Source organism: Micropruina sp., from assembly GCF_047606665.1.
Lineage (GTDB): Bacteria > Actinomycetota > Actinomycetes > Propionibacteriales > Propionibacteriaceae > Micropruina.
Genome location: NZ_JASGEF010000053.1, coordinates 1 through 57,230 on the forward strand (window position 1 = coordinate 1; position 57,230 = coordinate 57,230).

Annotated in this window: 48 protein-coding genes, 1 other RNA gene and 3 pseudogenes (1 of these 52 running past the window's edge); 25 read left to right on the forward strand and 27 right to left on the reverse strand. The window is 69.3% G+C overall.

The window, feature by feature from the left end:
- Together QM619_RS12650 and QM619_RS12655 are read right to left on the reverse strand one after the other, a co-directional pair.
- Positions 1–592: pseudogene (locus QM619_RS12650) on the reverse strand (excinuclease ABC subunit UvrA); the annotation flags it as partial.
- A 95-nt stretch (positions 593–687) separates the two neighbouring features.
- The gene (locus tag QM619_RS12655) at positions 688–2,562 is read right to left on the reverse strand and encodes an SIP domain-containing protein (protein ID WP_415109104.1); all 1,875 of its coding nucleotides are present in this window, start codon (positions 2,560–2,562) and stop codon (positions 688–690) included.
- A 234-nt stretch (positions 2,563–2,796) separates the two neighbouring features.
- Between QM619_RS12655 and QM619_RS12660 the strand changes: the two genes are divergently transcribed.
- A complete protein-coding gene (locus QM619_RS12660) occupies positions 2,797–4,518 on the forward strand; it encodes an ABC transporter ATP-binding protein (protein ID WP_415109107.1) in 1,722 nt (573 codons plus the stop codon).
- A complete protein-coding gene (locus QM619_RS12665) occupies positions 4,515–6,245 on the forward strand; it encodes an ABC transporter ATP-binding protein (RefSeq protein WP_415109110.1) in 1,731 nt (576 codons plus the stop codon). Before QM619_RS12660 ends, QM619_RS12665 begins: the two co-directional genes overlap by 4 nt.
- A 228-nt stretch (positions 6,246–6,473) precedes the next feature.
- Here QM619_RS12665 and QM619_RS12670 read toward each other — a convergent pair whose 3' ends face one another.
- From QM619_RS12670 to QM619_RS12685, 4 genes are read right to left on the reverse strand one after another with little or no spacing between them, the layout of a single operon-like run.
- A complete protein-coding gene (locus tag QM619_RS12670; RefSeq protein WP_415109113.1) occupies positions 6,474–7,526 on the reverse strand; it encodes an ABC transporter substrate-binding protein in 1,053 nt (350 codons plus the stop codon).
- Between the two features lie 29 nt (positions 7,527–7,555).
- The gene (locus QM619_RS12675) at positions 7,556–8,413 is read right to left on the reverse strand and encodes an ABC transporter ATP-binding protein (protein ID WP_415109116.1); all 858 of its coding nucleotides are present in this window, start codon (positions 8,411–8,413) and stop codon (positions 7,556–7,558) included.
- Positions 8,410–9,483 (reverse strand): FecCD family ABC transporter permease, encoded by a 1,074-nt coding sequence (locus tag QM619_RS12680; protein WP_415109119.1) that lies wholly within the window; start codon positions 9,481–9,483, stop codon positions 8,410–8,412. The genes QM619_RS12675 and QM619_RS12680 overlap by 4 nt, the downstream gene beginning before the upstream one ends.
- Positions 9,480–10,583 (reverse strand): FecCD family ABC transporter permease, encoded by a 1,104-nt coding sequence (locus QM619_RS12685; RefSeq protein WP_415109122.1) that lies wholly within the window; start codon positions 10,581–10,583, stop codon positions 9,480–9,482. The genes QM619_RS12680 and QM619_RS12685 overlap by 4 nt, the downstream gene beginning before the upstream one ends.
- Positions 10,584–10,659: 76 nt before the next feature.
- On the opposite strand from QM619_RS12685, the gene QM619_RS12690 reads away from it, so the two are divergent.
- Positions 10,660–11,454 carry an AraC family transcriptional regulator gene (locus tag QM619_RS12690; RefSeq protein WP_415109125.1) on the forward strand — a complete coding sequence of 265 codons (795 nt, stop codon included), beginning with the start codon at positions 10,660–10,662 and terminating at the stop codon, positions 11,452–11,454.
- Between the two features lie 78 nt (positions 11,455–11,532).
- On the opposite strand, the gene QM619_RS12695 is transcribed toward QM619_RS12690, so the two are convergent.
- Complete coding sequence (locus QM619_RS12695) at positions 11,533–12,051, reverse strand: VOC family protein (RefSeq protein ID WP_415109128.1); 519 nt, start codon at positions 12,049–12,051, stop codon at positions 11,533–11,535.
- Between the two features lie 232 nt (positions 12,052–12,283).
- On the opposite strand from QM619_RS12695, the gene QM619_RS12700 reads away from it, so the two are divergent.
- Positions 12,284–13,687, forward strand: coding sequence for a GntP family permease (locus tag QM619_RS12700; protein ID WP_415109131.1), 1,404 nt, complete (start codon positions 12,284–12,286; stop codon positions 13,685–13,687).
- On the opposite strand, the gene QM619_RS12705 is transcribed toward QM619_RS12700, so the two are convergent.
- From QM619_RS12705 to rplU, 3 genes are all read right to left on the reverse strand, one after another.
- Positions 13,671–14,651, reverse strand: a complete 981-nt coding sequence (locus QM619_RS12705; RefSeq protein ID WP_415109134.1) for a sugar-binding domain-containing protein — start codon at positions 14,649–14,651, stop codon at positions 13,671–13,673. The genes QM619_RS12700 and QM619_RS12705 overlap by 17 nt on opposite strands.
- A gap of 184 nt (positions 14,652–14,835) precedes the next feature.
- Positions 14,836–15,090, reverse strand: coding sequence for a 50S ribosomal protein L27 (rpmA, locus tag QM619_RS12710; protein ID WP_415109136.1), 255 nt, complete (start codon positions 15,088–15,090; stop codon positions 14,836–14,838).
- Positions 15,091–15,101: 11 nt separating this feature from the next.
- Positions 15,102–15,410, reverse strand: coding sequence for a 50S ribosomal protein L21 (rplU, locus tag QM619_RS12715; RefSeq protein ID WP_415083998.1), 309 nt, complete (start codon positions 15,408–15,410; stop codon positions 15,102–15,104).
- 200 nt (positions 15,411–15,610) lie between these two features.
- On the opposite strand from rplU, the pseudogene QM619_RS12720 reads away from it, so the two are divergent.
- Positions 15,611–15,730, forward strand: a pseudogene (locus QM619_RS12720) (dienelactone hydrolase family protein); the annotation flags it as partial.
- A 115-nt stretch (positions 15,731–15,845) separates the two neighbouring features.
- On the opposite strand, the gene QM619_RS12725 reads toward QM619_RS12720, so the two are convergent.
- A complete protein-coding gene (locus QM619_RS12725) occupies positions 15,846–16,937 on the reverse strand; it encodes a M48 family metallopeptidase (protein WP_415109139.1) in 1,092 nt (363 codons plus the stop codon).
- Positions 16,938–17,080: 143 nt separating this feature from the next.
- Here QM619_RS12725 and QM619_RS12730 point away from each other — a divergent pair, with 143 nt between their 5' ends.
- The 5 genes from QM619_RS12730 (at position 17,081) to QM619_RS12750 (ending at position 23,269) form a co-directional block, all read left to right on the forward strand.
- The gene (locus QM619_RS12730) at positions 17,081–17,680 is read left to right on the forward strand and encodes an RNA polymerase sigma factor (protein WP_415109142.1); all 600 of its coding nucleotides are present in this window, start codon (positions 17,081–17,083) and stop codon (positions 17,678–17,680) included.
- Entirely contained in the window at positions 17,677–18,159 is a 483-nt protein-coding gene (locus QM619_RS12735) for a hypothetical protein (RefSeq protein WP_415109144.1), read from the forward strand. Before QM619_RS12730 ends, QM619_RS12735 begins: the two co-directional genes overlap by 4 nt.
- Before the next feature lie 19 nt (positions 18,160–18,178).
- Positions 18,179–19,798: a S8 family peptidase gene (locus tag QM619_RS12740; RefSeq protein ID WP_415109147.1), complete on the forward strand. Its 1,620-nt coding sequence runs from the start codon at positions 18,179–18,181 to the stop codon at positions 19,796–19,798.
- 4 nt (positions 19,799–19,802) lie between these two features.
- Positions 19,803–22,232, forward strand: a complete 2,430-nt coding sequence (locus QM619_RS12745; RefSeq protein ID WP_415109149.1) for a CHAT domain-containing protein — start codon at positions 19,803–19,805, stop codon at positions 22,230–22,232.
- 170 nt (positions 22,233–22,402) lie between these two features.
- On the forward strand, positions 22,403–23,269 hold the full coding sequence (locus tag QM619_RS12750; RefSeq protein WP_415109152.1) for a DUF559 domain-containing protein: 867 nt from the start codon (positions 22,403–22,405) through the stop codon (positions 23,267–23,269).
- 91 nt (positions 23,270–23,360) lie between these two features.
- Here the strand turns inward: QM619_RS12750 and QM619_RS12755 are convergent, their stop codons facing one another.
- Complete coding sequence (locus QM619_RS12755; protein WP_415109155.1) at positions 23,361–23,975, reverse strand: alpha/beta family hydrolase; 615 nt, start codon at positions 23,973–23,975, stop codon at positions 23,361–23,363.
- A gap of 41 nt (positions 23,976–24,016) precedes the next feature.
- Between QM619_RS12755 and QM619_RS12760 the strand changes: the two genes are divergently transcribed.
- The gene (locus tag QM619_RS12760; protein ID WP_415109158.1) at positions 24,017–25,243 is read left to right on the forward strand and encodes a DUF2207 family protein; all 1,227 of its coding nucleotides are present in this window, start codon (positions 24,017–24,019) and stop codon (positions 25,241–25,243) included.
- Positions 25,244–25,329: 86 nt separating this feature from the next.
- Here QM619_RS12760 and QM619_RS12765 read toward each other — a convergent pair whose 3' ends face one another.
- Positions 25,330–26,691 carry an MFS transporter gene (locus tag QM619_RS12765; protein ID WP_415109161.1) on the reverse strand — a complete coding sequence of 454 codons (1,362 nt, stop codon included), beginning with the start codon at positions 26,689–26,691 and terminating at the stop codon, positions 25,330–25,332.
- A 234-nt stretch (positions 26,692–26,925) separates the two neighbouring features.
- Between QM619_RS12765 and QM619_RS12770 the strand changes: the two genes are divergently transcribed.
- On the forward strand, positions 26,926–27,504 hold the full coding sequence (locus QM619_RS12770; RefSeq protein ID WP_415109164.1) for a GNAT family N-acetyltransferase: 579 nt from the start codon (positions 26,926–26,928) through the stop codon (positions 27,502–27,504).
- 93 nt (positions 27,505–27,597) lie between these two features.
- Here QM619_RS12770 and QM619_RS12775 read toward each other — a convergent pair whose 3' ends face one another.
- Positions 27,598–27,993 carry a type II toxin-antitoxin system VapC family toxin gene (locus QM619_RS12775; protein WP_415109167.1) on the reverse strand — a complete coding sequence of 132 codons (396 nt, stop codon included), beginning with the start codon at positions 27,991–27,993 and terminating at the stop codon, positions 27,598–27,600.
- Positions 27,994–28,259: 266 nt separating this feature from the next.
- On the opposite strand from QM619_RS12775, the gene QM619_RS12780 reads away from it, so the two are divergent.
- Complete coding sequence (locus tag QM619_RS12780) at positions 28,260–29,513, forward strand: ATP-binding protein (RefSeq protein ID WP_415109170.1); 1,254 nt, start codon at positions 28,260–28,262, stop codon at positions 29,511–29,513.
- A gap of 51 nt (positions 29,514–29,564) precedes the next feature.
- On the opposite strand, the pseudogene QM619_RS12785 reads toward QM619_RS12780, so the two are convergent.
- Positions 29,565–29,771 (reverse strand): annotated as a pseudogene (locus QM619_RS12785) (GrpB family protein); the annotation flags it as partial.
- Positions 29,711–30,280, reverse strand: coding sequence for an O-methyltransferase (locus QM619_RS12790; protein WP_415109173.1), 570 nt, complete (start codon positions 30,278–30,280; stop codon positions 29,711–29,713). The gene QM619_RS12790 and the pseudogene QM619_RS12785, both read right to left, overlap by 61 nt.
- A 168-nt stretch (positions 30,281–30,448) precedes the next feature.
- Here QM619_RS12790 and QM619_RS12795 point away from each other — a divergent pair, with 168 nt between their 5' ends.
- Complete coding sequence (locus tag QM619_RS12795) at positions 30,449–32,485, forward strand: NAD(+) synthase (protein ID WP_415109176.1); 2,037 nt, start codon at positions 30,449–30,451, stop codon at positions 32,483–32,485.
- Between the two features lie 123 nt (positions 32,486–32,608).
- On the opposite strand, the gene ssrA is transcribed toward QM619_RS12795, so the two are convergent.
- Together ssrA and QM619_RS12805 are read right to left on the reverse strand one after the other, a co-directional pair.
- Positions 32,609–32,977, reverse strand: a transfer-messenger RNA (tmRNA) gene (gene ssrA, locus QM619_RS12800).
- A 137-nt stretch (positions 32,978–33,114) separates the two neighbouring features.
- The gene (locus QM619_RS12805) at positions 33,115–33,246 is read right to left on the reverse strand and encodes a hypothetical protein (protein WP_415109179.1); all 132 of its coding nucleotides are present in this window, start codon (positions 33,244–33,246) and stop codon (positions 33,115–33,117) included.
- 273 nt (positions 33,247–33,519) lie between these two features.
- On the opposite strand from QM619_RS12805, the gene QM619_RS12810 reads away from it, so the two are divergent.
- On the forward strand, positions 33,520–34,284 hold the full coding sequence (locus QM619_RS12810) for a maleylpyruvate isomerase family mycothiol-dependent enzyme (RefSeq protein ID WP_415109182.1): 765 nt from the start codon (positions 33,520–33,522) through the stop codon (positions 34,282–34,284).
- A 176-nt stretch (positions 34,285–34,460) separates the two neighbouring features.
- On the opposite strand, the gene QM619_RS12815 is transcribed toward QM619_RS12810, so the two are convergent.
- The 3 genes from QM619_RS12815 to aspS all read right to left on the reverse strand — a co-directional run bounded on the left by QM619_RS12815 (position 34,461) and on the right by aspS (position 39,582).
- The gene (locus QM619_RS12815) at positions 34,461–35,969 is read right to left on the reverse strand and encodes a hypothetical protein (RefSeq protein WP_415109185.1); all 1,509 of its coding nucleotides are present in this window, start codon (positions 35,967–35,969) and stop codon (positions 34,461–34,463) included.
- A gap of 673 nt (positions 35,970–36,642) precedes the next feature.
- Entirely contained in the window at positions 36,643–37,311 is a 669-nt protein-coding gene (locus tag QM619_RS12820) for an ABC transporter ATP-binding protein (protein ID WP_415109188.1), read from the reverse strand.
- Positions 37,312–37,794: 483 nt separating this feature from the next.
- Entirely contained in the window at positions 37,795–39,582 is a 1,788-nt protein-coding gene (aspS, locus tag QM619_RS12825; RefSeq protein ID WP_415109190.1) for an aspartate--tRNA ligase, read from the reverse strand.
- Between the two features lie 110 nt (positions 39,583–39,692).
- Here aspS and QM619_RS12830 point away from each other — a divergent pair, with 110 nt between their 5' ends.
- The 4 genes from QM619_RS12830 to QM619_RS12845 all read left to right on the forward strand — a co-directional run bounded on the left by QM619_RS12830 (position 39,693) and on the right by QM619_RS12845 (position 43,776).
- Positions 39,693–40,430 carry a B3/4 domain-containing protein gene (locus tag QM619_RS12830; RefSeq protein ID WP_415109193.1) on the forward strand — a complete coding sequence of 246 codons (738 nt, stop codon included), beginning with the start codon at positions 39,693–39,695 and terminating at the stop codon, positions 40,428–40,430.
- Complete coding sequence (locus QM619_RS12835) at positions 40,427–41,659, forward strand: trans-sulfuration enzyme family protein (protein WP_415109196.1); 1,233 nt, start codon at positions 40,427–40,429, stop codon at positions 41,657–41,659. The genes QM619_RS12830 and QM619_RS12835 overlap by 4 nt, the downstream gene beginning before the upstream one ends.
- An 87-nt stretch (positions 41,660–41,746) precedes the next feature.
- Entirely contained in the window at positions 41,747–42,559 is an 813-nt protein-coding gene (locus tag QM619_RS12840; RefSeq protein WP_415109347.1) for a dihydrodipicolinate synthase family protein, read from the forward strand.
- Positions 42,556–43,776 carry a hypothetical protein gene (locus QM619_RS12845; protein WP_415109199.1) on the forward strand — a complete coding sequence of 407 codons (1,221 nt, stop codon included), beginning with the start codon at positions 42,556–42,558 and terminating at the stop codon, positions 43,774–43,776. Before QM619_RS12840 ends, QM619_RS12845 begins: the two co-directional genes overlap by 4 nt.
- Here the strand turns inward: QM619_RS12845 and QM619_RS12850 are convergent.
- Entirely contained in the window at positions 43,761–44,387 is a 627-nt protein-coding gene (locus QM619_RS12850) for an alpha-ketoglutarate-dependent dioxygenase AlkB (RefSeq protein ID WP_415109202.1), read from the reverse strand. The two genes, QM619_RS12845 and QM619_RS12850, sit on opposite strands and share 16 nt — an antisense overlap.
- 376 nt (positions 44,388–44,763) lie before the next feature.
- Here QM619_RS12850 and QM619_RS12855 point away from each other — a divergent pair, with 376 nt between their 5' ends.
- Genes QM619_RS12855 through QM619_RS12870 form a run of 4 tightly spaced genes read left to right on the forward strand, consistent with a single transcriptional unit; the run spans position 44,764 to position 49,845 of the window.
- Positions 44,764–46,200 carry an ABC transporter substrate-binding protein gene (locus QM619_RS12855; RefSeq protein WP_415109205.1) on the forward strand — a complete coding sequence of 479 codons (1,437 nt, stop codon included), beginning with the start codon at positions 44,764–44,766 and terminating at the stop codon, positions 46,198–46,200.
- Positions 46,197–47,237 carry an ABC transporter permease gene (locus QM619_RS12860; protein WP_415109208.1) on the forward strand — a complete coding sequence of 347 codons (1,041 nt, stop codon included), beginning with the start codon at positions 46,197–46,199 and terminating at the stop codon, positions 47,235–47,237. The genes QM619_RS12855 and QM619_RS12860 overlap by 4 nt, the downstream gene beginning before the upstream one ends.
- A complete protein-coding gene (locus QM619_RS12865) occupies positions 47,234–48,040 on the forward strand; it encodes an ABC transporter permease (protein ID WP_415109211.1) in 807 nt (268 codons plus the stop codon). The genes QM619_RS12860 and QM619_RS12865 overlap by 4 nt, the downstream gene beginning before the upstream one ends.
- Positions 48,040–49,845, forward strand: coding sequence for an ABC transporter ATP-binding protein (locus QM619_RS12870; RefSeq protein WP_415109214.1), 1,806 nt, complete (start codon positions 48,040–48,042; stop codon positions 49,843–49,845). The genes QM619_RS12865 and QM619_RS12870 overlap by 1 nt, the downstream gene beginning before the upstream one ends.
- A 44-nt stretch (positions 49,846–49,889) precedes the next feature.
- On the opposite strand, the gene QM619_RS12875 is transcribed toward QM619_RS12870, so the two are convergent.
- Together QM619_RS12875 and QM619_RS12880 are read right to left on the reverse strand one after the other, a co-directional pair.
- Positions 49,890–50,906: a zinc-dependent alcohol dehydrogenase gene (locus QM619_RS12875; protein WP_415109217.1), complete on the reverse strand. Its 1,017-nt coding sequence runs from the start codon at positions 50,904–50,906 to the stop codon at positions 49,890–49,892.
- A 32-nt stretch (positions 50,907–50,938) separates the two neighbouring features.
- Positions 50,939–51,499 carry a cysteine hydrolase family protein gene (locus tag QM619_RS12880; protein ID WP_415109220.1) on the reverse strand — a complete coding sequence of 187 codons (561 nt, stop codon included), beginning with the start codon at positions 51,497–51,499 and terminating at the stop codon, positions 50,939–50,941.
- Positions 51,500–51,613: 114 nt separating this feature from the next.
- Here QM619_RS12880 and QM619_RS12885 point away from each other — a divergent pair, with 114 nt between their 5' ends.
- Complete coding sequence (locus QM619_RS12885; protein WP_415109223.1) at positions 51,614–52,207, forward strand: TetR/AcrR family transcriptional regulator; 594 nt, start codon at positions 51,614–51,616, stop codon at positions 52,205–52,207.
- A 146-nt stretch (positions 52,208–52,353) separates the two neighbouring features.
- Here QM619_RS12885 and QM619_RS12890 read toward each other — a convergent pair whose 3' ends face one another.
- From QM619_RS12890 to QM619_RS12900, 3 genes are read right to left on the reverse strand one after another with little or no spacing between them, the layout of a single operon-like run.
- Positions 52,354–54,048, reverse strand: coding sequence for a choline/carnitine O-acyltransferase (locus tag QM619_RS12890; RefSeq protein WP_415109226.1), 1,695 nt, complete (start codon positions 54,046–54,048; stop codon positions 52,354–52,356).
- The gene (gene hisS / locus QM619_RS12895; protein ID WP_415109229.1) at positions 54,045–55,367 is read right to left on the reverse strand and encodes a histidine--tRNA ligase; all 1,323 of its coding nucleotides are present in this window, start codon (positions 55,365–55,367) and stop codon (positions 54,045–54,047) included. The genes QM619_RS12890 and hisS overlap by 4 nt, the downstream gene beginning before the upstream one ends.
- Positions 55,364–56,062 carry an MBL fold metallo-hydrolase gene (locus QM619_RS12900; protein ID WP_415109232.1) on the reverse strand — a complete coding sequence of 233 codons (699 nt, stop codon included), beginning with the start codon at positions 56,060–56,062 and terminating at the stop codon, positions 55,364–55,366. Before QM619_RS12900 ends, hisS begins: the two co-directional genes overlap by 4 nt.
- A gap of 190 nt (positions 56,063–56,252) precedes the next feature.
- Here QM619_RS12900 and QM619_RS12905 point away from each other — a divergent pair, with 190 nt between their 5' ends.
- Positions 56,253–57,230, forward strand: partial view of a DUF349 domain-containing protein gene (locus tag QM619_RS12905; protein WP_415109235.1) — the 5' portion only. The gene runs 264 nt beyond the window's last position; the window shows 978 of its 1,242 coding nt (coding positions 1–978); it begins with the start codon at positions 56,253–56,255; its stop codon lies beyond the right edge, outside the window.

Sequence of the window (57,230 nt, forward strand, 5' to 3'; positions counted from 1 at the left end):
GCAGCTTCTTCGACCGATCGAAGAAGCCGCAGTAGGCGAACCGCTTCCAGCGGTACACCCCGGGCCGGAAGTTCGAGAACCGGACGGGCCCCTCGTCGATGGTCTTGTCGAGATCGATCAGCTCGTCGACATCGATGTCGACGACCGTGCCGATGCCTTCGCAGGCCGGGCACATGCCCAATGGATCGTTGAACGAATAGGACGCCGAATAGCCCGCGGACGGCACGCCCGCCCTGGAGAAGACCAGCCGCAGCAATGGGGCGAGGTCGGTGGCGGTCGCGACGGTGGACCGGGCGTTCGGGGTGAACCGGCGCTGGTCGATCAGCACGGTGAAGGTCAACCCGGACATCGCCTGGACGTCGGGCGCCGGCAGTTGCGGCAACCGGGCCCGCAGGAAGGCCGGATAGGAATCGTTCGCCAACCGCTGCGCGCCGGCCGCGACGGTGTCGAGCACCAGGGACGACTTGCCGGAGCCGGAGACGCCGGTGAAGACGGTCAGCGCCTTCTTCGGAATGTCGAGGCTGACCTCACACAGGTTGTTGGTGGTGGCCCCGATCACCCGGATTCGGTCGTTCGCGTCCTGGTCGTCCATGCCGATGAACCCTAGCCTCGATCCGCGTCGCCTCGGTTCTTCAGCCCTCGGAGAACCGGGCCCTTTCGGCGTCCCAGGCGACGCTGGCTTCGCTTCTAGCGAATGCTGAAGAGCCTGCGGTCCCAGCCGATGTCGACGACCTCGATGGTCGATGCGCCGGCGGCGGACAGCAGCCCGGCCACCCGGTCGGCAGAGCGGATCCCGACGCCGAAGGCGCACCGGGCGAGCAGATCCGCCTCCGCGAACTCCTCCTCGTGCGCGAGCTCGTCGGAGACCTCTTCGACCAGGACGATCTCCCGCGGTCCTCCGCCGAGCAGCGACCGGACTACGGCGACCGCGTCCTCGTCGGCAAGGCGTTCCAGCGCCTGCACCATCAGCAGCACAGTGCCGCCGTCCGCAGGGGGCGTCAGCGGCGCCTGCTCGACCCACTCCAGGCGTCCGGCCAGATCGGGCACCAGCAACTCCGGTTCCACCCCGGCGCGCTGCGACGGCAGGTCCACCACCATCGGCCGGATCCGCGGATGCGCGCGGGCGATCGCGACCACCGCCTCCACCGAGCGCACCCCCAATCCGGCCACCGCGTCGTGCTGTGACCAGTCGTAGCGCTCGGCGATCGACGGCGCCGGCCAGCGGAACAGGTCCTGCTCCGCCCGCCACCAGTCGGCTGCCAGTGCCGGATCGCCGGCCAGCCGGGCCGCCAGGTTCCGCCCATCGGCGCCGACCGCGGCGCGGCCGTCGGCCAGCGTCCCCCGCAGCCCGCCGATGACCAGATCGCGTGCGGCGACGGCACCGTCCAGGTGGTACTCCTGCAAAGAGTGCTCGTCCTCGGCGATCTCCTGGCCGATCGGCCCCAACCCGTAGCGCGCCGGGCCGGCGGCATCGGCCACCTCCTCCAGCACCTCACGGGCGACCAGCACCCGCACCAGCGCCTCGAGGGTGGGCCGGTGGCTGCCGATCGCCTCAGCCAGTTCGTCGAGGGCGGACGTCTGCCCGTCCAGCGCCTCGATCAGCCCGCAGGTGACCGCCGCCCGCAACGCGTACGGCCCGACCAGGTCGGCGAGCCGGTGCAGTTGCTCGTGCACGTCCGGTTCGTCGTCGGCCACGTCTGCAATGTCGTGACCAGGCGGGACGGGGCCGGTGTCCGCGACGGCGTGCCGCTCGCTGCGTCGCCAGTACCCGGTGACCTCGAACTGCTCCCGTGGCAGCAGGCGGTCGTTCTTCAGATGGGTCCGGATCGGCTTGATGGTCGAGGCTTCGCCCGCCACCCACGCGTACACCTGTCCGTCCAGCCAGGCCAGGTTCCGGACGGCGTCTGCCAGCACGCCGGAGGTGCCCGGCGCGGCGGCACCGCGATGCACCCATTGGACGACCGCCAGCGGCCGCTGCGGCAGCGGCACCTCGTACCGGGCGTCCGGCACCTCGATCAGCACCCGCAGCGGCAGGTCGTCCGGCACCTCGTCGAGCAATCGCCCGATCGCCGGGAGAGCGGTCTCGTCCCCGGCGACCAGCAGCCAGTCGATCCCGGTCGGCAACAGCGCCGACGATTTCGGCCCCGCGATCCAGGCCGGATCGCCCACTGCGACGGTCTCGGCCCACCGCGCGGCGGCACCGTCGCCGTGCCGGACGAACTCCAGGTCGAGTTCTCCGGCCACCGGATCCCACCGGCGCGGCGTGTAGTCCTTGGCGTGCGGACGGCCCCCCGGCGGAGCCCAGTTCAAGTGGCCGGGCACCTGGATCGGCGGAACCGGCGCATCCTGGCCGGGACCGGCCACGATCACCTTCACGTGGTCGTCGAAACCCTCGCTGCGCAGCGGCGGCACGGCGATTCCGTCCTCGGTGGAGAAGGCGCCGAGCTGTTCCCCGGTGAGGGTGATCCGGCGAAGCCCCGGGCTCAGGTCGACGATCCTGGCGACCCTCAGGCGTCGGACATTGATCGGGAAGGTCCGCTGTTCGCGGCAGGTACGAGGCATGCAAACTCCTGTGAGCGCTGGCGGGTCGACCCCCACCCTAGGCGGCCGACCGCGCTCGGCAGTCATCGCGGAGTCCTCGGCACCCAACTCAACGACCCGTGCCGAACTCTGCCTTGCACAGGAGAGTCAGCCAGTTTCACCGGCGCACCCGAGCCCGTCCTAGCGTGGCCGCAGATCAGGGCAGAGCCGGCCGTCGGCCTCCGCTCCCGCAGCCCGGCCCACGAGGAGAACACCGTGCCAAGCCCGACGCTCGCCGCGCATTCGGACGGCCGCACCCCGACAGCTTCCGCCGCCTGGCCCACCAGTGCCGCACCACTCTTGCGGGCCTGTCTGCGACGGGCGTCGGGGCCACTTGCCGCCGCGATGGCCTGCTCGATGGTCCGGCAGCTCGCCTTCCTGGCGATCCCCTACCTGATCGGTCAGGCCATCGACCAGGGCGTCGTCGGCGCCGACCTGGCGGCACTGTCCTACTGGTGCGCGGTGCTGACCGTTGCCGTCGTGGTCGAGTTCGTCGGGTTGTGCGGTTGGATCTGGTGGGCCAACGCGTCCGAGATGAGGATCGCCGCCGACCTCCGGGAGACCATGCTCGATGTCGCGATCGGCGCGACACACGGGGCCCGCACCGAAGCCTTCGACGGCGTCGGCGATTTCGTCGAACGGGTGGTCGACGACGTCGACACGGTGCTGCATTGGCTGCACGGCCTGGCCACCTGGATCGTGATCGCGACGACCGTGGTGGTGCTGGTTCCGGCGATCCTTGCGATGGACCCCGGCCTGCTCGCCGTCACCGCCGCCTGTGCCGCCCTGCTGCTGGTGGTGAGCATCGGGTTCCCCCGCGCCGACCGGCCCCGAATGGCGCGCCTCGCCACCGCGCAGGGCCGCCGCAGCCAACAGGTCGCCGAGCTGCTCGCCACCGCGCTCACCGTCCGGGGCTTCGGCGGCCAGCACCGGCTGCTCGAACGGCACCACGCCACCAGCGCCGAGATCACCCGAAGCCGGCTGTCCGTCGCTCGGCTCCGCGCCCTGTGGACGTCCAGCAGCCAGGCCCTGCCCCAGCTCGGCGTCGCCGCCGGCCTGGTGATCGGTTCCTGGTCGGCGCTGTACGGCGGACTCGCGGTGGGACAGATAGCCACCTTCGCGATGTGGATGGGCACCGTCGAACGCGCCACCACGGCCGCCACCAGCCGCCTTGGGGAACACAGCGCAGCCCTCGCCGCCGCGCAAAGGATCGCGGCCGTCCTCCGGCTACGCCGGCAGCCGTCCGGCAGCACCGCCGACGGACGCGGCGGGCCCATGGCGGACCCGACGTCCCCGGACGGGCTCCGGCTCGCCGGTCTCCTGGTCCGCCGCTCCGGGTGGCAGGCCGGACCGGTGCATGCGGCCGTCGAGCGCGGCCACTGGTGCCTGCTGACCGGGCCGACCGGTGCCGGCAAGTCGACCCTGCTGGCCGCCATCATGGGAGCCGTGCCGGCCGACGGGACGATCAGCCTCGACCAGGACGACCTGACCGCGCTGGACGTCGAAGGGCGCGCTCCGGCGATCACCCTCGTTCCGCAGCAACCGCTGTTGTTGCACGGATCGGTCCGGGACAACCTGCTGCTCGGCGCCGGATCGCGAGACGTACCGGAATCGCGGTTGCTGGAGGTCTGCCACGCCGCGGTGTTCGACGAGGTGCTCGCACAGTTGCCGGACGGGCTGGACACCGCCGTCGGTGAACGCGGTGCGCAACTGTCGGGCGGGCAGCGGGCCCGTCTAGCGATCGCCCGCGCCCTGCTGCGGCCGGGGCCGGTGCTGCTGCTCGACGACGTGTCCTCCGCCCTGGACGCCCACACCGAGGCCCAGCTGCTGGCCAGGATGCGTGCGGCGACCCACCGGCACATCGTGCTGTGGGCCAGCCATCGCCCGTCGGTGGCGGACGCCGCCGACCTCGTCCTCGACCTGGGGCGGCTGCGATGACGACGACCCAGATCGACACCGACGCCGCCGATGCCCCGCGTCCCGGGGCCGCGACGCTCTCCGACCGGCCGGACGAGCACCGCATGGTCCGGCGTGCCATGCCCTGGCTGGCGGGCAGCCGGTCCCGCATTCTCGGCTCGGCCGCGGTGACCGCGGCGGCTGCCGGGTGCGGGGTCGCCGGGCTCAATGCCATCGGCACCGTGACGGACGCCATCATCGCCGCCGACCTGCCCGGCGCACTCCGCGGCGCCGGTCTCTTCGCCGTCTTCGCGCTCACCGGCTGGGTCCTTTCGGCCTGGGGCAGCTATCTGGTCGTCGCGGTCGGTGAGCGCGTGGTGCGGACGCTGCGCGAGGCGGCCGCCTCGCGAGTCGCGCACGCCGAACTGCGCTTCCTGGAGACCCATCGCCGTGGTGACCTGCTGCGCCGGATGACCGGCGAGATCGCCAATCTGTCCGACTTCGTCGGTTCGACGCTGCCCGAGCTGCTCAGCTCGGCGGTGCTGCTGGTGGTCACGATCGGTCTGCTGGTCAGCTATTCCTGGCCGCTGGCCGTGGTGCTGCTGGCCACGGCGGTATTGTCGGCGGCGCTGCTGGGCGCCGCCTTCGCGCGTCGCGCCTCGGCGACCTATCAGGAGGTGGCCGCGGCCGAGGCCGGGATGTCGGCGACGGTCGCCGAGGTGGTCGCCGCGCGCGAGCAGATCGCCATGCTGGGGGCACGGCGGCGGGTCGTCGCCCGGTTGGCGCAGGACAACCGGCGGCTGCTGGCCGCCCGGATGACCGAGGTGCGCACCGACCGCTGGCTGAGCGGGCTCGGTCCCGCCGGCGGCCTGACCGTGATCGTCGTCCTGCTGTTCGCGGGCTGGGGGGTCCAGCAGCAGCTGCTCAGCGTCGGCGGCGCGATGGTCTTCCTGTTCGCGTCCCGCTCGGCCTTCTCCGACATCGAGACGCTGGTGCTCGACATCGGCGAACTGCGGGCGGCCCGGACGAGTCTGGCCAGGGTGTTCGCACTCCTGGAAAGCACCTGCCCGACGGTGACCGACGGCGTTCCGCTGGTCCGTGGAGCCCTCGAAGTCGAGGATGTGGGCTACTCATACCGTCCGGGTCGCGACGCCCTGCGCGGTGTCACCCTGCGGCTCGACCCCGGGGAACGCGTGGCCCTGGTCGGCCCGACCGGGTCCGGAAAGTCCACTCTGGCCAAGATCCTCGCCGGCCTCTACCGACCGCACACCGGTCGGGTCCTGCTCGGCGGGACGGACGTCGCCGCGGCATCCACCAGGGACCGGGAGCGGCAGCTCGTCCTGGTGCCGCAGGAGGTCGTGCTGACCACCGGTTCGATCGCCGACAATCTGGCCCTCGCGCCGGGCGTCTCGATGGACGCCGCCGGACGCGCCCACGCCCAGCGGATCGCCCGGAGGCTTGGTCTGGCCGACTGGCTGGACCGGCTGGCCACCGGACTGGACACCCCCGTCGGCGAGAACGGCTCGGCTCTCTCGGCCGGCGAGCGCCAGCTGGTGGCGTTGCTGCGGGTGGCGCTGCTGGATCCGTCGGTGCTGATCCTGGACGAGGCGACCGCGGAGGTCGACCCGGTCACCGCCGGGAGGATCGAGCGGGCCCTGGGCGAACTGTCCCATGACCGGGTCGTCGTCGTGATCGCCCACCGGCCCGACTCGATCGGACGCGCACCGCGGAGGATCAGCCTGGTCGACGGCGTCGTGACCGTCGGCTGAACTTCCTCCGGGCGCTTGGGGGAGGCGCTGATCGGCCGTCGGTCGAGCTTGTCGAGACCTGCTCGTCGGTTGGTCGAGCTTGTCGAGACCTGCTCGTCGGTTGGTCGAGCTTGTCGAGACCTGCTCCTCCGTTGGTCGAGCTTGTCGAGACCCCGTGGCAAGGGGTTTCGACAAGCTCAACCAGCGAGACGCCGTCCTGGTCAGCGCTTCCTCAGCACCAGCGGGCGGTCAGGCGCCGCCCTTGCCGGCGGCTGCGTCCACCAGCAGCGGAACGATCTTTTCGACCACCCACGGGTAGGCGAGCACCGACGGGTAGGCCACGTCGGAGGCCAGGCCGCTCTCGGCGTCCACCACGCCCCAGCGGCCGTCCTTCACCGCAGGAATGGCCTGCCAAAGCTTGTTGGACTGGAGCGCGGACCGCGAGATCACGCCCTCGTTGCCGAACGGGTAGCTGATCAGCAACAGGTCGGCGTCGAATTGGTCGACGTTCTCCAGGCTGACCGCGTCCTTCTTGGCGTTGTAGTTCTTCGCGTTCGGTGCCTTGACCAGGCCGAGATCCTCGAAGACCCCCGCGTCGGCGTCGGAGTTGGACGCGTAGGTGAGCTGGCTCGGGTGGACCACCACGTAGGTGTAGGTCTTCCCCTTCCAGTCAGGATGTTCAGCGGCGGCATCGGTCGCCACCTTGCGAGCGGCAGCGATCACCTCCTCCCCCTTCTCCTGGAGCCCGAGGGCCTCGGCGACCCGGCGGACCCGAGCGTCCCAGGTGAGGGTGTCGATCTCGTCCTTGGTGGAGGTGGTGACCACCGGCGCGATCTTCGTCAGCTTGGCGTAGTCGTCGTCCATCGAGTAGTGGTTGACACCCAGGATGACCTCGGGGTCGGCCTCGGCGATCGCTTCGAAGTCGGTGCCGTCCGTCGCGTCGTAGCTGACCGGATTGGTGATGCCGAGCTTCTTCTCCGCGTCACCGACGTACTCGGAGACGTAGGCGCCGGGGTAGACGGGCTGGGTGACCGGCGTCAGGCCGAGCGCGTAGGCGATGTCCCGGTCCCCGCCCGAGACGACGGCCACCCTGGTGGGACGACTCGGCAACTCGGTGCTGCCCCAGGCGTTCTTCTGGACCAGCGGGTAGATCGAATCCACCGAGCTGCTCGGTGACGCCGCGGTCTGCGACGGGACGGCGGCCGGTGAGCAGGCGGTCAGCAGGGCCGCGACGACTCCCGCCAACAGCGACACAGTGCGCTTCCGGGGCCGGCTCCGGCCGGTGCGGTGTTCGGTTCGCATCTTCTTCCTCCATAGGTGATAGCGGTTGGTCAAGGGATGTCGGGGGCAGGTGCACGGTCGTGCCGGCCGAGGGGCAGCACCAGCGGCCGTCCGGTGACCGGATGGGCGATCACCTCAGCGGCGATGTCGAACACCCGCGCGACCAGGTCGGCGGTGACGATGTCGGCCGGAGGCCCCTGCCCGATGATCCGTCCCTGGGCCATCGCCACGACGACGTCGGCGTAGCGTGCCGCCTGGTTCAGGTCGTGCGAGACCAGCACGATGGTCGTTCCCCGGCTGCGGTTCAGGTCGACGAGCAAGTCCAGCACCTCGAGCTGGTGGGCGATGTCGAGGAAAGTGGTCGGCTCGTCCAGCAGCAGGTAGGGCGTCTGCTGGGCGAGTGCCATCGAGATCCAGACGCGCTGCCGCTGCCCTCCCGACAACGAGTCGACCCGGCGAGCCACCAGATCGCCGCTGCCGGTGGCGTCCAGCGCGTCGAGCACGGCTTCCTCGTCGGCGCGGGTGCGTCGCTGACCGAGGCGCTGGTGCGGATGCCGCCCCCGCCAGACCAGGTCGCCCACCGTGATCGCCTCGGGCGCCCGTGGGGACTGCGGCAGGATGCCCAGCCGCTTGGCCACCTGCTTGGTGGGCAACCGGTGGATGTCCTGACCGTCCAGCAGCACCGACCCGGAACGCAGCCCCAGCAGCCGCGCCAGCGCCCGCAGCAGGGTCGATTTGCCGCAGCCGTTGGGCCCGATCAGCGCGGTGACCGCGCCAGGCAGCAGGGTCAGGCTCAGGTCGGGGATGACGACGTGTTCGCCGTAGCCGACCGCTATCGACTCGGCGCGCAACTCAGCGCCGCCGCCGGCCGTGGTCGCCGGCCCGCGATGCGTCCGGTCGGCGGTCACAGCGCTGCTTCCGTCCGGTCGCGCAGCATCAGCCAGATGAACACCGGTGCTCCGATGACGGAGGTCAGCACCCCGGTCGGAACCGGCGAGATGAGCGGGGCGTTCTGGGCCAGGGTGTCCGCGCCGACCACCAGGACGGCTCCCAGCAGCATGGTCAGCGCCGCCTGCGGGCCGCGCGGCACGAGTCGCGCAGCGATCGGGCCGCAGATCAGGCTCACGAACGCGATCGGCCCGACCACGCTGGTGGTCAGCGCCGCCAGTGCGGCCCCGGCGACCAGGACGCCGATCCGCACCTGCCCCACTCGGGTCCCGAGGCCGCGGGCCAGGTCGTCGCCGAGGCTGATGCCCGCCAGGCCGGGAGCGAACAGCACGGCTGCGATCCCGCCCGCGGCCACCAGCCCCGCCAGCAGCGCCACCTCTGGCCAGGTCAGGCCCGCCACGCTCCCCGTCGACCATCGGGTCGCCATCTCGGTGCCCTGCAGCGACGCCAGGGTGAGCAGATAGGTCGTGGCGGCGGAGGCGACCGCGCTCATCCCGATCCCGATCAGGATCACCCGGTAGGGATCCAGCCCGTCGCGCCAGCTCAGCAGCCCGACCAGGGCGATCATCGCCGTCGCCCCGAGCATCGAAGCCAGTTGCACGCCCAACCCGGCACTCGGGGTCAGCACGATGACGGCGACCGCGCCGACGCTGGCGCCGGAGGAGATGCCGATGATGTCCGGCGTGGCCAGCGGGTTGCGGATCACCCGCTGGTAGAACAGCCCGGCCAGCCCGAAGACAGCCCCGCTCAGCGCCGCACCGAGCGCCCGTGGCAGCCGAGTCTCGAAGACCACATAGCGGGCCAGCCGCCGACCACGCCCCAGCAGCGCCGGCGGGATCTCGGACCAGGCGATGCTGGCCGAGCCGCCCAACAGGATCGAGGCCCCCAGCAGCAGCACCAGGCCGGCCGCCAGGCCGACGATCCAGCCGACGGCGCGCCGCTGGTCGGCACGCCGGGCGGCGCGCATAGCGGCACGCGTCCGCTCTCGGACGTCGCCGCCGGCCCCGACCACGGTCGCTCCCGCCGTCACAGGGTCACCAGATTCGGACGCCGGGCGAGCCAGATGAAGAACGGCGTGCCGATCACCGCGGTGGTGATCCCCACCTCCAACTCGCCGGAGCCGGGTGCGAGGCGTCCGGCGACGTCGGCGCTCAACAGCAGCACCGCGCCGGCGACCGTCGCCACCGGCAGCGAGGCCCGGTGGTCGGCACCGACCAGCATCCGGGCCAGATGTCCGCCGACCAGGCCGACGAAGGCGACCGGGCCCACGCCGGCCGTGGCGGCCGCGCACAGCAGCACCGCGACGCCGGCACAGAGCAACTGCGCCCGACCCACCCGGACGCCCAAGCCGGCCGCGGCGTCCTCACCGAGGGCCAGGATGTTGAGCGTGCGGCCCAGCGGAAGCGCCAGCAGCAGGCCGGCCGCCAGAAAGGGGGTCACCTCGGGCAGCACCTCGGCACGGCCGGTCAGTTGGCCGACCGACCAGAACCGCAGGCTCGCCGCGGTGGACGCGGACCGAACCACCAGCAGGGAGATCGCCGAGGCCAGCAGCGCCGCCACGGCTGCCCCGGCCAGCACCAGCCCGATCGCCGAGCCGCCGGCGGCTCGGGTGCCGACCAGGTACACCAGGGCTGCGGTCGCTCCGGCGCCGAGCAGCGCAAACCAGAAATAGCCGTGCAGATCGCCGATGCCGAAGGCCACGATGCCGACCACGACGGCGAACGAGGCGCCGACCTCGACTCCGAGGATCCCCGGATCGGACAGCGGGTTCAACGTCAGTGCCTGCATGATCAGGCCGGACGCCCCCAGTGCCGCGCCGACCAGCGCCCCGAGCAGGGTGCGGGGGATGCGCTCGGTCCACAGGACGTGCGCGTTGTAGTAGTCGTCGTAGGGATGCAGCAGCACCGAGACGACTTCGGCCGGGGAAATGTCACGAGCCCCGAGCCCGACGCTCAGCACGAGGACGACGAAGGTCAGGGCCAGCCCACCCAGAAGGATCGCGCCGGACCTGGCCAACCGGGCCCGCGGCAATTCCGGTTCCCTGGCCGCCGCATCCTCGCCGTGTCCGCGGCCCGCTCCCGGCCCGTCCGGGAACCACTCGGTGACGCTTCCGCGACGCGCGAACCTCAATGGGATGCCCTCCCGCACCGTGTGAGCTCGCCGGACACCAGCGAACGACGACCGCGACTTAGGTTAGCCTCGCCTTATGAGCGCCGATACAACGGTCTTCTCAGCCGGTCCAACTCACCGAGCAGGTTCCGCGCTGGCGGTCGACCTCCGTCCGAGCGACGCGGGCTTCAGGTTCCTGTCGGACGACGACGTCAGCGCGGAGGGTCACGACGCCCACCGGCACAGCTTCCACCAATTCCTCTTCGTCCCGGTCGGCCGCGCGCACGTCTGCGCCGATGGCACCACCCATCTTCTGTCGCCGGAGTCCGGCCTGTGGCTTCCCGCAGGCGTGTGGCACTCCGCTCGATTCGACCCGGACAGCATGGTGGAGCCGATCAACTTCGAGGCCTCGCAATGGCCGCTGCCGTTCACCACGGCAACCCCGGTGGCGATCACCACCCGGCGCCGCCGCTTGCTGCTGGCCGGCCTGCGCGGCGGCGCGGACCCTGGTGCGACGGTCTTCTCCGCCCTGCTCACGGAGCCTCGGCTGCCGCTGCCGGAGCCTCGCACCGCGGCTGCCCGCGCCGTCGCCGCAGGCTTGCGGGCCGAGCCGCGCTGCCAGCGCACGGTGGCCGATTGGGCCGGCCATCTGCACGTCGGCGCAACCACCCTGAGGCGCGCCTTCGTCAACGAGACCGGGCTGAACTTCTCCGAATGGCGAACCCGGCTTCGGCTGAACCTGTCGGTGGACCTGCTGGCCCGCGGACATCTGGTCTGTGGGGTCGCTCAACAGGTCGGCTTCACCAGCACCAACGGTTTCATCATCGCCTTCCGGCGACACTTCGGGAAGACGCCGAAAGCGTACGCCGAGTCCGAGTTGCTGATCGGCTGAATCCGGGCCCCACCTCCCCGTCCGCGCCGCGCCAGGCCGCCCACAATTCGGCGTGCCGCTGGACAGGGACGCCGAGGATCACGGCTCGCCGTAACGCTCCCGCGGATCGATCAGCGGATAGCCGGGCGCCACCGGGACGGCGATGCCTTCGTCGTAGATCTGCTGTCGGCGGCGGCGTCCGCTCGCCTCGTCGTGCTGCTGCAGCAGCTCGATGATGTTGCCGTCCGGATCGGCGATGTACACCTGCTCGACGAAGTCGTCACGGACCCGGAAGCCGCCGACTCGGTCCATGCCGCGCGCCTGAACGGCGGCCAGCAGCGGCCGCCAGTCATCGACCATGATCGCGATGTGATGCACCAGCCCGGTCTGCAGTTCGTCGGTCTCCCAGTTGGGTGCGTTGTCCCGCAGCCGTCCGGGCGTCTTCTCCCGAACGACGTGGATCTCGGCGTCGCCGAGCCTGAAATAGGCGCCGTGGAAGATGAAGTCGGTCGGCCGGTGGATCTCTTCGAAGCCGAGCAGGTCGACGTAGAACTCCCGTGTCTTGTTCAGGTCGGAGACCACGAACGCCACATGATGCAGGTAGGCGGTGGGTGCCATCACTTCCTCTCCTCGAGCCGGGCTGCTCGTCGTCGAGCCAGACTGCCCGTCCCGGTTGCCCCTCATGGTGTCCGAACCATGCCGCACCGCCAGGACTCTTGCCGAAATCGCCGCCAACTTGTGCAGATTGCCCGACTTGGGCGCGATTCCGGGGGTCGCGCTCGCCAGCCGGTGGCCTGAGGCCGTTGACTTACCGCGGCCGGTGGCCGGGCAAGGCAAAGGAGCCGTATCCATGGAATTTGCGTTCGCAGTCATCTCGATCCTGATCAGCATCGGCGCGCTGTTGCTGCTGATCGTGCGATTCAAAGTTCACCCGTTCATCGCGATGGTGTCGGTCGCGATCGTGCTCGGGCTCGTCTTCGGCATCCCGCTGGTGGGCGACAAAGGCATGCTGCACGTGCTTGCCGCCGCGCTGGGCCCGTCGCTCGCCCACGTCCTGCCACTGGTCGGCCTGGGCTGTATCGTCGGCGAGATCATCTCCCGCTCCGGCGGCTCGGAGTTGCTCGGCCTGCGACTGCTGAAGCTCGTCGGCGCGAAACGCGGCGCACTGGCGCTCTCCCTTGCCGGCCTGCTGGTCGGCAGCACCATCTTCTTCGACACCGCGGTCATCCTGCTGGCCCCGGTTGCCATCGCGGTGGCGAAGCAGGCCGGCCGCAATGTCGCCTATTTCGCTCTGCCGATGGCCATTTCTGCGCTCGCCGTGCACGCGGTGATCCCGCCGCACCCCGGCGCGGTGGCGGTGGCCTCCGCGCTCGGCGCCGACTTCGGCCTGCTGGTCGCATTCGGCCTGCTGTCGATGCTGCCCGGCGCGGTAGTCGGCTGCCTGTGGGCCTATCGGCAGGTGCGGTTGATCGATGCCAAAGGCGGGCTGCTGGAGTTGGGCGAAGAGGACCGGGTCGGCGGCAAGCATTCCAGCGGCCACCCTGATCTGGTCACCAAGACCACCGTGCCGAACCTGCTGACCCGCCTGGTCTGCGTGCTGCTGCTGCCTGTGGTGCTGATCCTTGCGGCCACGATCGCCCAGACCTTCACCGGCGCGGACGGCGCAGGTGCGGTGATCCGGGACATTCTCCGATTCGTCGGCACCCCGGAGTTCGCGCTTATCATCACCACCGTGGTGGCCTATGTGGCCCTTCTACCGAAGGACGAGCGCAAAGTCACCGGCCTCACCGAGGTGGGCCGGATCGGCCTGCGGCCGGTCGGCGAGATCGTGCTGTCCACCGGCGGCGGTGTCGCCTTCGGCGGCGTGATCGGCGCGGCCGGCATCGGCGCGACCCTGGTCAAGACCTTCGAGGACCTGCACGTGCCGCTGCTGCTGTTCGGCTTCGTGCTGGCGGTCGTGCTGCGAGCCACCCTTGGGACGACCACGGCGGCGGTAACCACAGTGGCGGCACTGCTGGCCACCTCGGTCGACCTCACGCAGGTCGGCGCCACTCATGTGGCGCTGCTGGCGGTGGCGATCTCCGCCGGTGGCGTCTGCCTCTCTCATGTGAACGACGCCGGATTCTGGGTGCTGTCGCGCTATTTCGGGATCAGCGAGATCACCATGCTGCGCACCTGGACGGTCGGCGTCACCATCATGGGACTGATCTGCATGGCGATCACCACCACCTTGTGGTTCATCCTGCCGAGCTGACCGGATCGAGCAGGGCCCGCGCGGTCGTCGCGTCCGTCACCACGGTGGTGCACAGGCCCGCGGCGACCGCGGCGGCGATGATCGGGGCCTTCGCCACACCCCAAGCCAGCAGCACGCGGTGCGGGATCGTGACGAACTCGGACGGCTCGATGCCGACCCGCAGCTCGTCCAGGGAACTCGGCACCCGCGCGCCGGCGGCGTCCAGGAACCATCCGCAGACGTGCCCGACCGCACCCCGCTCGGCGCCCTCGGCGAGCAGACCGGACGGCACCGGCGAGTAGCCGCCGGTGCCGTCGAAGCGTTGCGTCGAGTTCGCCCCGACCAGGGCCACGGACGCCCGCCGAGCGCGGCCCAGGGCACCGGCCAACTCGACCGACCGGCGCGCCGCCTGGGCACGCTCGACCTCGCGGTGGACGAACGGACTGGCGATAGCGTCATAGCCGGCGCCGGTGGCGACCGCCAACTGCTCTCCCACCGGCGCCGACGCACTCCGAGTAGACACCCCGAGCAACTCGCTGACCCGCTCCAGCGGACCCAAGCTCTCAGCGAACGGCACCACCGGCGCCATCGTCCGGCTGGACGCCACGGCCACGGTGCGCCGATCGCGCGCCCGCAGTTCGGCCGCCATGGCGCGGGTGGCGACCCTGCCGAGCACGTAGTCGTCCTCGGCGAGATTCCGCTTGAACTGCAACGCCACCCGGAACCGGACGCCGCGTCCGGCGGCACTCCAGCGGGCGCGCAGCGCCTCCTCCAACTCCGGCATCCGATCGTGCGCGTCGGCGAGGTGGAAGCGGACGATGCCGCGCTCGCGGGCCTCCTCCAGCATCCGGGAGACGGTGGCGCGGCTGATCGACTGCTGCTCGGCGATGTCCGCCTGGGAGCAACGCTCGACCCAGTACAGCTCCGCAACCTCGCGGAGCCGACGCTCGTGGCGCCGCATCTCTCGCACTCCGGTGGGCTCCATCGTCCTCCTCATGCCAGCTGACCAGCCCCATCGTGCCCCGGCCACGCGCCCGGCGTCGACACCCACGACGCGGATGAGAGATCCCCACCGAGCTTGCACGACGGCGATGGTTCCGGGCAGCACGAAAAGGGCGGCCCCGTCGGGGACCGCCCTTGGTGACGTTGTCTATGTCGTCCGGCGAAAGCTACTCAGCGAGCGCCACGTTGACGACCCTGCGCCCACGCCGCGTGCCGAACTCGACGACGCCGGCGCGCAGCGCGAACAGGGTGTCGTCGCCGCCACGGCCCACGCCCTCACCGGGGTGGAAGTGCGTGCCGCGCTGTCGGACCAGGATCTCGCCGGCATTGACAGCCTGGCCGCCGAAACGCTTCACGCCGAGCCGCTGCGAATTGGAGTCGCGCCCGTTGCGAGAGCTAGATGCGCCCTTCTTATGTGCCATCTCGTGCTACCTCAGCCTTCGATTCCGGTGACCTTGACCTGGGTGTACTTCTGCCGGTGGCCCTGGCGCTTCTTGTACCCGGTCTTGTTCTTGTACTTCAGGATGCGGATCTTCTCACCCTTGGTCTGACCCAGCACCTCGGCGCTGACGCTGACCTTGGCAAGCTTCTCGGCCTCCGTGGTGATGGACTCGCCGTCGACCACCATCAGCGGGGTCAGCGCAACGCTGTCACCCACCGCGGCCTCGACCTTGTCGATCTCCAGGACGTCGCCGACTGCAACCTTGTGCTGGCGGCCGCCACTGCGCACGATCGCGTACACGCCTGACCCACTCTCTTCGATCTCGATGAATGCTGTGCCAGCACGGGCGGGCGATCCGGACGAACCGTACTGCCGACAGGCCCATGGGCACCGAGGGTCAAGACTACGTGCCCTGTCGGAACAGGGTCAAACCGACACCCTGCCCGTGCCACACCTGGTTGCCCGTGACGTTCGCAGAGGCCTAGCCCCCGGTCGAGTTCGACACCTATGAGGGAGCCGAGCACGCCTTCGACCATCCGAATCCACCGTTCTTCCACGCCGAGGCGTCCACCCTGGCCTGGAGCAGGACGCTCGGCTTCCTCGCGGATCCGCTGGGCTGAGCAACCGAACCCGATTTCTCCGCACTCGATTGCCAAACACCGAATGCTGAAACGCTTTAGCTGAAATCGAGTGTGGCGAAATCGGGTTGGGCAGCGGCGACCTTTCTCAGCGCGGTCACCAATCCGGCGGGTCCGACCGCCGCTCGCGGTCGTCCCGCTCATCACGTCCTCGGTCTCCGCGGCCCCGATCGTCGCGCGGTCTCGGGGTGCTGAGATCGCGCAACCGGTCGGCCAGCCAGTCCCTTGCCAGACCCAGCCCCTGACCGAGATCGGCGAAGATCCGACCCAGACTCTCGTCGAGCCTGGCGAACTCCTCGCCGTAGTGCCGCGCGGCAGCGGACGCCTCGGCGGAGATGCTGGCGTTCGGGTCGTCGTCGCGCCGCGGATACTGCCCGTCGAGCACCTCTTGGTAGCCGCCCGAACGCACCCAGCGATCCAACTCGGCGGCCCGGACCACCGCGAACGGGTGGGTCTGGCTCTCGACGATGAGCACCCGCAGCAGCACGTCCCGGACGTCGTCGTTGGCGTGATACTCCCCCGCCTGAGCCAGGAACGCCCCGGCGTCCAGCTCGTCGATCCGGCCGCCGGAAGCCATCTTCATATGGGCCCGCAACGCAGCCTCCGGCTGCTGGTCGGCGAGCAGGCCGGCCCGGTCTGCGGACAACTCCGATTTGCGCTGCCACTCCAGTAGCGCCGCCATCACCGCCCGGACACCGAGCGCGCCCAGCGGCAACGCGAACAGCGAGGTCGAGAACGCCAGCAGGACGCTCAACAGGGTGCGGTAGACGGCGTGCCCGCTCAGCACATGGCCGAGCTCGTGCCCCAGCGCGAAGCGGAGCTCGTCGTCGTCCATCACATCGACCATGCCCGAGTTGACCACGATCACCGGGTGATCAAGGCCGATGGTGAGGGCATTGATCGCCGGGTCGGCCCGGATGAACAACTCGGGCAGCTCACCGGCGTCCAGCACCTCACCGGCCTCGCGGTACAGCCGATACACCCGCGCGAACTGACGCTCGTCGGCCCGCACCGCCGAGCCCAGCAGCAGCATCCGGACCGCCCGTTCGTTCAGAAAGCCCGACAGCTGCCGGAGAATCACGTCGAATCCGCGCAGTTTGCGCAGCGCCACCAGGGCACCGCGATCGGCCGGATGCTCCCAGGCCCGTGAGCTGATGGAGGGCAGCGGAATCCGCGAAGTCTCACTCATGCGGTCCAGTCTGCCCTGCCTTCGCCACCCCCGAAGGGGTAGGTTCTGACTACACCTTCGGGTGAGCAGTGCCCATTTCTCGCACTGCGCAGTATCAACGGGACACCAGGTGTCTCCTGACGCACGTGGGAACAGGGACGCTGATGGCTGCATCGGATGTAGCGGGACGCTCGGACGCGACGGAGGCATCCGTCTGGGTTCGGGCCGCCGCATGCTTCTCGCGCTGGCAGGGTGGCGAGTCCGCCGCCCTGGACGAGCTCGTCCGGCTGATGACGCCGGTGCTGTGGCATACGGTGCGGGCCTACGGGTTGAGCCAGGCCGCGGCGGAGGACGCCGTGCAGAACACCTGGCTGGCACTCGTCCGCAACGGGCACCAGGTGGCGCAGGCGGCCGCGATCGGCGGCTGGCTGCTGACCACGGCTCGCCGGACGGCGTGGCGCACCAAGACCGCCGACGGCAAGACCACGGCGGTCGAGGATACGCAGCTCGCCGCCGGGCTGCCGCCGTCCGCGGCCGCCGAGACCAGCGCATTGGAAGACCTGGCCGACACGGCTCTGTGGATCCACGTCCGGGCGCTCGATGACAGGTGCCAGCGGTTGCTGCGCATCGTGGCCTTCGACGACCGTCCCGACTATGCGGGGCTCGCCAAGAGCCTGGGGATGCCCATCGGCAGTATCGGCCCGACCCGGCGCCGCTGCCTCGACAAACTGCGCAGCTCGCTGGAGAAAGGTGGCCAACTGTGAACGCCGAGGAACGTGACCCCCTGCTGGTCGCCGTCAAGAGGATGTACGAAGAACTCGACCCCCCGCCGGCCGGGCTGACCGAGCGCGTCCTGGTGGCATTGGCTGTCGACGACCTCGACCTGGAGTACGAACTGCTCACCATGGTCTACCGCTCGCAGCAGTTGGCCGGCGTCCGCAGCGGCGACGATCAGAAGCTGGTGATGGAGTTCACCGCGGTCGGCATCACCGTGATGCTGCGGATCAGCCCCGTGGACGCCGGTCACCGCCGGATCGACGGCTGGGTCACCCGCACCGCCGACGCCACCGGCGAAACGGCCGAACTCACGGCGTCGCTGTGGCAGGAACAGGGCACCCAGACCGCATCGGTCGGCACCCATGGACGCTTCGAGTTCACCGGCGTCCCACACGGGCTCACCCGGCTCGACCTCGCCGGCGCCGACTCCGACAGCGCCTTCCGCACCACGCTGTTCGAAATCTGAACCCGACCGGAGGATTCCTGTGAGCGACTACCCGAACCCCAAAGACGAGCGTTCCGACGAGCCGCAGATCACCCGTCGTCCGAAGCGCGACCCCATGGACCGCGATCCGGTCGTGCCACCGCGCTCGATGATCGACCCGCTGTCCGGGCGGGTGCTCGATCCAGGAACGGCGATGCAGGTCGAAGGGATCAGCCCGCGACCCACCGTCTATGTCGGGACGTCGTTGCTGGTCGCGCTGGACCGGCTCGACGACGTCCTACCGATCCTGCGCAAGGTGGGCAGGCTGAAGGGCTGGACCGTCCAGGTCGACGAGAAATTCGACGCACCTCGGACGACCGTGCCCGATCCCAAAGACCCGGCGAAGCGGATCACGCTCGGCATGGCCCGGTTGCTGCTCGGCGTCAGCCCCGGGGTTGCCGCCTCGTCGCCGGACGCCTGGGTGCTGCTGCAGCTGGCCCGTGCCGAGGCCGGGGTGGACGCCCTGATCGGCGTCGGCCTCGATCACCTGATGATGACCTCGCCGGTCTGGGATCCGCATCCGGTCTGGGACCCACACCCGGTCTGGGACCCACACCCGGTCTGGGACCCACACCCAGTGTGGGATCCACATGGTGCGCCGACCAGCTACGCCCGGCAGGGTTCGGGCGGTCGGCAGCCGGTCGTCTTCGTGGGGCACCCGCCCTACCGGCATGAGGAATGCTCGGTGCGGCCTCACGTCGCGATCATGGACACCGGCATCGGCAAGCACCCGTGGCTGGACCAGATCGTCACCGAGGACACGCCGAGCCTGATCCCGCTCGACCCGGACACCGACCCGGAAGTGGGTGGTGACCGGTCCGGACCCCTGGACGGCGAACTCGACACCAACTCCGGCCACGGCACGTTCATCGCCGGACTGATCCACCAGGCCTGCCCGGACGCCGACATCTTCTCCTGGCGGATCGTCAACTCCGAAGGACCCGTGCCAGAGAACCGGGTGCTGACCGCGCTGATCGGGCTGGTCGAGTTGGTGCGGAAGTACTACGACCGCGAAGAAGGCGGCCTGCGCATCGACGTGCTCAGTCTCTCGCTCGGCTTCTTCCACGAATCGCAGGACGACACCCTGACCGAGCATCTGCTCGGCGGACTCCTCGGCTCGCTCGGCACGATGGGCGTCACCGTGGTCTGCGCCGCCGGCAACGAGTCGACCGCCCGGCCTCAGTATCCGGCCGCGCTCGGCCCGTGGCGTCCGGCCGAAGGCGAGGCCGAGAAGGTGGACGCGTTCCGGCTGCCGATCGTCTCGGTCGGCGCGCTGAACCCCAACTCGACCGAGGCGCTGTTCAGCAATACCGGTCCGTGGGTGCGGGCATGGGCCTCCGGCGCGTCGGTGGTGAGCACGATTCCGGCGTTCCAGGGCGGCTACCTGCCGCTGGCTCGAATCACATACGACGGGCACGTTCGCGAGAGCATCGATCCGGACGACTTCACAGGTCAGTTCGCGGTGTGGAGCGGGACATCTTTTTCCGCGCCGCTGGTGGCCGGGCAAATCGCCCATCACCTGTTCCGCACCATGCCGGCCGACGAGGAAGCCCACCGCTCCACCGTCATGGAACGGGCCTGGGTCGCTGTTACGTCAGTAACGGACATCGTGGCACCATGAGGGGATGTTGACGGCCCTCGAGTTACATGAACGTGCTCGGGCCGCCAACACCGCGTGGCGCTTCAAACAGGCTCGGCAATTGCTGCTGAAGGCCTTGCGGCGCACCGATGATCTGACCACTCGCGCGATCATCGAAGGCACCCTCGGTTTCGTCGAGGCGGAGCTGGGCGATCCGCAGGCCGGGCTCAGCCTGCTCGACCAGGCCCTGCGGCGAGGCGAGGAACTGCCGCCGGTCGAAGTGGGCAAGATGTTTGCGCAGCGGGCGCTCATCCACACCCGGCTGGGCGAGATGCGGCAGGCGCTGGTCGACTTCACCCAGGCGATTCCGATGCTCGCCGAGAGCGTCGAAGAGACCGGGCGGGCCCGGATGAACCGCGGCAACGTCCATCTCGCGCAGGGCTCGATCGGTGCCGCGCTGGTCGACTTCGAAGCCGCCGCCGTCGCCCTCGACGAGGCCGGCCTGGAGATATTGGCGACCAAGACCAGGCACAACCTGGCCTATTCGGTGATGATGAGCGGCCAGCTGGCGCGCGGTCTGCAGTTGATGGACGCCGAGGCCGGGGCTATGCGAGCGGTGTCACTGCAGCTGGCGGCGATCTCCGACCAGGATCGCGGCGAGGCGCTGCTGGCCGCCGGCATGCACGACGAGGGTCGCCGCAATCTGCGGCAGGCAGCCGAACTGTTCGGACGCATGGGCTGGCGGCGTGCGCAAGCCGAAGCCGAACTGGCGCTCGCGCGGGCCTGGGTGGTCGACGATCCGACAACGGCCGCCCGGCTGTCGAAGCGGGCGGGCCGGCATTTCGTGCAGAGCGGCGCGCCTGCCCGCACGCTGCAGTGCGAGGCGGTCGAGACCGCCAGCATCATCGAGCGGGGTCGCGGTTCGGCCGAGAAGGCGAGCCAGCTGGCTGTCCGGCTGAGCCGGCAGGGGCTGCGCCGCGACGCGACCTGGATGCGGGTCTACGCCGCCCAGGCAGCGCTGGCCGAGCGCCAGGCGTCCGTCCGGCTACGGGTGCCTCGGGACGCCAGCCTGAGCACCCGGCTGCTCGCCTACGAAGTGCGCGCCCGTGCGCAGCGGCGTCCGGGCGATGCGTTGCGCGTGCTCCGGGCCGGATTGGACGAGCTGCATCAGTGGCAGTCCACTTTCGGCAGCCTCGACCTGCAGACCGCGACGGTGAGTCACGGCGAGCGGCTGGCGGAGCGCGGGCTGGCGCTGGCCGTGGGCACCGAGCGTCCTCAGCTGGCCTACGAGTGGGTGGAGTGGCTGGACGCCGTCTCGACCCGGATCGTCCCGCTGCGCCCGCCGGCCGACCCGGAGGCTTCCGCCGACCTGACCGAGCTGCGGGTGCTGGCGCAGCGGCGTCCGGAACCTGGTACGCCGGACGCCGAACGGCAGGCCGAGTTGCTCGATCGGGTGCGGCGGCGGGCCTGGACCGATCGCGGCTCGGCGACGGTGCAGCCGATCGTGCCGTTCGACCGGTTGCAGGCCGAGCTGCGCGCCACCGATGCCACCCTGCTCGCGCCGCTGGCGACCGGCGGCTGGGCCTGGCTGCTGATGGTCACCGCGGACGCCGCGGAGCTGGTCCGGATCGGCCCGACCGACGACATCCGGACGGCGCTCTCGGGCCTTCCGGCCGATCTGGACATGGCCGCCGCCGATCTGCCGCCGACGCTGGCGCGGAGCGTCCTGGCCGGTCTGCGGGAACGCGTCGCGGGCCTGGACGCCGCACTCTTCGACCCGATCCGGAGGCAGCTCAGCACCTATCGGGTGGTGATCAACCCCACCGGCATCTTCTCCGGCATCGCCTGGACGCTGATGCCGACCCTCGCCAGGCACGCCGTGACAATTCCGCGCAGTGCCTCGGAGTGGGTGACCAAGCGGGCCGCACCGCACGAGCTCGCCACCGCCGGACTGGTGGCCGGGCCTCGGCTGGCCCGCGCCGAGCACGAGGTGACGGTGGCGTCCGCACACTGGCCGGGCGCGGTGGTGCTCACCGGGCCGTCCGCTGCCGCCGCCCAGGTCAGTGAGCTGGCCGGACGGGTCGATCTGCTGCACCTCGCCGCGCACGGCCATCACGTGGTCGACAACCCGCTGTTCTCCACCCTGGAACTGGTCGACGGGCCATGGTTCGGCTACGACCTGGACCAGTTGCCGCAGGTGCCCGAGACGGTGATCCTGTCGGCCTGCGAGGTGGGCGCGACCACGATCCGGCGCGGCGACGAACTGCTCGGCCTGACCACCGCCTGGCTGCATGCCGGCGCGCGCTGCGTGATCGCGTCCCCGGCGAGCGTGTCCGACGAGGTGGCGGCGGCGATCCTGCCCGATATGCACGCCGAGCTGGCCCGCGGCCGGCCCCCGGCGGACGCCCTGGCAGCGGCCACCGCCAAACACCCCGGCCTGCTCTCCACCTTCCAGTGCTACGGCGCCGGCTGGTGACCTGAGGGCCCCTCCGTCTGTTGGACGGAGGCTAATCCCCTTGTCAGAGTGGAGTAGCCGACATCGATCGGCGGTTTCTGCCGGGTTACCCACGGTCCCGGCTGACTGAGAATCTGGTGAGATTTTCTTTGCCCGCTCACAAAACGGGGGCGAAATTGTGCTTTCTAAGTGTGAAGACCTTGCTTTCCGAAGTGCTCGCCAGCGACCGCGTGCTGTGCCGGCGGGACCACCATGAACTGCGTCGGCCGATCGACCACTGCCTCGACACCGGGGAACTGATCGCGGTGCTTCCGGGCATCTATACCGCGCCCGCACCCGATCTGGAGACTCTCGCACTGGCCGCCACCCGCTACCAGCCGGACTGCGTGGTGGTGGGAGCCGCTGCGGCCCGGCTGCTGTGGTGGCCGGATTGTGCCGTCGACCAGGTGGACGTCGCTGTGCGTCGGCCGTCTCCCGCCTGGCAGCACTACCGCGCTCAGCACCGCATCGTCCCGCCCGATCTGATCGTCGAACGCGGGGCGGTGCGGATCGCCACCCCGGCCTTGTCCGTGCTCGACCTGCTGCCCGCTCTGGGCGGTCGGGTGATCGACGAGGCGCTCCGGTTGCGTGCGGTGACCTTGCCCGTGCTGTGGCAGGCGCTCGAGCTCACGGCGGGCCGTCGCGGCAACCTGCTGCGCCGCGAACTGCTCATCGACTCCCGCGATGAGCCCTGGTCAGAGGCCGAGCGCGCCACTCACCGGGCACTTCGTGCCGCCGGCATCACCGGCTGGGTCACCAATCATCGGATCGAGGCGTTCGATCACACCTACTTCGCAGACATCGCCTTCGAACAACGCCGGCTGATCGTCGAGATCGACGGCCAGGAGTTCCACAACAATCCCGAAGCATTCATCCGTGACCGGTGGCGCTGGTCGCATATCACCGCGGCGGGCTGGCGAGTCCTGGTGTTCCCTGCGTCGGCGACGAGCGAACCGGCAGAGATGATCACCCTGATCGAGGCCGCAATCGCCGTAGCGAGGCTCACCCAACGGGGGTAGGCCGGCGTCATCCCGAAAATCGCCGACTCGATTGGTCTCCACCGGCGTGTCGCACGCTCCTGAGCAATCGATTCAGCGATTTTCGGGATGGTCAGGTCAGGAACTCGGCGACCGCGGTCACGACCCGCGTCGCGGCACCTCGGTTGAACGAGTGCGCGCCGGGCACGGCGACGATCTGGGGCTGCGCTCCCCCGGCTTCCTGGGTCGCCGCCCGCACATCCTCGGGCGAGCCGAACGGATCCCGCTCGCCCTGAACGACCAGCACCGGTCCGGTGACCCCGGCGAGTTCCGCGATCCGCGAGTTCTCCGGCTTGCCGGGCGGGTGCAGCGGGAACGCCAGACAGACCACGCCGGCCTGGCACTCGTCGTAGCAGCGGCAGGCCACCCGCGCACCGGCACTGCGTCCACCGACCCACAGCGGCACCCCTGGGTACCGCGCCAGCATCGCCTCAAGGGCCGGGCGCCAGCCGTCGTCCAGAATCGGGGGGCGGGCGGCGATCCGCTTTCCAGCCACCCGCCAGGGCTGCTCGTGCAGCACCACGGTGATTCCTTGCGGCGGCAGCTGTGCGGCGAGCGTGACCAGGTCGAAGGCGCCGATCCCGCCGCCGGCGCCGTGGCCGAGCAGCAACACCGCGCGGGCGTCCGGGGCGAGGTGCACGGTGAGCCGCGAGGGGCCGTGCGGGGTCTCCACGGTGATCGCCGACATGCCGGCCATTGTGCCGCACGCGTACCTGCCACTATGGAGGCATGTATCTGACCTGGATCGTTGCCATGCTGGGCGTCGCGGCGTTGCTGGTGTGGGCGTGGCGGGCGCAGCGGCGGAAGTTCGCCGACGAGATGTTCGCCGGCGTGATTCCCGGCCTGGCGCCGCTGGCGGGCCAGGCCGATACCCGAGTTCCGGTACCGGGTGGTGCTGAGTACTCGGGCGAGGTCGCGGTGGCGTTCAACCCGCCGCGCGGCGTCCGTCCTGGCCTGGCCGGCACGGTGGTGGACGGTGCGCCGGAGACCCGCGACGTGATGGCCACCATCATCGACCTGGCCGCCCGCGGTCATCTCAGCGTCACCGTGGTAGAGAGTCCGCGGTCCCGCAACGGCAAGGACTGGGCGTTGCACGCCGCCGACACGCCACCCAACGACGCGCTCGACGACATCGAACGCGAGTTCCTGCACGAGTTGTTCATCGTCTCGCCCGACGTCCGGCTCTCCGAGTTGCCGTTGCAGGGCAACCGCGCGTTCTCGGAATGCCAGTACATGCTGGCCAATCAGTCCTACGGACGCGGCTACTTCCGGCACGTCACCGGCATGCAGCCGGTGCGAGTGGTGTGGATCGTCGCCGGCCTGCTGCTGTTGCTCGGCTTCGGCACCGGTATCGGCGCCGCGATGGCCGCCGGCGCGGTCGCCGCTGTCGGCGCGGCGGTGATCAGCGCCCGGACGACGCAGCGTCCCGTCCGGACCGCGGAGGGCACGGCGCTGCGCATCCAGACCCTCGGCTTCAAGCGCTACCTGGCGACCGCGGAGGCCGAGCAGTTCTCCTACGAGGAGGCGGCCGGCGTCTTCTCCAAGTACCTGCCCTGGGCGATCGTGCTGGGCGTCGCCGATCACTGGGTGAAGGTCTTCGGCGATCTTGCCGCGCATGCCCGCGCCGACGGCTACGACGACGACTTCGACCTCGTCTGGCTAGGGGTGATGGGTTGGGGTCTGAGCGACGCCATGTTCACACTGGCGATGTTCTCGGCCCTGGACGGCTTCGACGGGGTCGGTGAGATCGGCTCGCTGGGCGACGCCTTCGGCGATTCCGGCGACATGTTCGACGCTGGCACCATCGACACCCTTGGCGCGGACGCCGGCAGCGCGTTCGGCGACCCGGGCGGTTTCGACGGCGACTTCTCGTCGGTGTCCGACGGCGGCGGATTCGGCGACTTCGGCGGTGGCGACTTCGGCGGATTCGGGGACTTCGGAGGCGGCGGGGACTGAGGGTTTCCACCGCTTCGGCGGATCACGAAACAGACGGCGCCGCGACGGGTTTCCGTCGCGGCGCCGTCGGTATCGGACGTGGCGGCTCAGGCTTTCAGCACCGTCTCCTCGTGGGCGTGGATATCGGGGTCGATACCACGCGCCAGCAGCGCGGCGGTCTCGATCCGGGTGATCCGCGGCGAGAGCGCCACCGCGACGATCGACAACACCGCGCACCCCAACAGATAGGTCGCGATCGGCACCCATGAGCCGTCGAACGCCCGCAGCATCCAGGTGGCCAACAGCGGCGCCGTGCCGCCAGCCAGCGCCGCTCCAATCTGGTAGCCGAGGGTGACGCCGGTGTACCGCACCCGTGTGGAGAAGATCTCCGAGGTGAGCGTGCCGATGGTCGCCGTCGTGGGCGACCAGGCCACGCCGAGGCCCAGGATCACCGCGAGGTAGATCGCCCACGGCTGCCGGACGTCGATCAGCGTGAAGAACGGGACCGTGACGATGCCGACCAGCACCGCACCGGCCGTGAACACGCGGCGGCGTCCGAGGGAGTCGGAGAGACGTCCGGCGACCAGGATCACCGCCGTGCTCACCACCGCACCCGCGGTCACCGCGTTCAGCACCGTGACCCGCTGGTAGCCGAGGGCGTCCATGGTGGCGTAGCCGACCACGAAGGTGGCGAAGATGTAGAACGGCGCCGTCTCGATGACCTTGGCGCCGACCGCCACCAGGACCGAGCGCCAGTGGTCGCGCAGCGTGTCGGCCAGTGGAAGTTTCGGCGGTTCACCGTGCTCCTGCGCCTTGCGGAAGGCCGGGGTCTCTTCGAGACCGTTCCGGATCCACAGGCCCAGCAGCACCAGGACGATGCTGAACAGGAACGGCACCCGCCACGCCCAGGCCTCAAAGGTGTTGCCGGGCAGCGCCGTCACGATGGCGAACGCGATCGTCGAGAGCAGCATGCCCACGGTGATGCCGGTCTGCGGCACGGCCCCGAACAGGCCACGGCGGTTCTTGGGGGCGTATTCGTAGGCGAGCAGCAGAGCGCCGCCCCACTCGCCGCCGATGGCCAGGCCCTGGACGATCCGGCACAGCACCAGCAGGGTCGGGGCCAGCATTCCGACCTGGTCGAAGGTGGGCAGCAGACCGATCGCCACGGTGGCGCCGCCCATCAGCGAGATGGTGATGACCAGCGTCTTCTTGCGGCCCACCTTGTCGCCGATGTGGGCGAACACCACGCCGCCCAGCGGCCGGACGAAGAACGTCAGCGAGAGCGTCAGATACGAGAGCATCAACGACGTGACCGGATCGCCGGCGGGGAAGAACTGCTTGTCGAAGATGAGGCCGGCGGCCGTCGCGTAGAGGAAGAAGTCGAACCATTCGATGGCGCTACCGCTCAGGCTGCCGAAGAAGACACGGTTGCGTGTCCCCTTGTCGATGGTTTCTGTCGTTGCCGTCATAGGAGCACTCCTCGGATCTGAGAACACGGCCAGGCGGGGTGTGGCAGGAACGTGCCTGTTCGACCAGTCGTCCCGACCTGGGCACTGCCCGACAAGCACCATCGGGCGGACCCGATGTGGGCCGGAGATTACACGCCTGGGGCGGGATCCCCGCGACAACTGGTCCGTTGTAATCGGTTATTCACCGCGGCGAGGTGCGGCGGGGTTCGAACACCAGCCCCCAGACTTGTCCCCATGAAAGTCACCACCTGGTCGTTGCAGATGTTCCAGCCCGCCGCGGACGCGCCGCGTCCGTTGCCCGCGGACGTCCGACTGGAACGCGCCGACGGCATCACTCCCGAATACGCCCGGTTCCTCTACGGGCTGGTCGGCGGGAACTGGAACTGGAACGACCGGCTCGGCTGGTCACGCCGGCAATGGACGGACGAACTGTCGGCGCCCGGCACCGAGTTCTGGATCCTCTACGGGGAGGGAGTGCCGCTGGGCTACATCCAGCTGCAAACGGTCGTCGAATCGGACGGCAGCCACGTCGAGATCCGCTATTTCGGGCTCGCCGAGTATGCCCTCGGACGCCGGCTGGGCGGCCCGGTGCTGGAACACGGAATCGCTGCCGCCTGGTCGCTACCGGAGCGTTCGGGGTTGCCCCCGGCCGTCCGGGTCTGGGTGCACACCTGCACCCTGGACGGCCCGGCCGCGCTCACCAACTACCAGGCCCGTGGGCTGGAGATCTTCGCCACCGAGGAAACCGACGAGGGCCTGCCCGACGCGCCCCCAGGCGCCTGGGTAGCCACCGGAGGGCCGGCGGAAGCCTGAGCGCGCCCTGATTCCCGATGGTCGAGCTTGTCGGGACCCCGTTGGTCGAGCTTGTCGAGACCCTGTTTCGACGAGCTCGACCAGCGATACACCTCACCAGTGCGTGATGAGGCCGGGCAATGCCTGCAGCACCGGGTCGATGGTCACCAACGGAATCCCGTCCGTGATCGACTGCGCAGCAAGGAACCGATCGAACGGATCCCGATGGTGCCAGGTGAGCGATCCGGCCAGCAGTGCATGCCGGGCGGTGATCGGAAGCTCATCGGCATCGATCTCGCCCAGGCGACCGAACCAGGTTGCAATCAGTGGCTCGGCCACCGGCAGCCTCCCGATCCGGACCTTGGCCGCGATCTCCATCGCCGATGCGGACGAAACCCACAACTGCGTCCCCGGATCGGCAAGTTCGTCGACAAGCCTGGACGGCATCCGCTGCGGATCACCCAGCAGCCACAGCACGGCGTGGGTGTCGAGCAGATAGCTCACTCCCATGCGGCGAGTTCTTCCTCGGGCAGCGGCTCGAAGAAGCTGTCCGGCACGCGGAACGCCATCCGGCCGAACTGCCGCGGCGGCCGCGCGTATCCGGCAGACGACGGCGGGCGCCCCTGACCGCGAGGGCCGACTGGGACAGGTGTCGGCGACATCTGCGAGGCACGGTTCGCAAATCGGCGGGTTGAGTGCCGCAAAACGGCAAGTTCACGCTCGCAAAACGGCAAGTTCACGCTCGCAAAACGGCGAGTTGCGCGTAGGCTGGCTGCGTGGAGACCCTGCTCGAGCGCCACGTCGCACCGCGCGCAGCTGAGTACTTGCGGCACTTCCCCGGTCTGATCATCGAAGGCGCACGCCAAGTCGGCAAGAGCACGCTGGCGACGAGGCTCGCCGGGGACGACGCGGTCGTGGTCAACCTCGATGACGAACAGACCCGCCTGGCAGCCGTCGCCGACCAGGTCGGTTTCGTGGCTCAGGGCGGGTCCGGGCTCCTGGTCATCGATGAGATCCAACGCCTGCCCGAGCTGACTTTGGCGGTGAAGGCGTCGATCGACCGGGACCGGCGTCCAGGCCGGTTCATCATCACCGGCTCGTCCAGCCTGCTGCGTGTGCGTGGCACTGCCGACAGTCTGGCCGGTCGCGTGGCTCGACTCACTCTCTACGGGTTGAGCAGAGGCGAGGCTCGGGGCACTGCCGACGACTTCCCGGCAGCGGTGCTCAGCGAGCCTGCCAACCTCGTTTCAACGAGGTCGCAATGGTCTAGAGCCGACTATGCCCAGATGTTGGCCACCGGGTCCTATCCCGAGGTACGGAGTGCGTCCGGCCTGATCCGCGATGCGTGGATGGACGGCTACCTTCAGGGAATCGTCGGACGGGACCTGACGGAGCTGCGCAAGGAGGTGCATCCGGCCCGAGCCGCTGCAGTACTGCGGACCCTCGCTGGCCGGCAGTCCGCTGAACTCGTCAAGGCGAAGCTTGCCGAAGAGACGGCGGTGGCGCCGCGGACGATCACCGGATACCTCGACCTCGTTCACGACGTCGGGTTGGTCGCGAGCCTGCCTCCATGGACGCCGAACCTCACCAAGCGCGAGATCGGTCGCGCCAAGACGTTCGTGATCGATTCAGGGCTTGCAATGTGGCTTGCCCGCGTCTCGCCACAGCAACTCGCCCGCTTCCAGTACAGCGAGGCTTTCGGATCATTCCTCGAGGCGTTCGTGGCAGCTGAGCTGCTGCGCCAACGGACCTGGTCCGCTGAACGCTATGACGTCTACCACTGGCGCGACCGCGATACCGACGAAGTCGATATCGTGCTGGAGTTCGGCGACGGACAGGTGATCGGCATCGAGGTGAAATCGGCGTCTTCGTTCAACGCGAAGCAATTTAAAGGACTACGGAGGCTCCGCGATCACCTCGGTGAGAAGTTCGTCGCCGGCGTGGTCCTCAACACCACCGATGCGGGCTATCGCCTTGACGACCGGTTGTACGGGGCACCGGTGTCGGCACTGTGGGAACTCGTCCCGTGACGCAGCTGCTTGGGCCGCGATGTCGATGATCGGCTTCGCTATCAGGCCGGGCACAGCCGTGCTTCCGATGTGCTCGATACCTCTGATCTGATCCCCCAGCACCCGTCGGATTCGACGTGCCTCCCGTCGGTACTCGATCGCCCAGCGGGCGTGGTAGGCCTGCAACTTGACCACGGCGCCTGTTCCGGGTGACCGGGTCACGGGAGTCGGGTGCAGATCATGACGCCCGTCGCGTCGTCGATCCTCACCGTCGCCCATCCCTGAAGCTCACCAAGTTCGTTCGTCAAGCCGTCGACTTTGGCCTGGTGGTGGGGCGGCCAGGAAGGCTGCGGCAGCAGATCGTCCACGACATACAGCCCGCCCGGCGCGACGAGCGCCATCGCCTCGTCGCGGTGGCTGAACTTGCCGGGCCACGTGTCGGCGAACACCAGGTCGAACGACTTGCCGGATTCCGTTCGAGAAGCCAACCATTCGCCCCCTTCGGCCACGACGAACTCGACCCTCGGGTCATCGATCTCGTCCTGCGCGATACCCGAAAGAACCGGATCCAGTTCGACTGTGACCAGCGTCGCCGTCGCGGACATGCCTCGAAGCAGATGTACGACACCCAGCCCCACACCCGTGCCCAACTCAAGCATTCGCCCGCCGGGCTTGCTCGCCGCGAGAACGCTCAGCAACTGTCCGACAGCCAGCGTCGACGACTGCGCGAAACCCTTGTCTCGGGCGCGAGCCACCAGCTTTGCGGCGACATCGTCGGTAGAACTCACGCGGCCATTCAAACACGAACGGCTTCATAGCCACCCGGCGCGAGCATGGTCGACTGGGCGCTGATGATCGGGTGTGTCACTCCCCGGCGACAATGATGCGCGGTGGCGGACGGTTCGCGGACCGCATCTGACATGCTGAACCTGGCCTCGGACGCGAGAAGGAGCGGAATGGACTTCCACAATCTGTACGCCCATGGGTTCGCCCGGGTGGCGGCCGTCACGTTGCCGATCGCCATGGTGCAGCCGGAGGTCAACGCGGCCGCGATCCTGGAGCGTGCCCGCGAATTGGACGCCGAGGGCGTCGCGCTGGCCGTCTTCCCCGAGCTGTGCCTGACCGGCTACTCGATCGAGGATCTGCTGCTCCAGGACGTTGTGCTGGACGCCGCGGACGCCGCGGTGGCGTCCGTCGTGGAGGGGTCCGCGGACCTCGGCACCGTGCTGGTGGTCGGCGCTCCGCTGCGCAGCCTGCATCGCGTCTACAACTGTGCGGTCGTCATCCATCGCGGCACGATCCTGGGGGTGGTGCCGAAGTCGTACCTGCCCACCTACCGGGAGTTCTACGAGCGCCGGCAGATCGCCCCCGGCGACGACGTGACCGGCGAGATCCGGGTGGCCGGCAGGGACGTCCCGTTCGGGCCGGATCTGTTGTTCGCCGCCGACGACGTCCCGCATTTCGTGCTGCACGTGGAGATCTGCGAGGACATGTGGGTGCCGATCCCGCCCAGCGCCGAGGCCGCGCTCGCCGGCGCCACCGTGCTGGCCAACCTGTCCGGCTCCCCGATCACCGTCGCCAAGTCCGTCGAGCGCCACCAGCTGTGCGCCGCCAACTCGTCGCGCTGCCTGGCCGCCTACGTGTACGCCGCCGCGGGGGAGGGCGAGTCGTCCACCGATCTGTCCTGGGACGGCCAGACGATGATCTACGAGAACGGCGCGCTGCTGGCCGAGTCTGAGCGCTTCCCGGACGGTCCGCGGGCCTCGATCGCCGACGTCCACATCGCCCGGCTGCACCAGGAGCGGCTCCGGATGGGCACCTTCGACGACAACCGGCGGGCCCACGCCGACCGGGTGGACGGCTTCCGCTGGATCGGCTTCGAACTCGGCGCTCCGTCCGGCGACCTGGGGTTGAGAAGGGACGTCGCCCGCTTCCCGTTCGTGCCCGCCGACCCGGACCGGCTCGCCCAGGACTGCTACGAGGCGTACAGCATCCAGGTCAGCGGGCTGGAACAGCGGCTGCGCAGCATCGGCCAGCCGAAGATCGTGATCGGCGTCTCCGGCGGTCTGGATTCCACCCACGCCCTGATCGTCGCCGCCCGAGCGATGGACCGGCTGGGGCGTCCGCGCACCGACATCCTGGCGTTCACCATGCCCGGCTTCGCCACCTCCGACCACACCAAGAACAACGCCACCCGGCTCGCCGAATCGCTCGGCGTCAGCTTCGCCACCCTCGACATCACCGGCACCGCGAAGACCATGCTCGCCGAGATGGGACACCCGTTCGCCGACGGCGAGCCGGTCTACGACGTCACCTTCGAGAACGTCCAGGCCGGGCTGCGCACCGACTACCTGTTCCGACTGGCCAACCAGCGCGGCGGCATCGTGCTCGGCACCGGCGACCTCTCCGAGCTGGCGCTGGGCTGGTGCACCTACGGCGTCGGCGACCAGATGAGCCACTACAACGTCAACGGCGGCGTGCCGAAGACGCTCATGCAGCACCTGATCCGCTGGGTGATCGCCTCCGGGCAGTTCTCCGACGAGGTCGGACGCACCCTGCAAGCCATCCTGGACACCGAGATCACCCCGGAGCTGGTGCCCACCGCGTCGGGCGAGAAGCCGCAGTCGACCGAGGCGTCCATCGGCCCCTACAACCTGCAGGACTTCACCCTCTATCAGGTGCTGCGGCACGGCACCGCGCCGTCGACCATCGCCTTCCTGGCCATGCATGCCTGGTCGGACGCCGCCCGCGGCGACTGGCCCGAGGGCTTCCCCGAGGACGAACGGGTCGCCTACGACCTGCCGACGATCAAGAAGTGGCTGGAAGTCTTCCTGCGCCGCTTCTTCGGCTTCGCCCAGTTCAAACGCTCGGCGATGCCGAACGGTCCCAAGGTCGTCCGGGGCGGTTCGCTGTCGCCGCGCGGCGACTGGCGGATGCCGTCCGACGTCTCAGCGACGCTGTGGCTGGACGAACTGCGCCGCAACGTGCCATGAACGCACACGCATCACGTTTCTCTTCGATCAGAGTTACACCCAGAAAGCGCACGGTCCCGGTGCGAAAAGACCAAACGGGAACACCCGGCATCGTCGGATGTCGCGTGTTCCCGTGAGGCACTTGGGTGGAGGTGGGGGGAGTCGAACCCCCGTCCTCAGAAGGTGAACCAGGACTTCTCCGGGCGCAGTTGACTAGGCGGTTTTCTCGGCTCCTACCCTCGCGTCAACACGTGGTAGCCAAGCCCAGTTCCAGTGAAGTCCCGAGCCGCCCCTGGAACCCAGGCGGCTCAGCAAGCCTTCTATACGAGGCCAGTAACCGGACGGAAGGCTACGTCCGGCTGACCCTTCGGTCACTGCTCAGGCAGCGAGAGCGAAGTCTGCGCGAGTGTTTTCGGCAGTTATTGGTTTTCCAAGAATCGTTAACGAGATGTCCTTGGATCCTCGGCCCGCTTCTCCTGGGACTACCGTCCCGAGTCGAAACCAGTCACCCCCTATTGAGTTGTTCGCCCGTCACGATCAACCGCTGCCACGGCGGCCAGCCCTGGACGAGCGTGTCAGTCTATCAACGTTTGCGCTCGGGCAAAACTTCCCAGGGCACCGGGCACCAGGGTCCGCGCCGGGTTGCGCCACTACTTGCCACGGGCGGCGCCGACCGTGCCGAAGACGGTGAGCACCACCCAGATCACGGTCCGCATCCGGGCGATCAGGTTGGCGTCGCCGGGCAGCAGACCGCCGACCAGGTGCGCGGCGATGCCGACCACGAAGGCGAGCAGTTGCCAGTTGAACGCCTTGGCGGCCTCGCGCTTGGCGTATGAGCCGGACGGGCTGATCGCCCAGATCGCCAGCTTCCGAACAGCCAGAGCAGGACCGGCGAGAGGTGCGCGATAGCCGTGGTCGAATCCGGGGCTGGGCTGTGGGCCGTCGGCGGCGAGTATCGGGGGCGCCCGACCGGTCCCCCGATCGGCGTGGTCAGGGTGTGTTTCGCGAGGCGTCCGAGGCCGGTTCCGGGTAGCCGGAGGGCCTACCGTAGCGGCATGCCCAACACGCTCGAATTCCGTGATCTCGGTGAGGGAATCGGCGACGCTGCCGCGGTGCTGCGGAACAACGCGACGGCCGCCGGACTGGACGCCGCGGTGCCGACCTGTCCCGGCTGGACGGTGCGCGACCTGGTCACCCACCAGGGCCTGGTGCACCGCTGGGCGACTGCGACGGTGCGCGGCGTCCCGGCGCGTCCGGACTCCGACGTTGAGGCCGAGGCGGCGCAGGCGTCCGATCTGCTGGAGTGGTTGGACGACGGCCTGGTCGACCTGCTGAACGCGCTGGCCGCGGCACCCGCCGATCTGGACGTGCCGTTCTTCCTGCTCGACGCGCCGGCACCGCGGCAGGCCTGGACGCGTCGGCAGTGCCACGAGACGACGATCCATGCGATCGACGCGATGGCGGCGAAACTGGGCCGTCCGCCGCGTCCGGACGAGTTGTGGTTCTCCCCCGCCCTGGCCCGCGACGGCATCGACGAGCTGTTGCTCGGATTCGCGCCCCGCGCCACGTACAACCCGCGACGTCCGGAGCCGGCCGAGATCGCGGTCCGCACCGACGACGGCCTGGGCGCCTGGACGGTCGCCCTCGGTCCGGACGGCTGCGCCTCCCGCGTCGGTGCCGCCGAAGACGCCGACGCTCAGATCACCGGGACAGCCCGAGGCGTCTACGCCGCCTTGTGGAATCGCGGCCGCAACCGCGCCATCCAGGGCGACGCCGCGCTGGTCCAGGCATTCCTGGACCAGCTGGCGATCACCTGGTGAGGCCCGCGGGCGTCAGCTGGTGGCCGCGGCCTTGACCACAGGCTTGGCGTCCGCACCCAAGACCGCCGAGCCGGCCCAGGCCTGAGGCGCGCCGACCCGCTCGTCGGGGTTGATCGTCTGCCGCCTCGCAGACGTGCCATGCCCGTCCGGTCCCCCCCTGCTTCGATGGCCGCGATCTAGGCATCGGAGACCATCGTCCGATCAAAATGGGCCACGCCGGCAAGCGCGCCGACCAGGAATGCCAAAATGACTGCCACCATCCAGGGCATCAGGACTGCGGCTCCGATCGCCGGCTCCAGAAGGTCAGCAGTACCGAAATAGCTCCTCACCGCGACCCCCGCAAGGATCCCAAACGCGACGACGGGAAGCGCGGCCACCACGCTCCACGCGGTTTGGGTGCCAGCGGCGATCTGTAGATGACGACGCCCGATCCCGATCGCGGCAAGAGTGCCGCGCTGCCGCGCATAGGACCACGCCAGTTCGAGGGCCACGAAGGCCAGCGCTGCAGCCGCCTGCATCACCGCAGTCCCGAACCCGACCGTGAATAGCGCCGAGTAGCGAGTGTAGATCTCCAGCGAGTCGGTATCCTTTGCGCCCGCGCGAAACGGAACCTCAGGAAACTCGGATGCCATGAAGCCGACGATGGCGTCCGCTCGATCTTGACTGAGCAGTGGGATGACCAGCGACGACCCCGATGCTTCCGCGAGCTGGAGTTGATACTTCTCGGGCAGCTTGACTGACCAGCGAACATCGGTCACCCGTTCGCCTGCAGGAACAGGGATCGGGGCTGCGCCGGGGCTGACACGGAACTGGCCGGAAGTCAGTGTGCCGGCACCGAGCTCGTCCCCAAGTTGCACGTCGTCCTCAACGCACAATCGCGGTTCGTCGCGCACGAGGCGGTCAAACGCGGCCACACCCTGGCAGTCGCCCGAGACGATCACAGCGTTGCTGGCTGCCTCGTAGCCAACAACGACATGGGGGGCCGGTAGCTCGCTCATGAGCCGAGCTGCCACACCTGGATCCAGCAAGCTGATTTCGTCGACCTCGAGCACACGCGTGGCGCTGTAACCGACGCCCCATCGACCTACTCCCGAAATGAAGCCAGTTGCAACGCCAGTGAGCACGCACAACAGCGTGAGCGCGGTGAGTAGCCGGCCGCTTGCGTTCGCGAATGCTGCTGCGCTCCGAACGCCCAGTCTCGGGCCTGGGTGCCGCAGAACCTCAGCGACCCAAAAGGCGGCAGCTTGAGCCCAGGTCGGCATGACGATGAGAAGTCCGACCGTCCCAACCACTACCGCAACGAGAACAGCCCATGTCAACGATTCAGGTTGGCGGAGTGTGGTCGGACTGGTCAGCCAGTAGATGACCATTCCCAGTAGGAGCGCCGTGGACATCGTCACCATGGTCTGCGCAACCCGGGACGGAACGCGCGACCCAGGGTTGGTGACGGCGCGGGCCCGGCTCTGCCCCGGCTTGAGCACCAGCCGATAGGCCGCGCGAAAGGCCGCCACCACCGCAAGAGCCACGATGGTCATCGACAGCGATGCCGGGAGGTGCCCGGTGGACGGCCACCAGGTCACCTGAAGGAGCCGACTGGCCCCCAGCGGCCCCTGGACCTGGCTGAACAGCATGAACCCCAAGCTCAGCCCGACGCCGGTCAGGAGCGCGCATTCGGTCGCGAACATCCTCGCGACCTTCCGTATAGGGATTCCCAGCCGATGGAAGACACCAAACCGTCTCGATCGACTGGACAGCAAGAATCCGAAAGCAGAGCGAAAGAACATCACCGATGGCAGCGCCAGAATGGCGACCAAAGCGACCACCATTGCAGCGACCCCATCGGAACCTGTCGGCGTGGGCTGCCTACCGAACCCGCTGACCTGCCTGAACGAGGATCCTACGGATCGGCCCTTCTCCAAAACGGTGTAGGAGTACAACTCAGCGGGATTGAGCAGACCTTCCGGGCCGATCTTTATCGATCCAGCCCCAGCATCGGTTCCGGAACTGCGGGCAAGGAGATTGTCAAGTGCCGGAGATACCGCCCGCCCGCCCGGTCGCGGCCATTCGCTCAGTCCTGGCGGGGGAGGCTGATCTACGAATGTCGCTGACACGATCACGTTCGTCCACTGCCGGCCATCAACAGTAGTGATGCTCTCGGCAAGCTGGAGTCCTGACCGCGACTCGCTGCTCAGGGGGGCTCTTCGCGCCGCGATCGTGCTCTCCTTGCCTCCCAGCAGCGCCACGCATAGGCCTAGCGCGACAGTGGTACCCACCAGCGCTGCGGCAAGCACCACGGACACCCAGCGAACCAGGTCACGACCGCGCGTCCCGAACAGGAGTCGACGAAACAGCCGAACCTCAGCCAGCATCCGGCAGCCCTCCGAGCACCCCGTCCACGATGGTGATCGTCCTCCCCAGAGCAGCCGCCACGACCGGGTCATGGGTAACGACCACGAGAGCAATCCCGGCTTGCTGGGTGAGTTCTCCGAGAACCTCCAATACAGCATCGCGACCGGCAGAGTCGAGCGAGCCTGTGGGCTCATCCGCGAGAACAACCGGCGGCTCCATGGCGAATGCACGAGCCAACGCCGCCCTCTGCGCCTCTCCACCGGAGACCTCGTTCGGACGGCTGTGCTGGAGATGGGCGAGCCCAAGTTGCCCAAGCAAATAGGCAGAACGCCGCTCGGCGTTTCGTTTCAATGAGCCGGAGAACTCAAGAGGCAACGCGACGTTCTGGAGCAACGTCAACTCGGGCAGCAGGTCGTGGGTCTGGAACAACAGCCCCATCCGTCGGAGTCGGTGTGCGCGCTGGTCGGCCACCGACATATCCATCCACGATTTTCCGAGGAACGTCACAGTGCCTGAGTTGGGGGTCTCCAAGCCCGCCAAGCAATAGAGCAAAGTGCTCTTTCCCGCTCCAGAAGGGCCCATGATTGCGACCTGCTCCCCAGGCCGGACCTCTATCGAGACGGGACCAAGAACCTGCCGAGACTGGTAGACCCTAGTGATGTCAGTGCAGGTAAGCACCCTGTCAGACCGTCCAGTGCGATGTCACCGATTGACAGTCTTCTCCGTGCAATTCCACCAGAAAAGTCCCTCCCAGCACACCCGAATGGACACTGAATCGGCGTAAGTGGTGTCGCCATACATGACCAAGTCATAGGACGACGTGCCATTCGTGGTCCGGCGAGCACCGTCTGACCATCCATAGCCGTCGATGTGTGCCTGAAGACGTGCGGTCGGCTCGGTCACCACGAAGCTCCCCCAGACCCGCGTCTTCCACGCTCCTGAACTGGTCTTGCTGTACTTGAAGTTCGTCAACGCTCCCTCTGTTCCGAAGAACACTTACCTGGGGTGGACGTGTGGTGAAGTGGACAATACACCACCCGGCCTACTCTGACCAGAGGGACGGACTGCGAGTCGACTCATCCGGGCTCAACATCACCCACACCGTCCAGCTGACCCCCGGCAAACGGTCGCCAAACAATTCCCCACTCCTCAGCTCAGCTGTCACCCTGCGGCAGACTCTGCTTTCACCATGGCCTTCGCGTCCACCCCGGCCTCCTTGCGCTGCTGCACCGAGATCGGCGCCGGCGCCCCGGTCAGCGGGTCGTAGCCGCCGCCGCTCTTCGGGAAGGCGATCACGTCGCGGATCGACTCCGAGCCGGACAGCAGGGCCACGATCCGGTCCCAGCCGAAGGCGATGCCGCCGTGCGGCGGGGCACCGAACTTGAAGGCGTCCAGCAGGAAGCCAAACTTCTCCTGCGCCTCCTCTTCGGCGAGCCCCATCACGGCGAACACCCGCTCCTGGATGTCGCGGCGGTGGATACGGATCGAGCCGCCGCCGATCTCGTTGCCGTTGCAGATCATGTCGTAGGCCCAGGCCAGCGCGTTTCCGGGGTCGCTGTCGAAGGTGTCCAGGTCCTTCGGCGAGGTGAAGGCGTGGTGCACGGCCGTCCAGGCGCCGGCACCGACCGCCACATCACCCTCGGCGACGGCGTCCCCGGTGGGCTTGAACAGCGGGGCGTCGACCACCCACAGGAACGACCAACTGCCTTCCTCAATCAGGTTGCAGCGCTTGGCGATCTCGTTGCGCGCCGCACCCAGCAGCGCCTGCGAGGACGATTTGGCGCCGGCGGCGAAGAAGATGCAGTCACCCGGGTTGGCGCCGACAGCCGCCGCCAGACCGGCGCGTTCGGCGTCCGAGATGTTCTTGCTGACCGGACCGCCCAGGGTGCCGTCCTCGGCGATCGTGACGTAGGCGAGGCCGCGGGCGCCGCGCTGCTTGGCCCACTCCTGCCAGGCGTCGAAGGTGCGCCGCGGCTGGGACGCCCCACCAGGCATCACCACGGCGCCGACGTAGGGCGCCTGGAAGACCCGGAACGGGGTGTCGGCGAAGTACGAGGTCAGCTCGGTGAGCTTCACCTCGAAGCGCAGGTCGGGCTTGTCGGAGCCGTAGGAGTCCATCGCCTCGGCGTAGGCGAGCCGCGGGAACGGGGTGGCGAGCTCGACGCCGATCAGCGACCAGATCTCCGTGGCCAGCGCCTCGCCGAGGGCGATCACGTCCTCCTGGTTGACGAAGGACATCTCGATGTCGAGCTGGGTGAACTCGGGCTGCCGGTCGGCGCGGAAGTCTTCGTCGCGGTAGCAGCGGGCGATCTGGTAGTAGCGCTCCATGCCGGCCACCATCAGCAGCTGCTTGAACAGCTGCGGGGACTGCGGCAGGGCGTACCACGAGCCGGGCGCGAGCCGGGCCGGCACGATGAAGTCGCGGGCACCCTCGGGCGTGGAACGGGTCATCGTCGGGGTTTCGATCTCAACGAAGTCGCGAGCCTCGAGCACCCGGCGGGCGGCGGCGTTCACCTGGGAGCGCAGCCGGATGGCACGGGCCGGGGCCGGACGGCGCAGGTCGAGGTAGCGGTACTTGAGCCGGGCCTCCTCGCCGACGCTGACCCGTTCGTCGATCTGGAACGGCAGCGGCGCGGACGGGTTGAGCACCTCGAGCTCGCGGATCGCGACCTCGATCTCACCGGTGGGCAGGTCGGGGTTGGCGTTGCCCTCGGGGCGCGCCTCGACCTCGCCGATCACCTGGATGCAGTACTCGTTGCGCAGTTCGTGGGCGCCGGACGCCGCCAGCACCTCGTCCCGGACGACGACCTGGACGACGCCCGAGGCGTCCCGCAGATCGATGAAGGCGACACCGCCATGATCGCGCCGGCGGCCTACCCAGCCGGCGAGAGTGACGGTCGCCCCGATGTCGGAGGCGCGCAGGGTTCCAGCGGTATGGGTCCGCAGCATGGCGATGTTCCTTTCTCTGCCCCGCATAGACGGTGCGGGTGCGTCCGTTCGATCCTATGACGGCAGCCGCGGACGAGTCGAAACGAGCGCGTTCGCGATAGGAATGACCCATGCCCGACATCTCCGAACTTGAGGCGTTCCTGGCCGCCGCGAGCGTCGCCGACGAGGTGTTCGCGCTGCGTCCTGACTATCGCGCCTTGTTGATCGCGGTGGACGGCCTCGAACCCGGTGACGGAGACACCGAGAGCGAGGCGCTGCTGACCCGCGCTGAAGAGTGGGCGACTGAGGCGACCGCCACCACACGGGTGGAGGATCTGCCGCACATCGCGTCCTGGCGGGACGCCTTTCGCTGCTTCGGCGCCAAGCCGCAGCGCACCCGGACCAGCGTCGAGGCGCTGACCCGGCGGGCCGTCGCCGGGCTGCCTCGGATCAATCGGCTCACCGATATCTACAACGCGATCTCGGTGCTTCATCAGTTGCCGATCGGCGGCGAGGATCTGCGCCGCTATTCCGGCGCTCCTCGGCTGATCCGGTCGGACGGCACCGAGCCGTTCGACACGGTCGTCGACGGTACGACCACGATCGAGCATCCGGAGGTCGGCGAGGTGGTCTGGACCGATGACGCCGGGGTCACCTGCCGCCGCTGGAACTGGCGTCAGGGCCACCGCACCCAACTGACCGGGGCCACCTCGGCGGCACTGTTCATTCTCGACGTGCTGGATCCGATGACCGAGGACGAGCTGACTGCGGCTGCCGATGAGTTGACTGCCCAGCTCATCCGGCTGGGCCCGGACGTCGCGATCGCCCGCCGGCTGATCTCCCGCCCATCCCCACAGGAGCCCCGATGAATCACTCCCCCGACAAGCACGATCCGGCGTCCGTCGCCTTCGGCACCTGGGCGGTGCACGGCGGCAACAGCATCGACGCCGGCACCGGCGCGATCCGCACCCCGCTGGTGATGGCGAACTCGTACCGGCTGCCAGACGATCCGGCGTCGATGGACTGGTCGGCCACCGATCAACTCACCTACACCCGCAACGGCGGGGTGAACCAGCAGGCGCTGGAACGCAAACTGGCCGCGATGGACGGCGGCGAGGCCTCGGTGTGCTTCGCGTCCGGGGTCGCGGCGCTGCACGGGGTGTTCTTCACCCTGTTGAAGTCCGGCGATCACGTGGTCGTCTCGGACGTCACCTACGAGGCGGTGTGGCGGTTGTTCGCCGAGTTGCTGCCGCAGCGCTACGGCATCGAGACCACCTTCGTGGATGTCGCCGACCTGGACGGCGTCCGCGCTGCGGTGCGAGCGAACACCAAGCTGGTGCATGTCGAAACGATCGCCAACCCGACCACGAAGGTGGCCGACATCCGTGCCGTGGCCGACGTCGCCCATCGGGCCGGCGCGATCCTGACGGTCGACGGCACCTTCACTCCCCCGCCGCTGTACCGTCCGATCGCCGACGGCGCGGATCTGGTGATTCATTCGCTGACCAAGTACATCAACGGCCATGGCGACGCGATGGGCGGTGTGGTGACCGGACGCGCCGACCTGGTCGACCGGATCCGGCACGACGCCCTGGTGGACGTCGGCGGCGCGATCTCGCCGTTCAACGCCTGGCTGATCACCCGCGGCTCCGTCACCCTTCCGTTGCGGCTGCGGCAGCTGCTCGCTTCGGCGGAGAGGATCGCGGCCTTCCTGGACGCCGATCCGCGGATCGCCTACGTCGAGTACCCAGGGCTGGCCGGCCACCCCCAGCACGAGCTGGCCACCCGCCAGTTCGGCGGACGCGGCTACGGCGGCATGCTCGCCTTCGCCATCGACGGCGATCGGGACAGCCAGAACCGGTTCGTCGCACAGCTGCGGGTGATCACCTCGGCGTTCTCGCTGGGCCACGACGAGAGCCTGATCGTGCACGTCGGCCCCGACACCCGCGGCGGCAGCGAGGGCTACCCACCCGGCTTCCAGACCTACGGGCATCTGCGCTTGTCGGTCGGCCTGGAAGATGCGGACGACCTGATCGCCGATCTCGCCGGGGCACTGGACCGTACCGAGATCACCGGCTCACGAAAGGCTTCGCGATGAACCTGTTCACCGGACTGAGCGCTTTCGCTCACCCCACTGCGCGATGACTCCGTCGACGGGACCGCCTACGCGGGGCTGATCCGTCGGCTGGTCGACGCCGGCGTGGACTCGATCACCGCGCTGGGTTCGACCGGTTCGTACGCCTACCTGTCCCGCGAGGAACGCTGGACGGCGCTGCGGATCGCGATCGAGAATGCCGGCGACGTCCCGGTCTTCGCCGGGATCGGCGCGCTGCGCACCAGCCACGTCCAGGCGCTCGCCGAGGACGCCCAGAGCGCCGGGGTGGCCGGCGTGCTGCTGGCGCCGATGACCTACCAGACGCACACCGACGACGACGTGTACGGGCTCTATGCCGACGTCACCCGCGACCTGTCGGTGCCGCTGATCGTCTACGACAACCCCGGCACCACCCATGTCACCTTCACCGACGACCTCTATCAGCGAGTCACCGCGCTGCCGAACGTGGCGTCCATCAAGATCCCCGAGCTTCCCGACGATCCGGACGCCGCCGCTGCGCGGGTAGCCCAGATCAGGTCCCGGATTCCGGCCCACGTGACGATCGGGATCTCCGGCGATCCGGCGGCGTCCACCGGTCTGATCGCGGGCTGCGAGGCCTGGTATTCGGTGATCGGCGGCACCCTGCCGCAGCCTGCGCTGACCATCACCCGAGCCGTCCAGCGGGGCGACGCGGCAGCCGCGGTCGCCGAATCGGAGCGGTTGCGGCCGTTGTGGGAGCTGTTCGGCAGGGTCGGCAGCCTGCGGGTGATGGCCGCCGTCGCCGAGCACTACGGGCCGGCGACCCGCTCTTGCCTGCCGCTGCCGATTCGGGGCCTGGACGACGTGACGCGGGCCGAGGCCATCGCTCTCATCGAGAGGCTCGGCCTGCAGCCGACGCCATGAGTTCGACCGGCCAGAGCCCGGCCACCCAGTCCGTCCGCTGGGGCCTGGCGCGGCACGTGATCGCGGCGACGCTGGCCCGCACCGTTGACGGCGGCGGCGTGGTGGCCGTGGTGTTGCTGGTCACCACCTCCGGCGGGTCGGGCTGGACGGCAGGGCTGCTCGGCGCCTGTCTCACCCTGCCGCACATGGTCGGCCCGTTCGTCGCCCGCAGCCTGGACGTGGCCCGCGACGGCCGGACGGTGCTCGCCGCGGCCTGCGTGCTGCACGGCGGACTGCTCGCCGCGGCGGTGCTGAGCTACCCGTTCAGCTGGGTCGGTGTCCCGGCGGTGCTGCTGATCGCGTCCGGGGTGATCGGCCCACTGCTGACCGGCGGGATCAGTTCCCGGCTGCCGGCGATCGCCGGGCCGGATCTGGTCGCGCAGCGTCGCGCCCAGGGCTGGGACGTCGCCACCTACGGCATCGGCGGCACCATCGGCCCCACTGTGGTTGCCGTCGTCGCGGCCTGGACGAACGCGACCGTCGCGGCTCTGGTGCTGGCCGGCGGCACCCTGCTGGCGGCGTTCATCGTCCGACTGCTGCCGTATGCCGCGCCGCACGGCACGGACGCCGACGTGCCGCACCCCGTCCGGACCCTGCAGATCATCACCCGCACCGGGGCGCTGCGCCGGACGCTGTACCTGACCATGATCGTGGCCCTGTCGGTCGGCGTGCTGCCGGTGACCGCCGTAGCCAGCGCAGGTTTGTTCGGCGTCGAGCCGGCGACCGCGGGCGCCCTGGCGGCCTGCTACGGGCTCGGCGGGCTGGCCGGATCGGTGCTGGTGATGATCCGCCCGCTGCGCAGCGATCCCGACGCCGCCATGCCATTGCTCGCGAGCCTCGTCGCTATCGCGCTGATCGGGGTACTGCTCGCGCCCGGCATCTGGATCGCGGCCGCCGCCTACGTCACAGCCGGCGTCCTCAACTCGTTGTTCTTCGCCGCCACACTCGCGGCGCGCAGCGAGTACTCGCCGCTGCCCGTCCGGGGCCAGGTGTTCGTCTGGGTGGGTGCACTGAAGATCACCGCCGGCTCGGCCGGCACCGCCGCGGCGGGTGCGCTGGTTGCGCACACCGTCCAGCTGCCGGTGGCGCTCGGCGCCATGCTCACCGCGCTCGGGGTCGGCCTCGCCGTGCTCGACCGGCGGCTCAGCGTCCCCGCTGCTGATCAAAACACGTTGTAGGGCCGGAATTGGACGCTGATTCTCGGCCCGACCGGCTTGGCGGTTTTCAGGATGGCGTGTTCCCAGGTGCGCTGGCAGGAGCCGCCCATCACGATCAGGTCGCCGTGACCCAACGGATAGGCGCCGTGCAGCCGTCCGCCGACCAGACGCAGCGATAATTGCCGCGGCGAGCCGAACGACACGATGGCGACCATGGTGTCCTCGGTGCGGCTGCGTCCGATCCGGTCGCCGTGCCAGGCCACCGAGTCGCGTCCATCGCGGTAGTAGCAGCAGCCGGCGGTGACGAACTCCTCCCCCAGCTCGGCGGCGTAGTAGCGGTTCAGCTCGTCACGGGCCTGGGTCAGCACCGGGTCGGGCAGGTCGTCGCCCACCCCGTACATGCACAGCAGCCGCGGGACGTCCACGGTGCGGTCGTACATCTCGCGCCGCTCGGCATGCCACGGGATCGCCTCGATCAGCCGCGGGAACACCTCGTCGGCGCCCTGGACCCAGCCCGGCGCCAGATCGAGCCAGGCGCCCCGGCTCAGCGGAACCCGGCGGACACGTCCGGACAGCGACGGAACCTCGACCGCCTCCGCACCGAACAAACCCGCCTGAAAACCCACCGACATGGCTCGACTCTAGCATGTTATCGAACTGGCGTATTAATCACGTTTTGTGTGCGACACGCACATCTGGTTCGCATTGTTCCGGCGTCCGCAACACCCCGGACATGGCGCCGACGGACGCCGATCTTTCCCTCGTCCGACTCGCCGAAGCCGGCCGGATCGACGCACATCGACACTCCGTCCGAGCCGCAAAGTTGTGACATCGGGCCTGATGTGGCCTAGGTTGGCGACAACCTTGACGGAGGTGACGATGAATTCGAATCCTGGCGAGGTCTTGTCAACGGGGATGAATCGACGACGATTTCTGCAGTTGGGGGCCGCCTCGGTAGCCGGTGCGACACTGGGCCTGAGTGCCTGCACGGCGCCCTCGTCCGATGCGGTGAATCTGCAACTGGTGCATGCCACCACCGGCGGCGGCCTGAAGGACACCCTGGACCCGCACTTTCCGGTCAGCTACCCCGACATCGCCCGGGTGCGGCAGCTCTTCGAGCCACTGATGCGGTTCAACTCCGCCTTCGAGATCGAGAACGGCCTGGCCGAAGAGGTGGAGCCCAACGCCGACGCGACGGAATGGACGTTCCGGCTGCGCCAAGGGCTGCTCTTTCACGACGGGCGCCCGGTGCGCGCCGCGGATCTCAAAGCCAGCATGGAGCGAATGCTGGACCCGAAGAATCCGGCCACCCAGGCGTCCGACATCGCCGGGATCGCCGACCTGGCCGGCAGCAAGGTGCTCGACGACCGCACCTACCGGCTCAAGCTGACGTCGCCGTACGCGATCCTGGACGCGGTGATGGCCGGCTATGCGCTGGGCATCGTGCCCCAGGATTTCGACGTCAAGCACCCGATCGGCACCGGCCCGTTCAAATACGACATCTTCGTCCCAGGTCAACGCAGCCGGTTCCTGAAGTTCGACGACTACTGGGACGTCAAGGCGTCTTTCGACGAGTTGGCGATCCTCAACTTCAGCGACGACGCCGCCAAAGTCAACGCACTGCTCGCCGGGCAGGTGCAATCCCTGGACAACCTGCCCACCTACCTGGCCGGGGCGATCGAGAGCCAGGGGGCCAAGGCCCTGGTCTCCGAGACCGGCGGCTGGGTGCCGTTCACCATGCGGGTGGACGCCAAACCGTTCAGCGACAACCGGGTCCGGCAGGCGATGCGGCTGATCGTCGACAGGCAGCAGATCATCGACCAGGCGTTCAACGGTTTCGGACGTGTCGCGAACGACCTGTACGGACCGTTCGACCCCGACTACATCGGCGACGAGCTGCCGCAGCGCACGCCTGACGTCGAGCAGGCCCGGTCGCTGCTCAAGGCGGCCGGCTACGAGAACCTCCAGGTCGAACTGGTCACCTCGACCGGGGTCGGCGCGGGCGCGGTCGAAGCGGCCAGTCTGTTCGTCCAGCAGGCCAAGAAGGCCGGCGTCGACGTCCGGCTGAACAAGGTCGACGGCGGCATCTTCTTCGGCGACCAGTACCTCTCCTGGGTCTTCGCCCAGGACTTCTGGAGCACCCGCCTCTACCTGCCGCAGGCCGCCAGTTGCGCGCTGAAATCGTCGCCCTACAACGAGACCCACTTCTACGACGAGAAATTCGCCGGCCTGATCCGCTCCGCACAGCGCGAGGTCGACCCGGCCCGCCGGCGCCAACTCGTCCAGGACGCCCAGCGGATCGAATACGAGGAAGGTGGTTACATCGTGTGGGGCTTCCAGAACCAGGTGGACGCCTACAGCGAGTTCGTCACCGGGCTGGAGCCCGCGCGTGAACAACCGGTCTCCGCCTTCCGGTTCAACCGGGTCAGGCCGGTGACATCGTGAGCGCGGTCGAACAGCTGGCCCTGGCCGAGACCCCGGCCGGATCGCCGGCCCGCCGGGTGGGCAGCCCGGCCCGAGCCTGGACGCAGTGGTTGCTGCGCCGTCTCGGAATGGCGGTCCTCACGCTGCTGGCGGTGTCGATCATCGTGTTCTTCGCCACCAACGCCCTCGGCGACCCGGTCCGCGCCATCCTCGGCAAGGACTACGACGTCAGCCCGGACCGGGTGGCGGCGCTGGAGCAGCTGCTGCACCTCGACCTGCCGACCTGGCAGCGCTACTTGATCTGGCTGGGCGACCTGCTGCGCGGCAATCCCGGCCTTTCCGCGGCCAACGGCCTGCCGGTCGCCGAACTGATCGGCGACCGGGTGGTCAACAGCGCCTTCCTGGTGCTGATCACCGCGGTGCTGATGATCCCGATGTCGATCGGGCTGGCCATGCTGGCGGCTCGTTGGCGGGGCGGGCTGCTGGACAACTCCCTGCAATTCGTCACCCTGGCCCTGGCCGGGCTGCCCGAGTTCGTCACCGGCATCCTGCTGGTGGCACTGTTCTCGACCAGCGTCCTGCACTGGCTGCCCGCGGTCACGGTGATGCCGGTGGGTGGCGCGCCTTGGGATCGTCCGGCGTCGATGATCCTGCCGGTGGCGACCCTGATCATCGCGGTGGTGCCCTACCTGGCCCGGATCCTGCGCTCGACGATGATCGAGGCGATGGACTCCGACTACGTCGAGCTCGCCCGGCTCAAGGGCGTCCCCGAAGACCTGGTGCTGCGCCGGCACGTGCTGCCGAACACCGTGGTGCCGACGATCCAGGTAACCGCCTTGCAGTTGGCCTGGCTGGTCGGCGGCGTGGTGCTGATCGAGTACCTGTTCAACTACCCGGGCATCGGCGCCACCCTGGTGGACTCGGTGCGCAACTCCGACTTCCCGATGGTGCAGGCGCTGGCCATGATCATCGCCGCCGTCTACGTGGCGGTGAACCTGGTCGCCGACGTGCTGTCGATCCTGTTCACGCCGCGGGCCCGGACGGGGATGGTGAAATGAAAGGCATGCTGCGTGACCCGCGCATCGTGACCGGGTCGATCATCGCCCTGGCCGTCGTGGTGCTGGCCGTCCTCGGTCCGCTGCTGGCGCCCTACGGGGAGAACGAGATCGTCGGCAAGCCGTTCACCATGGAGGGCGGCCCGCTGGGCACCGACTACCTCGGCCAGGATGTGCTCAGCCGGGTGCTGTACGGCGGCCAATCGGTGCTGATGATCGCGGTGCTGGCCACCGTGCTGGGCGTTGCGCTCGGGTTGATCGTCGGCGTCGCGGCAGCCTACTTGGGCGGCTGGCTGGACGAGGTGCTGATGCGCGGCAACGACGTGCTGCTGGCCTTCCCGCAGATCCTGATCGCCCTGGTCGTGCTGAGTGCCGTCGAGCAGCCCACCTGGTGGATGATCGTGCTGCTGGTCGGCATCGCGCACGCTCCCCGTGTGGCCCGGGTCGCCCGCGGCGTCGCGCTGTCGTACGTGAACAACGACTTCGTCACTGCCGCCGAAGCCATCGGCGAGCCGCGCTGGCGGATCGCCGTGTTCGAGCTCGGTCCGAACCTGGTGGTCCCGTTGCTGGCCGAGACCGGGCTGCGGCTCACCTACTCGATCGGCACCGTCGCCGCGATCGGCTTCCTGGGGTTCGCCAGCAACCCGAGCGCCGCCGACTGGGGCCAGATGACCAACGAGAACCGGCTGGCGCTGCTGGTGCAGCCGTGGGGGGTGCTGGCGCCGGTCATCCTGATCGGCCTGTTCACCATCGGCACCAACCTGATCGCCGACGGCATCGGCCAGCGGGCCGCGAAGGGGGCATGATGAGCCAGACCGTCACCGAAGACCTGCGCTGCCGGGTGGAGGACCTGCGGATCAGCCTGCCGGCCCGCGGCGTGGACGTCGTCGACCAGGTCGACCTGACCCTGAAGGCGGGCGAGATCCTGGGCCTGGTGGGCGAATCCGGTTCCGGCAAGACCACCACCGGGACGGCCCTGCTCGGCTACGCCCGCACCGGGGCCGCCATCTCGGGCGGCGACATCGAGGTGGCCGGACACAAGGTGCGCGAGCTCGGGCCGGCCCAGGTGCGCGCCATCCGCGGCGTCACGATCGGCTACGTCCCGCAGGATCCCAGTTCGGCGCTGAACCCGTCGATCAGGATCGGTGCCCAGCTGCGCGAGCTGCTCGACCTGCACGACATCGGCACGGCCTCCGAACGCGGCGAGCGGATCCGGCAGATCCTGCCCGAGGTGGGGCTGCCCAACGACGAGGCGTTCCTGCGCCGCTACCCGCACCAGCTCTCCGGCGGGCAGGTGCAGCGGGTGGCGCTGGCCATGGTCTTCCTGCCGCGTCCGCAGGTGCTGGTGCTGGACGAGCCCACCACCGGCCTCGACGTCACCACCCAGGGCATGGTGCTGCGCACCCTGGAAGAGCTGTGCCGCCGCTTCGACGTCGCCGCCCTGTACGTCACCCACGACCTGTCGGTGGTGGCCAGCATCTCGAACCGGGTGGCGGTGATGTACGCCGGTCGCCTCGTCGAGATCGGGCCGGTGAAGGAGATCTTCACCGACCCGAGCCACCCCTACACCCGTGCGTTGCTGAACGCCATCCCGCACCTGCATCGTCCGTTCGCCCTGACCGGGATTCCCGGACGGACCCCGGCGCCGGGGAAGCGTCCGCCCGGGTGCCGGTTCAACGACCGCTGCCAGTTTTCCGCCCCGGAATGCTCCGCACAGGAGCCGCCCGACGTGGAGGTCTCACCCGGCCACTTCGCCGCCTGCCTGCACACCGACGCGCTGCCGCCCTGGGATCCGACCGATCGGGTGGTGGCCGACACCGACCCGCAACGGGACCGGACGATCATCCTGACCGTCTCCGACCTGGACATCTTCTACGGGACCAGCCACGTCGTGCACGGGGTCGATTTCGACCTCGCCGTCCAGGAGGTCGTCGCCCTGGTCGGCGAGTCCGGCTCCGGCAAGACCACCATCTCGCGTTGTGTCGGCGGCATCCACGACAACTGGGACGGCACCATCGCGGTGGACGGAGAGCCGCTGGCCCACGCCGCCCGCAAGCGCACCGCGGAGCAGCGCCGCCGCGTCCAGTACATCTTCCAGAATCCGTACCTGTCGCTGAATCCGCGCCGCACCGTCGAGCAGATCCTGGTCCGGCCGCTGGAACTGTTCGGTATCGCCAAGGGCAAGGCTGCACGGGAACGGGCCGCGCAGCTGCTGGAGGACGTCCAGCTCGGCGAGTCGGCGATGTCGCTGCGGACCAACCGGCTCTCCGGCGGCGAACGCCAGCGGGTGGCGATCGCCCGGGCTATCGCGGTGGAACCCGACATCCTGGTCTGCGACGAGATCACCTCGGCACTGGACGTGTCGATCCAGGGCTCGATCACCGAGCTGCTCAACTCGATCAAGGCCGAGCGGCACATCTCGATGCTGTTCGTCACCCACGACCTGGCGCTGGTCCGCTCTATCGCCGACCGTGTTCTGGTGCTGCAGAACGGATGCCTGGTGGAGTCCGGGCTGGCCGCCGACGTCCTGGATCGTCCGCAGCAGGAGTACACCCAGAACCTGCTCGCCAACACCCCCACGCTGGACCGGTGGATGGACACCTCGCACTAGCCCGGCGGCGCTTCACCCTGCCCACGTGAGACGACGAGTGCATATCAGTCGAAGGTGACCATGACCTTGTCGGCGGCCCCGGGCGTCTTCGCGAGCTCGAGAGCCTCCAGCGCCATGTCGAACGGAAGCAGGTCGCTGACGATCACGGCATATTTCTCCCAGTTATCCACGATGTCGTCGGTCACCTCGAAGATCTCGGTCGGGTACCCCATCGACCACACCAGCGTGAGTTCGGAGGTGAGGATGCGGCCGAAGTCGAGTTCGACGGGGCGCTTGTGCACCGCCACGACACCCAGGGTCGCCCCCTGCTTGGCGATGCCGGCCACGGTCGGCGGGATGCTCGGCGCACCGGCCGCATCGAGGTAGACGTCTGTGCCGGCCCGCGTGCCGCGGTTGAAGATCGTGGCGCCATCGCCGTGCAACTCGACGAGCCGCGCCGCGAGGTCCTCCTCGGCGGAGTTGACCACGGCGTCGGCACCGATCTGGAGCGCCTTGTCCAGCCGCGCCGGCAGGATGTCGACCACGACGATGTGCGACGCGCCGCGGCGCCGGTAGCCCAGCACCGCACCCAGCCCGATGGGCCCAGCGCCGAAGACGACCACCTTGGCCCCCGGCTGCGGTTTCGTGCGGTTGACGGCGTGGTAGGCGACGGCCATCGGCTCGTTGAGCGCCGCGACGGTCCACGGCACCTCCTTGGGGATGACCTTGAGTTGGCGCCCGAGCTGGGCGTCCTTGACGACGACGTACTCCGAGAGGGCGCCCTGGGCGCCGCCGGAGCCGAGCAGCCCGTCGGTGAACGCCATCGTGTCGATGACGACGTGGTCGCCGACGTCGATGTCCTCCACCTCCTCGCCGACCTCAACGACCTCGGCGGCGGGCTCGTGGCCCAGCGGGGTCGCGCCGATGCGCGGGGGGATCCCGCCGTTGTGGCTGTACAGCGCGTCCGAGCCGCAGATGCCGCAGGCCTTGATCTTCAGCAGGACGTCGGCGGGGCCCGCGATGGGCTGGTCGACCTCGACCCAGGCGTTGGTGTCGGGGGCGACGACGTGGACGGATCTCATGAGTGCTCCTCGGGAGTTGATGGATGGACGGTTCAGGCGGAGAGCAGAGCGATCACGTCGTCGGTGCTGCCCGTCTCGCCGAGGACGCGGAACACTCCGGCGACGCAGCGCTCGTGCGCGTCGGGGATTCGGTCGGTGATCGCGTCGGTGACGACCGTCACGTGATAGCCGAGGTCGTACGCGGCACGCGCGGTGGACTCGACGCCGAAGCTCGTCGCCACTCCGGCGAGCACCACCTGGGTGACGCCGAGCCCGGCCAACTGGTCGTGGAGCCCCGTGCCTGCGAAGGCGCTCCAGCCCCCCTTCGTGACGACGAGGTCGCCCGGCCCGGACGGCAGCCCTGCGACGGGATCGGTGAAGCCGGGCGGGACCTCGGGCATCCGGCCCCCGAGCTCGGTGCGGCCGACCGGAGCCTGCGCGGGGTCGTAGCGGACGAGCACCACCGGCAGGCCCCGTTCCCGGAAGGCCGCGGCCAGGCGCTCCGCATTGTCGATCACGCCCTCGATGGGGTGCGCGGTCTGTGCCGCGGTCGTGCCTTGCTGCAGGTCGACGACGATGAGAGCGGCGGCCGGATCGAGAGTCGTGATGGGCACTGGTGGCGTCCTTCCCGCGAGGGCTCCGCGACGAACGTCGGCGCCATGCGCCCTCACCGAACAGATTATCTCACCACAGTTCACTTATTCCCAGGGGTGCGCGAGAATCGGACGGTGACCGGGAGAAGCCGAGGGCGTCCGCGCGAAACCACGCACGCCGCGATCCGCGATGTCGCACGGGCGCTGTTCCTGCGCCAGGGCTACGCGGCCACCTCGCTGCAACAGATCGCGGACGCCGCCGGGATCAGCCGGACGACCCTGTTCCACTACTTCCCCGCCAAGCGCGACCTCATGGCCGACGAGTTCGATGCGAGCGTGACTCGCCTCCGCGATGCGCTCGCGTCCAGCGGCGATGGCCCGATCGTGCCCGCCATGGCGGGGGCGATCGCGGCGGCGCTGCGATTCGCGCGTGCCGAACACGATGCCCTCGCCCTGCGCTGGCAGATCGTGCGCGGCGACGACGAACTGCGCGCCGACGTCGCGCTGCGCACCAGCGACCTCGCCGACCTGCTCATCGCGCACGGGCGGACGCGCCGGCCGGACGCTGACCCCGAGCTCGTGCAGCACGTCGTCGAGGCGCTGCTGGCCGTCGTCGTCGGCGCCACGACGCGCTGGGCCGCCCAGGACCGACCGGCCGTGGACCTGGATGGGTACGTCACCGACCGGCTCGCCCCGTTCGTCGCTGCGCTCACCCCGCTGCTGGAGTGACGGCAGAGGCGGCGCTGCGGTCGGCGGTGGTTGAGCTTGTCGGAATCTCCGAAGGTCTCGACAAGCTCGACCGACGAGATCGCGTCCCACCGCTGGTTGAGAGCTTGCCGAAATCTCCCACGGTCTCGACAGGCTCGACCGACGCCCTACGATGCGCGGGTGATCAACTCGCCCAGGGAACGGGTGCCGTCGACCAGCGCAGCGGCGAAGGCGTCGATGTCGTCGTGTTCGGACGCCCGGTAGCTCAGGCAGAACTCGAGCACCCCGGCGTCGCTGCTGTAGCTGATCCCGATGCCGCCGGCGCTGGTGGGGGCGAAGGCGAACCGGACGATCTGATGCGGATCGCCCAGCGACGTGGTGGACAGGAAGTCGGTGGTCAGCCGGACATAGGCCGTGTCGGCGAACAACTCCGGCGTCGCGCCGCTGCGGGCGGCCATCAGCCGCAGCCCGAACAGGTGGCGGTCGATGCCGTTGCCGGTCTTGCAGGCGATCACCCACGACTTGTGCGCGGCCATGGCGGAGAACAGCTGCTCGGGGGTGGCGTCGCCTTCCTGGAGCGCCCGGGCCAGCGCCACCGCCTCGGTGGTCACCGGCCGCAGGCATTCGGTGCGCCCGGCCTGGTACTCGCGCATGTCGACCGCCTCGTAGGTGCTGCGCGGCGCGCCGCCGTGGTAGGCGAGCTGGGCGAACAGCATCACCCACTGCTGGGCACCGTCCAGGCTCAGCTTGAACGAGGGCCGCTCGGGTGCCGGCAGCGATACCGCTATGGTTCGTACCCGGTAGTCAGCAGCCTGTTCGGCGTACCGCTGGGCCGCGTGCTCGATGTCGGTGGCGAGAGAGTCGTCCAACCGCCAGCCGAGCGGCTCCCCCTCCGGCGCGACGCCCGGGCTCAGGTCGGGGACGACCTGCTGGGCCAGTGCCACCACCCGCTTCAGTGTCGCGCCGTCCACCACCGTGTGCTCCATGTGCACCGAGGCAAGTCCGGTGGCCAGGTCGATGTCGTAAGTGGCCGGCTTGTACACCCAGGTGCGGCCCAGCCCGAAGACCGCACGCTGCAGGTGACCGTCGGCATCCAGGCCATCGTCGGCCAGGTTGACCGCGAACAACGCCCGAGCCAGCCGCTCATAGGCGGCGGCGTTCGCCTCATCGGCCAGCAGCCGCTCCAGCAGGGCCGCGGCCGGCTCGCTGCCCGAATAGGACGGGTGGGTGAAGCCGACGCGATCTCCGGGGGCCCGTCCGAGCAGGCCGGCCAGGGCGGCCGTCAAGGCCGGGACGCTCAACGGCTGACCAGCTGCTTCGCTTATCCGCAGGACGTACGGGGCGCCCGCCCGGAACACCACGATCTCGCGCTCCGCCGCCCCGGCCGGGCCTTCGACGAACTCGTCGGTTCCCGGACGGGGATGCCGCAGCCCACCGGCCAGGTAGCGCAGCTGCTGCGGGTCGAGCTCGTCGCCGCGGGCGGTGCACTCGACCGGCATTTCGCCGCGCAGCCAGGTGAGATGGACGGACGCCATCCGGTGAATCAGGTCCGCGGCCCGCTCGACACCGGACCCCGAGCCGGGCCAGTTCAGCAGGAAGCCGACGTTGCTGGTCAGCGTGATGGGACCCCGCGAGGCAAGGTAACCGTCCAGCCAGGCCTCGGAGAGCCAGCTGCGGCCGGCGGCGTCCTCGACGGCGGCGTACGCCTCCAGTTCGGCCTGTAGCACGGGGCCCTCATTCTGGGCGAACGCCTCGACACGGGCGGCGGTGGCGGCCCGTTCGGCCTCGGTCAGCAGTGGGTCGACCGTGGCCCGGTACCGCTCCAACGTGCCATTCAACGGGGGAACCGGCAGGGACTTCATCGTGCGCTCACCTTCGGTGCGAGATCGTCGGCGGGCGGCTCCCAGGCATCCGGATCGGCGGCGACCTGCTCGCCGGAGCGGATGTCCTTCACCTCACCGGAGGCGAACCAGACGAACGGGATGCCACGCCGGTCGGCGTAGCGGATCTGCTTGCCGAACCGGTCGGCCTTGGGCGCCACCTCGGTGGCGATGCCGCGGGCTCGCAGGCGGGCCGCGATGGCGTCGGCCTCGCCGCGGGTCTCTTCGGAGTCGACCGCGACCAGCACGCAGGTCGGCACGCTGCGGGACGCGGTCAGCAGCCCCTTGCCGAGCAGCGGCACCAGGATGCGGGTGACGCCGATCGACAGCCCTACGCCCGGATAGGTGGTCCGGCCGTCGGAGGCCAGCGAGTCGTAGCGTCCGCCGGAGCAGACCGATCCGAGGTGCTCGTAGCCGCTCAGCTCGGTCTCGTAGACGGTGCCGGTGTAGTAGTCGAGGCCGCGGGCGATCTTCAGGTCGGCGACGATCCGGCCGGGGGCGGCCGCGGCGCCGGCGCGCACCACCGCGGCGAGCTGCTCCAGTCCCTCGTCCAGCAGGTCGTTGCGGACGCCGAGCGCCCGCACCCGCTCGACGAACGAGTCGTCCGGCGCCGAGATGGTGGCCAGTTCCAGGCATTGCGCCGCCACCTCGATGCTCAGCCCGAGCTCACCGGTGAGCAGCGCGCGGACGGCGTCCGGACCGATCTTGTCTAGCTTGTCGACGCGTTGCAGCACAGCCAGGTGATCGTCGATGCCGAGCCCGCGGTAGAAGCCTTCGGCGAGCCGCCGGTTGTTCACCCGCATCAGCACCGGCGGGACGCCGAAATCGGTATGCAGTCGCTCCAAGGCCTCCAGCACCACCAGCGCCACCTCGACATCGTGGTGGGCGGCCAGCGCGCTTTGCCCGACGACGTCCAGATCGGCCTGCAGGAACTCCCGGTAGCGGCCCTCCTGCGGCCGCTCGCCCCGCCACGCCTTCTGAATCTGGTAGCGCCGGAACGGGAAATTCAGGTGCCCCGAGTTCTCCAGCACATAGCGGGCGAACGGCACGGTCAGGTCGAAGTGCAGGCCGAGTTCGGCGTCTGAGGTGCCCTCGGCGTGCAGCCGGCGGACGACGTAGACCTCTTTGTCGATCTCGCCCTTGCGGGCCAGTTGCGCCATCGGCTCCAGCGCACGGGTCTCGATCGAGCCGAAACCGTGCAATTCGAAGGTGCCGGCGAGCGCGGCAAGGACCCGCTGCTCGACGATCCGCTGGGCGGGCAGAAATTCGGGAAAGCCGCTCAGCGGCTTCGGACGGCTCATCGGGTGCGGACACCACCTAAATAGTCGGCTTGCAAATACGGATTGGTGGCCCGTTCCCGGGCCATCACGGTCTGTTGCCCATGTCCGGGCAGAATGGCGGCGGTGTCGGGCAGGTCGAGCACCGGGCCGCGCAGGGTGTTCAGCATGATGGCGTGGTCGCCGCCAGGCAGATCGGTCCGGCCGATCGACCCGGCGAACAGCACGTCGCCGGAGAACACCACCGTGTCCAGCTGGTCGTGGCCGGTCAGCCGGGTGGAGAGCATCACGCAGCCCGGACGATGACCGGGGGCGTGCAGCACGTCGAAGGTGAGCCCGGCGACGTCCAGGCCCGATTCGAAGAAGCGCAGGTCATCGGGTTCGGCCAACTCGACCTCTCCGAGCACCTGGGCGAGCAGGCTGGCGCTGGACGGGCCGAGGCCGGCCGCCGGATCGGTGAGCAATTCGCGGTCGTCGGCATGGATCCAGGCCGGGACGCCCCACTCGTCGGCCACCCGTGTCGCGGACGCCACATGATCGATGTGGCCATGGGTCAACAGGACACCGACCGGGGTCAGTCCGTGATCGGCCACGGCGTCCCGAACCCCGTCGAAGGCGTCCACGCCCGGATCGACGATCACACACTCGGCTCCAGCTGCCGCGGCGGCCAGATAGCAGTTGGCCTGCCACGGACCCGCAGGAAAGGAGGCCAGGAACACCCCGTCAGACTAGTGCACGGGCCGCCTCGCTGACCGTCCGATGGCTGGCACGACCTCGTCACCGGACCCGGCGCCCAAACATCGCAGCCGAGAGGGCGTGATCCGAGCGCGAACCGCCACGGTCCAGGGGCCTCGCGCCACGCGCGCGGGCGCGAGGCCAAACCACACAGGCATGCGGCAAGATGTCCCCATGACTTCTACCAGCCCGGCCGACTTCGGTCGTGTCGACCCCGACGGGACGGTCTACGTCCGGACCGCCGAGGGAGAGCGCGCCGTCGGACAGATCCCGGACGTGCCCGCGGCAGAGGCCCTAGCCTTCTACACCCGGCGGTTCCAGGCGCTCGAGCTCGAGGTGAGCTTGTTGGAGCGCCGCATTGCCTCGGGTGCGCTCTCGCCGGAGGAGGCCCGCGGCAGTATCGGCACTGTGCGCGGCAACGTAACCGGCGCCAATGCGGTCGGCGATCTGGACTCTTTGCTGGCTCGGTTGGAGGCCCTCGCCCCCGTGCTGGCCCAGGCGAACGAGGCTCGCAAGGCAGAGCGTGCCCGGCAGGCCGAAGAGACCAAGGCCACCAAAGAGGGCATGGTCGCCGAGGCCGAGAAGCTGGCACAGGGCAACGACTGGCGCGGCGGCGTCAACCGGTTCCGCAGCCTGCTGGACGAGTGGAAGGCACTCCCCCGGATCGACCGGGCCACCGACGACGCCCTGTGGCATCGGTTCTCCGCGGCCCGCACTGCCTACACCCGCCGCCGGAAGGCCCAGTTCGCCGAGCAGGCCGAACGCCGCGACGAGGCCCGCCGGCTCAAGGAGCAGATCATCGCCGAGGCCCGCGTCCTCGCCGACTCCACCGAGTGGGGTCCGACCTCGGGCGCCTTCCGTGACCTGATGGCTCGTTGGAAGGCGGCCGGTGCCGCCCCGCGTGAAGTCGACGACGCGCTGTGGACGGAGTTCCGGGCACTGCAGGACCAGTTCTTCAACGCCCGGCAGGCCACCCTGTCCGAGCAGGACGCCGAGTTCCGCGCCAACCTCGAGGCCAAGGAGGCGCTGCTCGCCACCGCCGAGGCCGAGGTCGTCCCGGTGCGTGACGTGGCTGCCTCGCGGGCCGCGTTCCGCACCTTCCTGGACGCCTACAACAGCTACGGCAAGGTGCCGCGCGAGTCGATCCGGGGG

Bases quoted from the DNA above. Each gene is read 5' to 3' on its own strand.
- QM619_RS12655 (WP_415109104.1), bottom strand. From the start codon at position 2,562: ATGCCTCGTACCTGCCGCGAACAGCGGACCTTCCCGATCAATGTCCGA.
- QM619_RS12665 (WP_415109110.1), top strand. From the start codon at position 4,515: ATGACGACGACCCAGATCGACACCGACGCCGCCGATGCCCCGCGTCCC.
- QM619_RS12670 (WP_415109113.1), bottom strand. From the start codon at position 7,526: ATGCGAACCGAACACCGCACCGGCCGGAGCCGGCCCCGGAAGCGCACT.
- QM619_RS12690 (WP_415109125.1), top strand. From the start codon at position 10,660: ATGAGCGCCGATACAACGGTCTTCTCAGCCGGTCCAACTCACCGAGCA.
- QM619_RS12695 (WP_415109128.1), bottom strand. From the start codon at position 12,051: ATGGCACCCACCGCCTACCTGCATCATGTGGCGTTCGTGGTCTCCGAC.
- QM619_RS12700 (WP_415109131.1), top strand. From the start codon at position 12,284: ATGGAATTTGCGTTCGCAGTCATCTCGATCCTGATCAGCATCGGCGCG.
- QM619_RS12705 (WP_415109134.1), bottom strand. From the start codon at position 14,651: ATGGAGCCCACCGGAGTGCGAGAGATGCGGCGCCACGAGCGTCGGCTC.
- rpmA (WP_415109136.1), bottom strand. From the start codon at position 15,090: ATGGCACATAAGAAGGGCGCATCTAGCTCTCGCAACGGGCGCGACTCC.
- QM619_RS12725 (WP_415109139.1), bottom strand. From the start codon at position 16,937: ATGAGTGAGACTTCGCGGATTCCGCTGCCCTCCATCAGCTCACGGGCC.
- QM619_RS12730 (WP_415109142.1), top strand. From the start codon at position 17,081: ATGGCTGCATCGGATGTAGCGGGACGCTCGGACGCGACGGAGGCATCC.
- QM619_RS12745 (WP_415109149.1), top strand. From the start codon at position 19,803: ATGTTGACGGCCCTCGAGTTACATGAACGTGCTCGGGCCGCCAACACC.
- QM619_RS12755 (WP_415109155.1), bottom strand. From the start codon at position 23,975: ATGTCGGCGATCACCGTGGAGACCCCGCACGGCCCCTCGCGGCTCACC.
- QM619_RS12760 (WP_415109158.1), top strand. From the start codon at position 24,017: ATGTATCTGACCTGGATCGTTGCCATGCTGGGCGTCGCGGCGTTGCTG.
- QM619_RS12765 (WP_415109161.1), bottom strand. From the start codon at position 26,691: ATGACGGCAACGACAGAAACCATCGACAAGGGGACACGCAACCGTGTC.
- QM619_RS12770 (WP_415109164.1), top strand. From the start codon at position 26,926: ATGAAAGTCACCACCTGGTCGTTGCAGATGTTCCAGCCCGCCGCGGAC.
- QM619_RS12775 (WP_415109167.1), bottom strand. From the start codon at position 27,993: ATGGGAGTGAGCTATCTGCTCGACACCCACGCCGTGCTGTGGCTGCTG.
- QM619_RS12795 (WP_415109176.1), top strand. From the start codon at position 30,449: ATGGACTTCCACAATCTGTACGCCCATGGGTTCGCCCGGGTGGCGGCC.
- QM619_RS12810 (WP_415109182.1), top strand. From the start codon at position 33,520: ATGCCCAACACGCTCGAATTCCGTGATCTCGGTGAGGGAATCGGCGAC.
- QM619_RS12815 (WP_415109185.1), bottom strand. From the start codon at position 35,969: ATGTTCGCGACCGAATGCGCGCTCCTGACCGGCGTCGGGCTGAGCTTG.
- aspS (WP_415109190.1), bottom strand. From the start codon at position 39,582: ATGCTGCGGACCCATACCGCTGGAACCCTGCGCGCCTCCGACATCGGG.
- QM619_RS12830 (WP_415109193.1), top strand. From the start codon at position 39,693: ATGCCCGACATCTCCGAACTTGAGGCGTTCCTGGCCGCCGCGAGCGTC.
- QM619_RS12835 (WP_415109196.1), top strand. From the start codon at position 40,427: ATGAATCACTCCCCCGACAAGCACGATCCGGCGTCCGTCGCCTTCGGC.
- QM619_RS12845 (WP_415109199.1), top strand. From the start codon at position 42,556: ATGAGTTCGACCGGCCAGAGCCCGGCCACCCAGTCCGTCCGCTGGGGC.
- QM619_RS12850 (WP_415109202.1), bottom strand. From the start codon at position 44,387: ATGTCGGTGGGTTTTCAGGCGGGTTTGTTCGGTGCGGAGGCGGTCGAG.
- QM619_RS12865 (WP_415109211.1), top strand. From the start codon at position 47,234: ATGAAAGGCATGCTGCGTGACCCGCGCATCGTGACCGGGTCGATCATC.
- QM619_RS12870 (WP_415109214.1), top strand. From the start codon at position 48,040: ATGAGCCAGACCGTCACCGAAGACCTGCGCTGCCGGGTGGAGGACCTG.
- QM619_RS12875 (WP_415109217.1), bottom strand. From the start codon at position 50,906: ATGAGATCCGTCCACGTCGTCGCCCCCGACACCAACGCCTGGGTCGAG.
- QM619_RS12890 (WP_415109226.1), bottom strand. From the start codon at position 54,048: ATGAAGTCCCTGCCGGTTCCCCCGTTGAATGGCACGTTGGAGCGGTAC.
- hisS (WP_415109229.1), bottom strand. From the start codon at position 55,367: ATGAGCCGTCCGAAGCCGCTGAGCGGCTTTCCCGAATTTCTGCCCGCC.